The sequence below is a fragment of the Luteimonas sp. MC1782 genome (assembly GCF_014164605.1).
GTDB lineage: Bacteria > Pseudomonadota > Gammaproteobacteria > Xanthomonadales > Xanthomonadaceae > Luteimonas.
This window is the reverse complement of record NZ_JACJFT010000002.1, coordinates 1-55943: the sequence shown is the minus strand read 5'-3', so window position 1 is coordinate 55943 and position 55943 is coordinate 1. Positions and strand designations below refer to the sequence as shown.

General features: G+C 70.4%; 54 protein-coding genes and 1 riboswitch (1 of these 55 running past the window's edge). Of the genes, 34 read left to right on the top strand and 20 right to left on the bottom strand.

Annotated features, from left to right (window positions below):
- Positions 1–307: the beginning of a TetR/AcrR family transcriptional regulator gene (locus H5368_RS09715; protein WP_182824078.1), read on the bottom strand. The gene continues 365 nt to the left of window position 1, outside the view; only the first 307 of its 672 coding nucleotides appear in the window; the start codon lies at positions 305–307; the stop codon falls past the left edge of the window.
- A gap of 131 nt (positions 308–438) precedes the next feature.
- Here H5368_RS09715 and H5368_RS09710 point away from each other — a divergent pair, with 131 nt between their 5' ends.
- The 13 genes from H5368_RS09710 to H5368_RS09650 all read left to right on the top strand — a co-directional run bounded on the left by H5368_RS09710 (position 439) and on the right by H5368_RS09650 (position 14292).
- Positions 439–954 carry a c-type cytochrome gene (locus H5368_RS09710; protein WP_182824076.1) on the top strand — a complete coding sequence of 172 codons (516 nt, stop codon included), beginning with the start codon at positions 439–441 and terminating at the stop codon, positions 952–954.
- Between the two features lie 89 nt (positions 955–1043).
- Positions 1044–2471: an ExeM/NucH family extracellular endonuclease gene (locus H5368_RS09705; protein ID WP_182824074.1), complete on the top strand. Its 1428-nt coding sequence runs from the start codon at positions 1044–1046 to the stop codon at positions 2469–2471.
- A gap of 23 nt (positions 2472–2494) precedes the next feature.
- A complete protein-coding gene (locus H5368_RS09700) occupies positions 2495–3172 on the top strand; it encodes an alpha/beta fold hydrolase (protein ID WP_182824072.1) in 678 nt (225 codons plus the stop codon).
- Positions 3173–3185: 13 nt separating this feature from the next.
- A complete protein-coding gene (gene zapE, locus H5368_RS09695; RefSeq protein WP_182825225.1) occupies positions 3186–4301 on the top strand; it encodes a cell division protein ZapE in 1116 nt (371 codons plus the stop codon).
- A gap of 36 nt (positions 4302–4337) precedes the next feature.
- A riboswitch (cobalamin riboswitch) is annotated at positions 4338–4575 on the top strand.
- Between the two features lie 185 nt (positions 4576–4760).
- Positions 4761–7205 (top strand): ribonucleoside-diphosphate reductase subunit alpha, encoded by a 2445-nt coding sequence (locus tag H5368_RS09690; RefSeq protein ID WP_182824069.1) that lies wholly within the window; start codon positions 4761–4763, stop codon positions 7203–7205.
- A gap of 51 nt (positions 7206–7256) precedes the next feature.
- Entirely contained in the window at positions 7257–8276 is a 1020-nt protein-coding gene (locus tag H5368_RS09685; protein ID WP_182824067.1) for a ribonucleotide-diphosphate reductase subunit beta, read from the top strand.
- Between the two features lie 51 nt (positions 8277–8327).
- Positions 8328–9662 carry an amidohydrolase gene (locus tag H5368_RS09680; RefSeq protein ID WP_182824065.1) on the top strand — a complete coding sequence of 445 codons (1335 nt, stop codon included), beginning with the start codon at positions 8328–8330 and terminating at the stop codon, positions 9660–9662.
- 22 nt (positions 9663–9684) lie between these two features.
- Positions 9685–10500, top strand: a complete 816-nt coding sequence (gene queF, locus H5368_RS09675) for an NADPH-dependent 7-cyano-7-deazaguanine reductase QueF (RefSeq protein WP_182824063.1) — start codon at positions 9685–9687, stop codon at positions 10498–10500.
- A 107-nt stretch (positions 10501–10607) separates the two neighbouring features.
- Positions 10608–10985, top strand: coding sequence for a LysM peptidoglycan-binding domain-containing protein (locus tag H5368_RS09670; protein ID WP_182824061.1), 378 nt, complete (start codon positions 10608–10610; stop codon positions 10983–10985).
- 62 nt (positions 10986–11047) lie between these two features.
- Positions 11048–11536 carry a hypothetical protein gene (locus H5368_RS09665; RefSeq protein ID WP_182824059.1) on the top strand — a complete coding sequence of 163 codons (489 nt, stop codon included), beginning with the start codon at positions 11048–11050 and terminating at the stop codon, positions 11534–11536.
- Between the two features lie 100 nt (positions 11537–11636).
- A complete protein-coding gene (locus H5368_RS09660) occupies positions 11637–12494 on the top strand; it encodes a methyltransferase (RefSeq protein WP_255486504.1) in 858 nt (285 codons plus the stop codon).
- Positions 12494–13051, top strand: a complete 558-nt coding sequence (locus tag H5368_RS09655; RefSeq protein WP_182824056.1) for a pseudouridine synthase — start codon at positions 12494–12496, stop codon at positions 13049–13051. Before H5368_RS09660 ends, H5368_RS09655 begins: the two co-directional genes overlap by 1 nt.
- Positions 13052–13188: 137 nt before the next feature.
- A complete protein-coding gene (locus H5368_RS09650) occupies positions 13189–14292 on the top strand; it encodes a hybrid sensor histidine kinase/response regulator (protein WP_182824054.1) in 1104 nt (367 codons plus the stop codon).
- A gap of 14 nt (positions 14293–14306) precedes the next feature.
- Here H5368_RS09650 and H5368_RS09645 read toward each other — a convergent pair whose 3' ends face one another.
- Together H5368_RS09645 and hrpB are read right to left on the bottom strand one after the other, a co-directional pair.
- On the bottom strand, positions 14307–14684 hold the full coding sequence (locus tag H5368_RS09645) for a hypothetical protein (RefSeq protein WP_182824052.1): 378 nt from the start codon (positions 14682–14684) through the stop codon (positions 14307–14309).
- A gap of 103 nt (positions 14685–14787) precedes the next feature.
- The gene (gene hrpB, locus H5368_RS09640) at positions 14788–17310 is read right to left on the bottom strand and encodes an ATP-dependent helicase HrpB (RefSeq protein WP_182824050.1); all 2523 of its coding nucleotides are present in this window, start codon (positions 17308–17310) and stop codon (positions 14788–14790) included.
- Positions 17311–17431: 121 nt separating this feature from the next.
- Between hrpB and H5368_RS09635 the strand changes: the two genes are divergently transcribed.
- Positions 17432–18229, top strand: coding sequence for a TatD family hydrolase (locus H5368_RS09635; RefSeq protein ID WP_182824048.1), 798 nt, complete (start codon positions 17432–17434; stop codon positions 18227–18229).
- Positions 18230–18292: 63 nt separating this feature from the next.
- On the opposite strand, the gene H5368_RS09630 is transcribed toward H5368_RS09635, so the two are convergent.
- The 4 genes from H5368_RS09630 to H5368_RS09615 all read right to left on the bottom strand — a co-directional run bounded on the left by H5368_RS09630 (position 18293) and on the right by H5368_RS09615 (position 21747).
- Complete coding sequence (locus H5368_RS09630) at positions 18293–19387, bottom strand: OmpA family protein (RefSeq protein WP_255486503.1); 1095 nt, start codon at positions 19385–19387, stop codon at positions 18293–18295.
- A 76-nt stretch (positions 19388–19463) separates the two neighbouring features.
- Positions 19464–19802, bottom strand: a complete 339-nt coding sequence (locus H5368_RS09625; protein WP_182824046.1) for a hypothetical protein — start codon at positions 19800–19802, stop codon at positions 19464–19466.
- A 170-nt stretch (positions 19803–19972) separates the two neighbouring features.
- Positions 19973–20779: an ABC transporter permease gene (locus H5368_RS09620; RefSeq protein ID WP_182824044.1), complete on the bottom strand. Its 807-nt coding sequence runs from the start codon at positions 20777–20779 to the stop codon at positions 19973–19975.
- Positions 20776–21747: an ABC transporter ATP-binding protein gene (locus tag H5368_RS09615; protein ID WP_182825218.1), complete on the bottom strand. Its 972-nt coding sequence runs from the start codon at positions 21745–21747 to the stop codon at positions 20776–20778. Before H5368_RS09615 ends, H5368_RS09620 begins: the two co-directional genes overlap by 4 nt.
- An 84-nt stretch (positions 21748–21831) precedes the next feature.
- Between H5368_RS09615 and H5368_RS09610 the strand changes: the two genes are divergently transcribed.
- From H5368_RS09610 to H5368_RS09585, 6 genes are all read left to right on the top strand, one after another.
- Positions 21832–22608: a ferredoxin--NADP reductase gene (locus H5368_RS09610; protein WP_182824042.1), complete on the top strand. Its 777-nt coding sequence runs from the start codon at positions 21832–21834 to the stop codon at positions 22606–22608.
- Positions 22609–22702: 94 nt separating this feature from the next.
- Complete coding sequence (locus tag H5368_RS13540; RefSeq protein ID WP_182824040.1) at positions 22703–23095, top strand: hypothetical protein; 393 nt, start codon at positions 22703–22705, stop codon at positions 23093–23095.
- Positions 23092–23292 carry a helix-turn-helix transcriptional regulator gene (locus H5368_RS13535; RefSeq protein ID WP_182824038.1) on the top strand — a complete coding sequence of 67 codons (201 nt, stop codon included), beginning with the start codon at positions 23092–23094 and terminating at the stop codon, positions 23290–23292. Before H5368_RS13540 ends, H5368_RS13535 begins: the two co-directional genes overlap by 4 nt.
- Positions 23289–24803 carry an alpha/beta hydrolase gene (locus tag H5368_RS09595; protein WP_182824036.1) on the top strand — a complete coding sequence of 505 codons (1515 nt, stop codon included), beginning with the start codon at positions 23289–23291 and terminating at the stop codon, positions 24801–24803. The genes H5368_RS13535 and H5368_RS09595 overlap by 4 nt, the downstream gene beginning before the upstream one ends.
- Before the next feature lies 1 nt (position 24804).
- A complete protein-coding gene (locus H5368_RS09590) occupies positions 24805–25551 on the top strand; it encodes an ATP-binding cassette domain-containing protein (protein WP_182824034.1) in 747 nt (248 codons plus the stop codon).
- Positions 25548–26729: an ABC transporter permease gene (locus H5368_RS09585; RefSeq protein WP_182824032.1), complete on the top strand. Its 1182-nt coding sequence runs from the start codon at positions 25548–25550 to the stop codon at positions 26727–26729. The genes H5368_RS09590 and H5368_RS09585 overlap by 4 nt, the downstream gene beginning before the upstream one ends.
- Positions 26730–27171: 442 nt before the next feature.
- Here the strand turns inward: H5368_RS09585 and H5368_RS09580 are convergent, their stop codons facing one another.
- The 5 genes from H5368_RS09580 to rpmH form a co-directional block, all read right to left on the bottom strand.
- On the bottom strand, positions 27172–28212 hold the full coding sequence (locus H5368_RS09580; protein WP_182824030.1) for an energy transducer TonB: 1041 nt from the start codon (positions 28210–28212) through the stop codon (positions 27172–27174).
- A 99-nt stretch (positions 28213–28311) separates the two neighbouring features.
- Positions 28312–29655: a tRNA uridine-5-carboxymethylaminomethyl(34) synthesis GTPase MnmE gene (gene mnmE, locus H5368_RS09575; RefSeq protein WP_182824028.1), complete on the bottom strand. Its 1344-nt coding sequence runs from the start codon at positions 29653–29655 to the stop codon at positions 28312–28314.
- A 24-nt stretch (positions 29656–29679) separates the two neighbouring features.
- Positions 29680–31425, bottom strand: coding sequence for a membrane protein insertase YidC (gene yidC / locus H5368_RS09570; protein ID WP_182824025.1), 1746 nt, complete (start codon positions 31423–31425; stop codon positions 29680–29682).
- A 13-nt stretch (positions 31426–31438) separates the two neighbouring features.
- The gene (rnpA, locus tag H5368_RS09565) at positions 31439–31855 is read right to left on the bottom strand and encodes a ribonuclease P protein component (RefSeq protein WP_182824023.1); all 417 of its coding nucleotides are present in this window, start codon (positions 31853–31855) and stop codon (positions 31439–31441) included.
- A gap of 46 nt (positions 31856–31901) precedes the next feature.
- Positions 31902–32042 (bottom strand): 50S ribosomal protein L34, encoded by a 141-nt coding sequence (gene rpmH, locus H5368_RS09560; RefSeq protein WP_182824021.1) that lies wholly within the window; start codon positions 32040–32042, stop codon positions 31902–31904.
- A 220-nt stretch (positions 32043–32262) separates the two neighbouring features.
- Between rpmH and dnaA the strand changes: the two genes are divergently transcribed.
- From dnaA to H5368_RS09510, 10 genes are all read left to right on the top strand, one after another.
- Entirely contained in the window at positions 32263–33582 is a 1320-nt protein-coding gene (gene dnaA, locus H5368_RS09555; RefSeq protein ID WP_182824019.1) for a chromosomal replication initiator protein DnaA, read from the top strand.
- 258 nt (positions 33583–33840) lie between these two features.
- On the top strand, positions 33841–34941 hold the full coding sequence (gene dnaN, locus H5368_RS09550; RefSeq protein WP_182824017.1) for a DNA polymerase III subunit beta: 1101 nt from the start codon (positions 33841–33843) through the stop codon (positions 34939–34941).
- A 70-nt stretch (positions 34942–35011) separates the two neighbouring features.
- On the top strand, positions 35012–36100 hold the full coding sequence (recF, locus tag H5368_RS09545) for a DNA replication/repair protein RecF (protein WP_182824015.1): 1089 nt from the start codon (positions 35012–35014) through the stop codon (positions 36098–36100).
- A 221-nt stretch (positions 36101–36321) separates the two neighbouring features.
- Positions 36322–38769: a DNA topoisomerase (ATP-hydrolyzing) subunit B gene (gene gyrB, locus H5368_RS09540; RefSeq protein WP_182824013.1), complete on the top strand. Its 2448-nt coding sequence runs from the start codon at positions 36322–36324 to the stop codon at positions 38767–38769.
- An 80-nt stretch (positions 38770–38849) separates the two neighbouring features.
- Complete coding sequence (locus tag H5368_RS09535) at positions 38850–39671, top strand: M48 family metallopeptidase (protein ID WP_182824011.1); 822 nt, start codon at positions 38850–38852, stop codon at positions 39669–39671.
- A gap of 121 nt (positions 39672–39792) precedes the next feature.
- Complete coding sequence (locus H5368_RS09530) at positions 39793–40980, top strand: tetratricopeptide repeat protein (protein ID WP_182824009.1); 1188 nt, start codon at positions 39793–39795, stop codon at positions 40978–40980.
- A 142-nt stretch (positions 40981–41122) separates the two neighbouring features.
- A complete protein-coding gene (locus H5368_RS09525) occupies positions 41123–41788 on the top strand; it encodes an energy transducer TonB (RefSeq protein WP_182824007.1) in 666 nt (221 codons plus the stop codon).
- A 100-nt stretch (positions 41789–41888) separates the two neighbouring features.
- Positions 41889–42635 carry a MotA/TolQ/ExbB proton channel family protein gene (locus tag H5368_RS09520; protein ID WP_182824005.1) on the top strand — a complete coding sequence of 249 codons (747 nt, stop codon included), beginning with the start codon at positions 41889–41891 and terminating at the stop codon, positions 42633–42635.
- Positions 42636–42661: 26 nt separating this feature from the next.
- Entirely contained in the window at positions 42662–43087 is a 426-nt protein-coding gene (locus tag H5368_RS09515; protein ID WP_182824004.1) for a biopolymer transporter ExbD, read from the top strand.
- A gap of 15 nt (positions 43088–43102) precedes the next feature.
- On the top strand, positions 43103–43516 hold the full coding sequence (locus tag H5368_RS09510) for a biopolymer transporter ExbD (RefSeq protein WP_182824002.1): 414 nt from the start codon (positions 43103–43105) through the stop codon (positions 43514–43516).
- A gap of 92 nt (positions 43517–43608) precedes the next feature.
- On the opposite strand, the gene H5368_RS09505 is transcribed toward H5368_RS09510, so the two are convergent.
- The 3 genes from H5368_RS09505 to cls all read right to left on the bottom strand — a co-directional run bounded on the left by H5368_RS09505 (position 43609) and on the right by cls (position 46206).
- Entirely contained in the window at positions 43609–44364 is a 756-nt protein-coding gene (locus tag H5368_RS09505; RefSeq protein WP_182824000.1) for a pyridoxine 5'-phosphate synthase, read from the bottom strand.
- Between the two features lie 11 nt (positions 44365–44375).
- Positions 44376–44654: a hypothetical protein gene (locus H5368_RS09500; protein ID WP_182823998.1), complete on the bottom strand. Its 279-nt coding sequence runs from the start codon at positions 44652–44654 to the stop codon at positions 44376–44378.
- Between the two features lie 106 nt (positions 44655–44760).
- A complete protein-coding gene (cls, locus tag H5368_RS09495; RefSeq protein ID WP_182823996.1) occupies positions 44761–46206 on the bottom strand; it encodes a cardiolipin synthase in 1446 nt (481 codons plus the stop codon).
- Between the two features lie 151 nt (positions 46207–46357).
- Here cls and H5368_RS09490 point away from each other — a divergent pair, with 151 nt between their 5' ends.
- Both H5368_RS09490 and H5368_RS09485 read left to right on the top strand, forming a co-directional pair.
- Entirely contained in the window at positions 46358–47224 is an 867-nt protein-coding gene (locus H5368_RS09490) for an ATP-binding protein (RefSeq protein ID WP_182823994.1), read from the top strand.
- Entirely contained in the window at positions 47221–47661 is a 441-nt protein-coding gene (locus tag H5368_RS09485; protein WP_182823992.1) for a response regulator, read from the top strand. The genes H5368_RS09490 and H5368_RS09485 overlap by 4 nt, the downstream gene beginning before the upstream one ends.
- Before the next feature lie 15 nt (positions 47662–47676).
- Here H5368_RS09485 and H5368_RS09480 read toward each other — a convergent pair whose 3' ends face one another.
- From H5368_RS09480 to phhA, 4 genes are all read right to left on the bottom strand, one after another.
- Positions 47677–48384 (bottom strand): 2OG-Fe(II) oxygenase, encoded by a 708-nt coding sequence (locus tag H5368_RS09480; RefSeq protein ID WP_182823990.1) that lies wholly within the window; start codon positions 48382–48384, stop codon positions 47677–47679.
- 24 nt (positions 48385–48408) lie between these two features.
- Positions 48409–49461: a class 1 fructose-bisphosphatase gene (locus H5368_RS09475; protein WP_182823988.1), complete on the bottom strand. Its 1053-nt coding sequence runs from the start codon at positions 49459–49461 to the stop codon at positions 48409–48411.
- A 158-nt stretch (positions 49462–49619) separates the two neighbouring features.
- Complete coding sequence (locus tag H5368_RS09470; protein WP_182823986.1) at positions 49620–51752, bottom strand: TonB-dependent receptor; 2133 nt, start codon at positions 51750–51752, stop codon at positions 49620–49622.
- Between the two features lie 125 nt (positions 51753–51877).
- Complete coding sequence (gene phhA / locus H5368_RS09465) at positions 51878–52774, bottom strand: phenylalanine 4-monooxygenase (RefSeq protein ID WP_182823984.1); 897 nt, start codon at positions 52772–52774, stop codon at positions 51878–51880.
- 314 nt (positions 52775–53088) lie between these two features.
- On the opposite strand from phhA, the gene H5368_RS09460 reads away from it, so the two are divergent.
- A complete protein-coding gene (locus H5368_RS09460) occupies positions 53089–53565 on the top strand; it encodes an Lrp/AsnC family transcriptional regulator (RefSeq protein WP_182823982.1) in 477 nt (158 codons plus the stop codon).
- A 4-nt stretch (positions 53566–53569) separates the two neighbouring features.
- On the opposite strand, the gene H5368_RS09455 is transcribed toward H5368_RS09460, so the two are convergent.
- Positions 53570–54595 (bottom strand): integron integrase, encoded by a 1026-nt coding sequence (locus H5368_RS09455; protein WP_182823980.1) that lies wholly within the window; start codon positions 54593–54595, stop codon positions 53570–53572.
- Positions 54596–55778: 1183 nt separating this feature from the next.
- On the opposite strand from H5368_RS09455, the gene H5368_RS09445 reads away from it, so the two are divergent.
- On the top strand, positions 55779–55943 hold a 165-nt coding region (locus tag H5368_RS09445), incomplete at its 3' end, for a transposase (protein WP_182823976.1).

Genomic DNA, 55943 nt, shown 5'->3' with positions numbered 1-55943 from the left:
CGCTGCCCGGCCTGATCGCGCCGACCAGGCGCATGCTGCCGGCATGCGAATCCTCGTACGCGCGGCGCACCGCCGCGATCACCAGGCTCTGCTTGGTGGGGAAATGATGGGTCTGCGCGCCCTTCGACACGCCGGCCGCGATGGCCACCTCGTTGACGCGGAAGCCGGCATAGCCCTTGCTGGTCAGCTCGTTGACCGCCGCCACGAGGATCCGGCTGCGCGTCTCGTCACGGCGTTGCGCCTGCGTGCGTCGCTGCGGCGGCGTGGGCCGGGGTTTGGCACCATCCGGCGCCACTGTCTTGGGCATAGCATCCTGCCTGCACGAAAGAGCACAACCGCATCCACGGTAGCGCGGGCCCCGGCGCTGCGGCAATGGCATGGGCTCTGTTCTATAATCCGGCCCAGCTGTGGCCGCCCGCCACGCGCGAAAGGTGCTCCGTGCGCAATTACGACCTCGATTTCCTGAAGAAATTCTCCCTGGTGCTGCTCTTCCTGACCCTGGTCACCTTCGGCCTGATGGTGGGATCGTACTTCCTGCACCACAGCCTCGAGGTGGACGTCGACCCGTCCATTTCCAAGCGCACCGCGGAGCGCATCGCGCCGATCAGCGCCGTGTATGCCGGCTCCACCGGTGCCGCCGCACAGGCCGCGGCCTCGGCCGCCGCGGCTGCCGCCGCCACCGCGCAGGTCGCCTACGGCGGCACGCTCGACGGCGCGGTGATCAACCAGAACCTGTGCGCCGGCTGCCACGGCTCCGGTGCCGGTGGCGCGCCCAAGCTGGAGCGTGCGGCCTGGGCGGCGCGCATCGCCCAGGGTGCCGACATGCTGCATCGCCACGCCATCGAGGGCTTCACCGGCAACGCCGGCATGATGCCCGCCAAGGGTGGCAACCCGGCGCTGACCGACGAACAGGTCATCGCCACCGTGGACTGGATGGTCGCGAACCTCGAGTAAGCGGGACCCGCCTGCCAACAACGCCGCCTCCGGGCGGCGTTGTCGTTTCCGCCCCACCACGATCGTTCGCTCACCCCGCCGGAGTCGCCATGCGCAGCCTGTCCAAGCCCCTTCCCGGCGTGCTGTTCGCCGCCGCCCTGCTGGCGACCGCCGCCGGATGCGGCAGCATCGCGCCGCGCCCCGCGGCCACCGACGCGGCCAGCGTACTGGTCACACCGCCGGCGGACTGGCGGGTGCATGACGGCCAGCGGATCCGCATCGCCGCGCCACTGGTGGTCAGTGGCAACCATCGCCTGGCGCGCAACGGTGAGGTCGTGGTGGCCTTCGATGGCCGCCTGTACGCGCCCACCGAAGTCGCCACGCCGGGCGTGGACGCGAAGGCACTGGCCGCCGGCAACCGCCGCCGCAGCCTGGTGCTGGCCCTGGGCGAGACGGCGCAGGTGGCGCCTGCCGACTGGCGCGCCGGCGGCATCGTCGATGGCGTCGAAGGCACCCTGCGCGTCGGCGAGCACGGCCCGCGGCTGGAGGTCGCGGCGTTGCCGGCGCTGCGTCCGGCGCCGCGCCCCGCGCCGCCGCCGCGGGCCGGCGAGCTGCGCCTGGCCAGCCTCAACCTCGAGAACCTGTTCAATGGCGACGGCGCGGGCGGCGGCTTCCCGACCGCGCGCGGCGCGCGCACCCCCGGCGAATACCTGGCGCAGCAGGCGCGCCTGGTAGCCGCGCTGGACGCGCTGGACGCGGACATCGTCGCGGTGCTGGAAGTCGAGAACGACGGCTACGACGCGCGCTCCAGCCTCGCCCAGCTGGTCGCCGCCCTCGACCCGGGCGGCGCGCGCTGGCGCTTCGTCGATGCCGGCGAAGGCCCGGGCAGCGACCCGATCCGCGTCGGCCTGCTGTACCGCGCCGACCGCGTGCGCCCGATGGGCGCGCCGGCCACGCGCGCCGAGGGTCCGTTCGCGACACTCAGCCGCGCGCCGCTGGCGCAGGCCTTCCGCGCCGGCGACGGCCCCGCGTTCGTGGTCGTGGCCAACCACTTCAAGTCCAAGGGCTGCCGCGACGCCAGCGCCGGCGATGCCGACCAGGGCGACGGCCAGTCGTGCTGGAACGCGACCCGCCGCGCCTCGGGGGCGCAGCTGCGCGACTGGCTGGCGGGCGATCCCACCGGCAGCGGCAGCACGCTGGTCGCGGTGCTCGGCGACCTCAATGCCTACGCGATGGAGGAGCCGGTGCGCGACTTCATCGCCGCCGGCTGGCAGGACGCCTTCGCCGCCAGCGGCCGCGCGCCCGCCAGCCCGGCGTACACCTATGTCTATGACGCCCAGGCCGGCCGCCTCGACCATGCCCTGCTGAGCCCGGCGCTGGCCGCGCGCCTGCTGTCCGCCTCCGCGTGGCACAGCAATGCCGACGAAGCAGACAACGCCGCCGAACAGGCCATCAATGGCGGCGAACAGGCAGTCAAACCATGGCGAAGCTCGGATCACGACCCGGTGGTCGTCGACCTGCGCCTGCGCACGCCCTGAGCGCCAGGACCTATCATTCCCCCATGACCAGCCCCCTGCCCGCGTTCCCCGATGCCTCCGGCGCCCTGCTGCTGCCGGGCCCTGCGGGTGCGCTCGAGGTGGCCGTCGACATTCCCGAAGACGACGTCGACCGGGTGCCGGCGGTGGCCGTGGTCTGCCACCCGCTGCCCACCGAGGGCGGCAGTATGCACAACAAGGTGGTGACCATGGCGGCGCGCGCCTTGCGCGAGCTGGGCGTGACCACGGTGCGCTTCAATTTCCGCGGCATCGGCCAGTCCGCCGGCGCGTTCGACCAGGGCGACGGCGAGCGCGACGACCTGCGCGCGGTGGCCGGCTGGGTCCGCGCGCAGCGCCCGGCCGACCAGCTGTGGCTGGCGGGCTTCAGCTTCGGTGCCTACGTGAGCCTCGCCGTGGCGGCCGAACTGCGGCCGGCGATGCTGGTCTCGATCGCGCCGCCAGTCGGCCGCAGCTGGAACTTCGACGCCATCACCCTGCCGACCATGCCGTGGCTGGTGGTGCAGGGCGAGGCCGACGAGATCGTCGATCCGCATGCGGTCTATGCCTGGCTGGCCAAGCGCAAGGCCAAGGCCGAGCTGGTGCGCATGCCCGACACCTCGCACTTCTTCCATCGCAAGCTGATCGACCTGCGCGGCGCGATCAAGAGTGGCGTGCGGCGCCACCTGCCGGGCGGCAATGACTGACGGCGGCGGCGGGATGTCGCCGTCGCAGGCCTACCGCGAAGGCGTGGAACGCGGCGACTGGAGCCATGACCCGGCCCAGCAGCCGGCACTCGCGGCGCTCGACCGCGTCCATGCGGCGCTGCTCGCGCGGCGGCGCGGCACCCTGCTCACGCGGCTGCTCGGCGCCGGCGAGCGCGCGCCCCGGGGCCTCTACCTCTGGGGCGGCGTGGGCCGCGGCAAGACCTTCCTGGTCGACCAGTTCTACGAGCACCTGCCGCTGCCGGTCGCCAAGCTCGACGCCGGCGCGCGGGGCGGCAACGGCAAGCGCCGCACCCACTTCCACCGCTTCATGCGCGTGGTCCACCAGCGCCTGCGCGAGCATTCCGGCGAACGCGATCCGCTGGCCACGATCGTGGCCGAATGGCGGCGCTCGCTGCGCGTGCTGGTGCTGGACGAGTTCTTCGTCAGCGACATCGGCGACGCCATGCTGCTGGCGCGCGTGCTGGAGCGGATGTTCGCCGAAGGCATCGTGCTGGTGACGACCTCCAACATCGCGCCCGCGGGGCTGTACGCCGACGGCCTGCAGCGCGCGCGCTTCCTGCCGGCGATCGCGCTGCTCGAGCAGCACTGCGACGTGCTGGAGCTGGTCAGCGACACCGACTACCGCCTGCGCGAACTGACCCGCTCACCGGTCTACCGCACGCCGCTCGACGACGGCGGCGACGCCTGGCTGGAGACGCGCTGGCACGCGCTCGGCGGCGACGATGCCCACCGCGACGGCTCGATCGAACTCGAGGGCCGCAAGATCGCCACCCGCGCGCGCTGCAAGGGCATGGTTTGGTTCGACTTCGCCGCGCTGTGCGAGGGTCCGCGCGCGGCCGCCGACTACATCGAGATCGCGCGCGAGTTCCACACCGTGCTGCTCGGCGGCATCCCGCGCATGGACGGCACGCGCGACGACGCCGCGCGCCGCTTCGTCACGCTGGTCGACGAGCTGTACGACCGCAACGTCAACCTGGTGTGCACCGCCGCGGCGGCACCGCCTGCGCTGTACGCCGGCGAGCGCCTGCGCGGTGCGTTCGAGCGCACCGCATCGCGGCTGGTGGAGATGCGCAGCGCCGAGTACCTCGCGCGCGAGCACCGCGACTAGGCCACGACATATTGTATTGACCTCCCTCATCGACCCCACTATGTTGTGCCGGTCGGTTCCCGCGGCCTGCGCCACGGGATGAAAAGGGAAGCCGGTGCGGCGCGCGTTCTTCGAACGTGTGCCAAGGCCGGCACTGCCCCGCAGCGGTAGGTGGAAACGAAGTCGCGACATGCACTGGGGCACGCGCCCCGGGAAGCAGCGGCAAGTAGGTGGCGACGGACCTCCGTCGCCGTGTCCACGAGTCCGAAGACCTGCCGACAGCCGCGCGAAGCACGCCGCGCGGTGCCGGCCGTGGAATCTCCGGGGGGAGATGGCCGGTGACGCAGCTCCGCCCATCCGCCCGCGCGGGTGCGTCGCGGCCGTTGCGACACCGACACCGGACCCTTGGCGACGCCAGGCCTCCGGCCGCCGCCCGAGGGAGCGATGGCCAGGTGCGCCACTTTGTACAAGGCGAACGCCATGACCGAACACGACCACTCCGGCGCCGCGCCCGCGGCACCGGCCGGCAGCCCCGACGGCTTCCTGCTCACCCCGCCGCCCACCGCCACCACGATGCGCGTACTCAAGCGCAACGGCACCGACGAGGCGGTGGACCTCAACAAGATCGTGCGTGCGGTCCAGCGCTGTGCCGACGGCCTGCATGCGGTCGACCCGATGCGCGTCGCCACGCGCACCATCTCCGGCCTGTACGACGGCGCCAGCACCCGCGAACTCGACGAACTGTCGATCCGCACCGCGGCCATGCTGACCGCGGAAGAGCCCGAGTACAGCCGCCTCGCCGCGCGCCTGCTGGCCGGCGTGATCGCCAAGGAGGTCGCCGGCCAGGAGATCCACGCGTTCTCGCAGTCGGTCGCACGCGGCCACGAACTCGGCCTGATCAACGCGCGCCTGCTCGGCTTCGTGCAGGCCAACGCGCGCAAGCTCAACGACGCGATCGATGCGTCGCTGGACCTGCGCTTCGACTACTTCGGCCTGCGCACTCTGTACGACCGCTACCTGCTGCGCCACCCGCACACGCGCAAGGTGGTCGAAACGCCGCAGCAGTTCTTCCTGCGCATCGCCTGCGCGCTCAGCGAGGACGTACCCGAGGCCCTTGCGCTGTACCGGCGCATGGGCCGCCTCGACTACCTGCCTTCGTCGCCCACCCTGTTCAACGCCGGCACCACCCATGAGCAGCTGTCGTCATGCTTCCTGCTCGACTCGCCGAAGGATTCCCTGGAGTCGATCTACCGCAAGTACGGCGAGATCGCGCAGCTCTCCAAGTTCAGCGGCGGCATCGGCGTGAGCTTCACCCGCGTGCGCTCGCGCGGCTCGCTGATCACCTCCACCAACGGCCACTCCAACGGCATCGTGCCGTGGCTGAAGACGCTGGATTCGTCGGTGGCCGCGGTCAACCAGGGCGGCAAGCGCAAGGGCGCGGCCTGCGTGTACCTGGAGCCGTGGCATGCCGACGTCGAGGAGTTCCTGGAACTGCGCGACAACACCGGCGACGACGCGCGGCGCACCCACAACCTCAACCTGGCGAACTGGATCCCGGACCTGTTCATGCGCCGCGTGGAGGCGGATGCCGACTGGTCACTGTTCGATCCGCGCGTGGTGCCCGACTTCACCGACCTCCATGGCGACGCGTTCGATCGCGCCTACGCGCAGGCCGAGGCCGACGGCAAGGCGGTGCGCACGCTGAAGGCGCGCGAGCTGTACGCGCGCATGATGCGCACGCTGGCGCAGACCGGCAACGGCTGGATGACGTTCAAGGACGCGTGCAACCGCGCCAGCAACCAGACCGCGCGGGCCGGCAACGTCATCCATCTGTCCAACCTGTGCACCGAGATCCTCGAGGTCACATCCGACAGCGAGACCGCGGTCTGCAACCTGGGTTCGATCAACCTTGCACACCATCTGGAGGCCGATGCCGGGCACGGCCCGCGCTTCGATTTCGACAGGCTCGGCGAGACCGTTCGCCTCGCGGTGCGCCAGCTCGACCGGGTGATCGATCTCAACTTCTATCCGATCGACTCCGCGCGCAGCGGCAACCTGCGCTGGCGGCCGGTCGGGCTGGGCGTGATGGGCCTGCAGGACGTGTTCTTCCAGCTGCGCCTGCCGTTCGACGGCGACGAGGCGCGCGCGCTGTCGGCGCGCATCGCCGAAGCGATCTATTTCCACGCGCTTGAAGCGTCCTGCGAACTTGCGATCGAACGCGGCCGCCACCCGGCGTTCGCCGACACCCGCGCCGCTGCCGGGGACCTGCAGTTCGACGCCTGGGGCGTGGTCCCGGCCGACACCGCGCGCTGGGACGCGCTGCGCGCGCGCATCCGCGAGCACGGCCTGCGCAACTCGCTGCTGATCGCCATTGCGCCGACCGCCACCATCGCCTCGATCGCCGGCTGCTACGAATGCGTGGAGCCGCAGGTGTCCAACCTGTTCAAGCGCGAGACGCTGTCCGGCGACTTCCTGCAGGTCAACCGCCACCTGGTGCTGGAACTCAAGAAGCTCGGCCTGTGGACGCCGGAGGTGCGCGACGCGATCAAGCGCGCCGAGGGTTCGGTGCAGGGCCTGGCACAGGTGCCGGAGGCGCTGCGCGCGATCTACCGCACCGCCTGGGAAGTGCCGATGCGTTCGCTGATCGACATGGCCGCCGACCGCGGCGCGTTCATCGACCAGTCCGCGTCGCTCAACCTGTTCATGGAAAGCCCGTCGATCGGCGCGATGTCGTCGATGTACATGCATGCCTGGAAGCGCGGCATCAAGACCACGTACTACCTGCGCTCGCGGCCGGCCACGAAGATCGCCAAGGCGACGCTGGCTGGCATGGACGCGGAGGCGCCGGCCCCGCGGGAGTACGCACCGGCCGAGGCGGTGGCCTGCTCGCTGGAGAACCCGGAGAGCTGCGAGGCCTGCCAGTAGGCCGTGCAGACGCGACTCCGCAAGCCCGCCCGTATCCCGAGGAACACCATGATGTCCACGCACCACCCCCGGCTGCTGCTCGACCCCGGCTTCGAACTCACCCTTCGGCCGATGCGCTACCCGCGCTTCTACGAGATGTACCGCGACGCGATCCGCAACACCTGGACGGTGGAGGAGGTCGACTTCTCGCTCGACACCACCGACCTCAAGACCAGGGTCGGCCCCGCCGAGCGCCATCTGATCGAGCGCCTGATCGCGTTCTTCGCGACCGGCGATTCCATCGTGTCCAACAACCTGGTGCTCAACCTCTACCAGCACATCAACGCGCCGGAAGCGCGCATGTACCTGTCGCGGCAGCTGTACGAGGAGGCCCTGCACGTGCAGTTCTACCTCACCCTGCTCGACACCTACCTGCCCGATCCCGCCGACCGCACGCGTGCCTTCGCCGCGGTCGAGAACATCCCCTCGATCCGCCGCAAGGCCGAGTTCTGCTTCAAGTGGATCGATTCGCTGCAGGGCGTCACCCGCATCGAGACCCGCGCGCAGCGCCGCCAGTTCCTGCTCAACATGGTCTGCTTCGCCGGCTGCATCGAAGGCCTGTTCTTCTTCGGCGCGTTCGCCTACGTGTACTACCTGCGCTCGCGCGGGCTGCTGCACGGCCTGGCCAGCGGCACCAACTGGGTGTTCCGCGACGAGAGCTGCCACATGGCATTCGCGTTCGAGGTCATCCGCACCGCGCGCGAGGAGGAACCGGACCTGGTCGACGACGCGTTCCGCGCGCAGGTGGTGGAAATGATGACCGAGGCGGTGGAGTGCGAGTACGCGTTCGCCGAGGACACGCTGTCGGGCGGCGTGGCCGGGCTGTCGTTGAAGGACATGCGCCAGTACCTCGAGTACTGCGCCGACCAGCGCATGGCGCAGCTGGGCATGCCGCGGCACTTCGGCGCGCGCAACCCGTTTGCGTTCATGGAGCTGCAGGACGTGCAGGAACTGACCAACTTCTTCGAGCGGCGGGTCTCGGCCTACCAGGTGGGCGTGGAGGGCGAAGTGGCCTTCGACGAGGCGTTCTGACGGCTGCCGTCCGCCGGTTACCATCGGCGCACTGCCCGGGGAGAACGCGCCATGTCACGCAACGCCTGCATCCTGCTTTCGTCGTTCGTCCTCGCCGGCCTGGCGCTGCCGCTGAATGCCCAGGACGGGCAGCGGCCGGAAGTGGCCGCAGCCGCGTCGGAACTCGGCGCCAAGGTCGTGGCCTGGCGCCGCGACCTCCACCAGTACCCGGAGCTCGGCAACCGCGAGACACGCACCGCGGCGCTGGTGGCCGACCACCTGCGCACGCTGGGCCTGGAGCCGAAAACCGGGATCGCCACCACCGGCGTCACCGCCGTGCTCAAGGGTGGCAAGCCCGGCCCGCGCATCGCGCTGCGCGCCGACATGGACGCGCTGCCGGTGACCGAGACCAGCGGCCTGCCGTTCGCCTCCAAAGCCACCTCCACCTACCGCGGCGAAACCGTGGGGGTGATGCACGCCTGCGGCCATGACGCGCACACGTCGGTATTGATGGGCGTTGCCGAGGCGCTGGTGGCGATGCGCGACGAGCTGCCGGGCGAGGTGCTGTTCGTGTTCCAGCCCGCCGAGGAAGGCCCGCCGGACGACGAGAAGGGCGGCGCGAAGGAGATGCTGGCGCAGGGCATCTTCCGCGACTTCAAGCCGGACGCGGTGTTCGGCCTGCATGTGTTCTCGACGCTGCAGGCCGGCAAGCTCGGGGTGCGCAGCGGGCCGACCATGGCCGCGTCCGACCGCTTCAACATCGTGGTCAAGGGCCGGCAGACGCACGGGTCGCGGCCCTGGGGCGGGGTGGATCCCATCGTCGCCGCGGCGGATGTCATCGGCACCGCGCAGACCATCGTCAGCCGCCGCCAGGACATCTCCAGGCAGCCGGTGGTGGTGAGCTTCGGCGCCATCAAGGGCGGCATCCGCTACAACATCATTCCCGACCAGGTCGAGCTGGTGGGCACCATCCGCACCTTCGACGATGGCATGCGCGATGCGGTGTTCGCGGACCTTGCGAACGTGGCGGAGAAGGTCGCCGCCGCGCACGGCGCCACGGTCGAGGCCAACGTTCCCGACCAGGACGGCAATCCGGTCACCGCCAACGACCCGGCACTGACCGCGCGCATGCGCCCGAGCCTTGAGAAGGTGGCCGGCCCCGGCAACCTGGTCGACATGCCGCTCAACATGGGTGCCGAAGACTTCTCGTTCTACGCCCGCGAAGTGCCCGGCCTGTTCTTCTTCGTCGGTGCGACGCCGGCGGGCCAGGACCCCGCGACCGCGCCGAGCAACCATTCGCCGGAATTCTTCCTCGACGAGTCGGCGCTCGACCTGGGCATGCGCGCGATGCTGCAGCTGACGCTGGACTACCTGCACGGCGAGGGCGTGCCCGCCAGCGGCAGCTGAGCCCAGGGGCGATAATGCGCCCATGACCATCGAACTCCCCCTGGGCCGCGAAGTCGCCTATCCGCGCGTCTATGACGCCACGTTGCTGTTCCCCATCGCCCGCGACGCCGGCCGCGCGGCGCTCGGCATCGGCGCCAGGCTGCCGTTCGACGGCCACGATCGCTGGCAGGCCTACGAGCTCTCGTGGCTGGACGCGCGCGGCAAGCCGGCGGTGGCCACCGCGACCTTCCTGGTGCCGGCCGCGTCGCCACGGCTGATCGAATCGAAGTCGCTCAAGCTGTACCTGAACTCCTTCAACGGCACGCGCTTCGCCGATGCCGCCGAGGTGCACGCACGCATCACCACCGACCTCTCCGCCGCGGCCGGCGCGTCGGTGGCGGTGGGCTTCGGCCTGCCGCCGATGGCCACCGCAAGCGACGACGACGCCAGCATCGACATCGACGGCGTGGACGTCGCCATCGACGCCTATGACCATCCGGCGCCGGAACTGCTGGCCTGCGCGCCCGGGCAGGTGGTGGAGGAAACCCTGCGCTCGCAGTTGCTGAAGTCCAACTGCCCGGTCACCGGCCAACCGGACTGGGCCAGCGTGCGCATCGCCTACCGCGGCCCGCGCATCGACCGCGCCGCCCTGCTGCGCTACCTGGTGTCGTTCCGCGAGCACGCCGGTTTCCACGAACAGTGCGCGGAGCAGGTGTTCGTGGACCTGATGGCGCAGTGCAGTCCGCAGCAGCTGTCGGTCGAAGCCCGCTACACGCGCCGCGGTGGCCTGGACATCAATCCCTGGCGGGCCACGCCGGGCCTGTCGCCGCCCGCGGCGCGGCGCGACCCACGTCAGTAAACGCGCACACCACGCCGTCCGGGGGGCGCCTGGACGCTCACAAAGACGCGATGTTCCCTTAACAACGGCCGTGTGAACCTCCGCGCTGCAAGGCACAGGAGCCCAGCATGAGCAATCCGCAGAATCCCAACGATCCGGCATCGCTGTCGCTGAATCGGGACCGCAAGGCGGCCACCGCCGCCAAACCGGGCAAGCCGGACTTTTCCAACGTCCGCAGCGCCGTCGGCAGCACCGAGGCACCGGCCCCGCGCGGCGCCGATTTCGGCAACGTGCAGTCATCCGTGTCCTCCACCGAGGCCGTGGTGGGCGGCACCAGCTACACGGTGCAGAAGGGCGACACGCTCTCGCACATCGCCAAGGCGCAGTACGGCAAGGCCGGCCAGTGGCGGCGCATCTTCGAGGCCAACCGCGACCAGCTCGACGATCCCGACCGCATCCAGCCCGGCCAGGTGCTGAAGATCCCGCCGGCGGATGCCGACACCTGATCCGCGCGACACCCGCCCCAAGCCCCGAACCGCATGCCCAGAACCCCATGGAGAACCACCACATGATGCGCACCCCGATCCATGCCGCATTGGCCGCGGCACTGCTGGGCACGCTCGCCCTGGCCGGCTGCAAGAAGGACGAACCCGCCGTCGTCACCCCGCCCCCGGCCGCGCCGGCCCCGGCGACGATGCCGGCGCCCGCCCCCGTGGCCACGGTCAGCGTGACCTCGGTCGATCTCGGCACCGCGGTCGATGCCAACAACCGCGTCACCGCGCCGGCCACCACCTTTGCCACCGGCGACACCATCCACGCCTCGGTGGCCACCACCTCGTCGGACCCGGGCACGCCGCAGCGTGGCCAGCTCACCGCGCGCTGGTCGTTCGAGGATGGCCAGCTGGTGGACGAGCTGAGCCGCGACTTCGACTTCACCGGTACCGGCAACACCGCCTTCCAGGTCAGCAAGCCCGACGGCTGGCCGGTGGGCCGCTACAAGGTGGAGATCCTGCTCAACGGCGCGGTCGTGCAGACGCGCGAATACGAAGTGCGTTGATCCGCCTCCGCGCATGACCCCGAGGCCCGGCCCTGTGCCGGGCCTTTTCATCGTGCGGGTTCCGGTTAGGCTTGCGGACCCGCCCTCCTGGAGCACGCCGATGTCCACCCTACGCAAGGGCGCCGCCCTGCTGCCGCTGCTGCTGCTCGCCGCCTGTGCCACCGCCCAGCCTGGCGCCGACGCCTCCACGGCCAAGCCGGCCACGGTCAGCGAACACGCGCCCGATCCGCTGCTCGATGCAACACTCGGCGGAAGCTGGCGTTCCGCGGCGAACGTCGCCCGCGACCAGTACCGCCACCCGCGCGAAACCCTCACCTTCTTCGGCATCGAGACCGGGCAGACCGTCATCGAGGTCACGCCCGGCGCCGGCTGGTACGCCGAGATCCTCGCGCCGTGGCTGGGCGACGGCTACATCGCCGCCGTGGTCGATCCCGCCGCGCTCCCGGCGGGCTCCGGGCGCGCCTACCAGGACACCGCCCGCGGCCGGCTCGAGGCGCTCTTTGCCGCCGCGCCGGCGCAGTTCTCGCGCGCCCGCGTGGTGGCCTACGACCCGGCGGCGCCGGTGCTGGGCGCACCCGGCTCGGCGGACGCGGTGGTGACCTTCCGCAACGTGCACAACTGGCGCAGCGCGGGCCAGGCCGAGGGCATGTTCAAGGCCTTCCATGCGGTGCTCAAGCCGGGTGGCGTGCTGGGCGTGGTCGAGCACCGCGCCCTGGCGGACGTCCCGGCCAATGACAAGTCGGGCTACGTCGGCCAGGCGCAGGTGATCGCGATGGCCGAGGCCGCCGGCTTCCGCCTCGACGCCTCCAGCGAGATCAATGCCAACCCGCGCGACGACCGCGACCACCCCAACGGCGTGTGGACGCTGCCGCCGTCCAACCGCCACGACGCCGAGGACCGCCAGCAGTACCAGGCGATCGGCGAAAGCGACCGGATGACCCTGCGCTTCGTGAAGTAGTGCTGGTCGCGTTCAACAAGCCCCACGGCGTGCTGTGCCAGTTCACCGATCGCAGCACGCCGCCACGGCCCACGCTGGCCGGCTTCGGCCTGCCGGCCGCGGTGTATCCGGCCGGCCGCCTCGACCATGACAGCGAAGGCCTGCTGCTGCTGACCGATGACGGCGCGCTTGCGCACCGCATCACCGATCCGCGCCACAAGCTGGCCAAGACCTACCTGGTGCAGGTCGAGGGTGCGCCGTCGCCCGCGCAGCTTGACGCGTTGCGCGCCGGCGTGACGCTCAGCGACGGGCCGACCCGTGCCGCGCACGCGCGCCTGCTTGACGCGCCGCCGCCGCTGTGGCCGCGCGATCCTCCGGTGCGCGTGCGCAAGACCGTGCCCGATGCGTGGCTGGAGCTGCGTATCTCGGAGGGCCGCAACCGCCAGGTGCGACGCATGACCGCCGCGGTCGGGCTGCCCACCCTGCGCCTGGTGCGCATCGCGATCGGCGCACAGCGGCTCGGCGACCTCGCACCCGGCAGCTGGCGCGATGTCCCGGTGGCCGCCCCCTTCGCCTGAACGCTTCAGCGTGACCCTGCATGGCACGCCGCGCAGCACCGCGAAGCTTGCCGTGCGCCGCGGGGGATTCTGCTACCTTCACGGCGCGGCCGCGGCGTATTCACGCGCCAGACCGGCAACGGATGCACGGGACGATCATGCCAACAGGGTTCACAGCACAGGGCCGCGTACTGGTCGTGGACGACCAGCAGGCCAACCTGCGCGTCGTCAGCGCGCTGCTGGCGCGCCATGGCTACGAGGTCGCCGTGGCCGACAACGGGCCGGCTGCGCTTGCCATGGTCGAGGCGCAGGTTCCGGACCTGGTGCTGCTGGACATGATGATGCCGGGCATGGACGGCTTCGGAGTGATGGCCGAAATCCGCGAACGCGCGCTGCTGCGCGTGCCGGTGGTGTTCCTCACGGCCGCGCAGGACCGCGAGCTGCTTTTGCGCGCGTTCGGCGCCGGTGCGGTGGACTACGTGACCAAGCCGTTCATTCCCGAGGAGCTGATGGCACGCGTCAACGCGCACGTCGGCCTGAAGCTGGCGCGCGACCGCTTGGAGCGGGTGGCCCGCGAGCGCCAGGAGCTCGTCAACCTCGTCGCTCACGACCTGAAGAACCCGCTGTCCAGCGTGGTGTTCGCCAGTGACATGCTGCTGGCCGACAGCGTGCGCCCCGAGCGCGTGCCGCGTTACCTGCAGATGATCCGCGACAGCGCCGAGGACGGCCTCGGCTACATCCGCCGCTACCTGGAAACCCAGGCGCAGGCGCGCAGCCAAGCCGAACGGCCGGTCGACGCGCGTGCGTCACTTGGCGACGTGGTCGACTGGATCATGGGCCGCTACGCACTGCAGTTCGAGGACCGCGGCTGCCAGCTGCGCGCCGCCCCGGTCGGCAACGCCGTGGTCGCGATGGACGCGGTGGTGCTGCGCCAGGTCGCCGAGAACCTGGTCAGCAACGCGATGAAGTACGCGCCGGGCAGCGACGTCGAGCTGTCGGCACCGGCCAGCGCGCCGGGCTACTGGCAGCTGCGGGTCGAAGACCGCGGCCCGGGCATCCCGGGCCATCGCCAGCGCGAACTGTTCCGTCCGTTCGTGCGTCTCGCCCACGATGATCCGGCGATCGCCGGCGCCTCCAGCGGGCTGGGACTGTCGCTGGCGAAGCAGATCGTCAGTGGTGCCGGTGGCCAGCTCTGGTACGAGGACCGCGAGGGTGGCGGCGCCTGCTTCGTGATCGAACTGCCGGAAGCCGCCACCGCCTGACCGCGGCTGGACCCTCAGTCGCCGTCGGCACCGCTGGCGGCGACCACGCCGTCGGCGTTGGCGGCGCGCTTGCGCGGCGCACCGCGCTTGGCCTCGATGCGGCGCGACTTGCCTTCGATCGCGGCCTCGGCCTCGGCCTTCCTGCGGTGCCTGCGCACCGCATACAGCACCAGGCCGATGCCGGCGGCCGCGGCGGCGACCGCCACCGGGTTGCGACGCACCACGTGGCTGACGGCACGCGTGCCGGTACGTGCGACGCCGATCGCGGCGCCGGTCTGCAGCCACTTGCCGGCGCCTGCCGGTACGACGTTGCGCAGGCCTTCGCCAAGCTGGCCGACCAGTTCCATGGCCTTGTCGGGGAGGGTGTCGCGGAGATGATGGCGCTTGTGCATGGGAGCCTCGTTGCGTGGGCCGGCGGACAATCGGCCGGCGGAACAGGATGCGGCAAGTCTGTTGCCGGGTGTGTCGCGCCGGCGTGATCGGAACAACGGCGATTCAGCCTTGGCGGGGCCGAGCGCGATGGGTCGGCGTGGCGTTCCAGGGATCCTCCGGCCACGGGTGCCTGGGATAGCGGCCCTTCATCTCGCGGCGGACCTCGGGCCAGGTGCGGTCCCAGAAGCCGCGCAGGTCGCCGGTCACCTGCAGGGGGCGGCCGGCCGGCGACAGCAGGTGCAGCAGCAACGGCACGCGGCCGTCGACGATCCGTGGCGTATCCGCCAAGCCGAACAGCTCCTGCAGTTTCACCGCCAGCACCGGCGTCTGCGGCGTGCCGTCGTCGTCGACCGCGTACTCGATTGCACGCGCCTGTCCCGACGGCACCAGGATGCGCGCCGGCGCGAGCGCATCCAGCCGCTGCTGCGATGCCCAGTCGATAAGGCCACGCAGCGCGCCGGCGAACGCGTCGGCGCCCAGCGCATCGAGCCTGGACTTGCCGGCGAACGCCGGCCGCAGCCAGTGGTCCAGGCCGGCCAGCAGCGCCTCGTCGTCAAGCTCGGGCAGGACCGGGCCGGGCAGATCGAACGCGCGCTGCCAGGCACGCAGCGCACGCACCCGCGCGCGCCACTGCCGCAGTCCGTCGCTCCAGGGCAGGGCGGCCAGACCAAGCGCGCGCACCGCATCGGTCAGCGCCTGCGCGGCGGCCTGCGGTTCGACGCGACCGGTCACGCGGCTGTCGAGCACGATGCCGTCGAAGCGGCGCACGCGCTCGCCGACCAGCGCGAGCCGCGCCGGATCCCAGCGCGTCTCGTCGCGGTCGCTGAAGCGCGCGGCGAAATCACGCCGCAGCAGCGCCTCGTCGACCGGCGCGGCGAGCAGCAGCAGCGCATCGCGCGCCTCGAAGCGCAGCTCGCTGGCCACCAGCCATGGCTCGCCGACCAGCGCGCTGTCATCGGCCAGCCGCGCCATGCGGCCGTTGGCCAGCTCGTAGCGGCGCAGGTCGCTGCCGTGGCGCGCGGCAACGCGATCGGGGAACGCGTGGGCGAGCAGGTCGCCGAGCGCGTGCGCGGGCACATCGCGCGGCGCCGGCGTATCGCAGCGCAGGCGACGGCGCCATTGTTTCGCGGCGGCATCGATGGCCGCCAGCGCGCCGCGGTTGGCATCGGCCGGAACGCGGCGCTCGCGGAACGCGGCCAACGCACGCCAACGCGCTGCGATCGCATCGCTGCGCACGCGCAGCGGGTCGCGCGCCTCGACCAGCGCCGCCAGGTCGCAGGCCAGCGCGCGCGCCGCCGGGTCGGGCGCGGCCAGCAGCATCGCCGCCAGCCGCGGATGCGTGCCGAGCGCGATCATGCGCCGCCCGCTGGCGGTGATCGCACCACCGTCGAGCGCACCCAGCCGGCGCAGCAGGTCACGCGCCGCCGCCATCGGGCCGGGCGGCGGCGGGTCGACAAAGCGCAGCGCGTCGCTGCCCCACGCGGCCAGCTCCAGCGCCAGCGCGGCCAGTTCGACCTGCGCGATCTCCGGACGGCGCTGCGCCTCCAGGCGCAGCGATTCCGGCCACAGCCGGTACGCCCAGCCCTCGGCCACGCGGCCGGCGCGTCCCGCGCGCTGGTCGGCCGACGCCTGGGCGATGCGCACCACGTCGAGCCGGCTGAAGCCGCTGTTGGGGTCGTAGCGCGGCTCGCGCGCCAGCCCGCTGTCCACCACCACGCGCACGCCGGGCAGGGTGACGCTGGACTCGGCGATGTTGGTCGCCAGCACCACCCGCCGCCGGCCTTCCGTTGACGGGCGCAGCAGCCGCGCCTGTTCCTCGATGGCGAGCTCGCCGTGCAGCGCCAGCACCTCGGCGCCCGCGGCGGCGAGCGCCGCGCCGGATTCCAGCGCCGCCGCGCAGCGCGCGATCTCGCGGCGCCCGGGCAGGAATGCGAGTACGTCGCCGGGATGGCGCTCGAGCGCGTGCTCGATGGCGCGCCGCGCGTGGTGCTCGAGCACCTCGTCGCGACGCGCCGGGAAATGCGCGATGTCCACCCGGTAGCTGCGCCCCGCGCTCGACAGCCGCGGCGCGTCGAGGAACGCCGCCAGCCGCTCGCCGTCCAGCGTGGCCGACATCACCACGATGCGCAGGTCCTCGCGCAGCCCCGCCTGCACGTCCAGCGCCAGTGCCAGGCCGAGGTCGGCCGCCAGGTGGCGCTCGTGGAACTCGTCGAACAGCAGCGCGCCCACGCCGGCGAGCATCGGATCGTCCTGCAGCATGCGCGTGAGGATGCCCTCGGTGACGACTTCGATCCGCGTGGCCGCCGACACCCGGTTCTCGAAGCGGATGCGATAGCCGATGGTCTGCCCGACCTCCTCGCCCAGCGACGCCGCCATGAACGTCGCCGCGGCCCGCGCGGCGACGCGGCGCGGTTCCAGCATCACGATGCGCTGGCCGGCAAGCCACGGCGCATCGAGCAGCGCCAGCGGCACGCGCGTGGTCTTGCCCGCGCCAGGTGGCGCCTCGAGCACCAGGCGGGTGTGGTCGGCGAGGCTGGCGCGGATCGCGGGAAGCAGGTCGTCGATGGGAAACGAAGCGTCGTTCACCCGCAAAGGATAGGGGGTCGGGGTGGATGTTGATGCGGGGGTTTTTCTCGCGAAGGCGCGAAGGCGCGAAGGGAGCTGGGCAGGGAGGGGCGGGGCGGGGGACGCGGCCTACAATGTCGCCATGCAATTGATTGATATCGGCGCCAACCTCACCCACGACAGCTTCGACCATGACCGCGACCAGGTCATGGCGCGCGCGCGCGACGCCGGCGTCGTGCAGATGGTGGTCACCGGCGCCAGCCGCGAACACTCGCCGATGGCCTTGGAACTCGCCCGCGCGCACCCCGGCGAGCTGTTTGCCACCGCCGGCGTCCATCCGCACCACGCCGTGGACTACACCGCCGAGTGCGATGCCGAGATGCGCGCGCTGCTGGCGCATCCCGAAGTTGTGGCGGTGGGCGAGACGGGGCTCGACTATTTCCGGGATTTCTCGCCGCGCCCGGCGCAGCGCAAGGCCTTCGAGCGCCAGCTGGAGATCGCGGTGGACACCGGCAAGCCGCTGTTCCTGCACCAGCGCGACGCGCACGCCGATTTCGTCGCGATCATGAAGGAGTTCGAGGGCCGCATCGGCGCCGCCGTGGTGCACTGCTTCACCGGCAGCCGCGCGGAACTGTTCGACTGCATCGACCGCGACTGGCACATCGGCATCACCGGCTGGCTGTGCGACGAGCGCCGCGGCCAGCACCTGCGCGAGATCGTGGCCAACATCCCCGCCAGCCGGCTGATGGTGGAAACCGACGCGCCCTACCTGCTGCCGCGCTCGCTCAAGCCGATGCCGAAGGACCGGCGCAACGAGCCGATGCACCTCGGCCATATCGTCGAAGAACTCGCACGCGACCGTGGCGAGGACGTGGCAGTGACCGCGGCCAACGCCACGGCGACCACGCGCGCGTTCTTCCGGCTGCCCGCGCGCGACTGAAGCCGATCCGGCCGCTTGGTGCACGGCTGGCCGCATCGGCGCACTTCATGCGTCGGTAACGCCTCAGCGCTTCACCAGTTCGACGCGGCGGTTCCTGGCCTTGCCTTCTTCGGTCGCGTTGTCGGCCACCGGCTGCGACTGGCCGTGGCCCTTCGCCTGCAGGCGCGCGGGGTCGACTCCCTGCGCGGTCAGCGCGGCCACCACCGCCTGCGCGCGTGCCTCGGACAGGCGCTGGTTGTGCGCGGCGTCGCCGTTGGCGTCGGTGTGGCCGTCGATGGACAGGCGCAACGCCGGGTCGTCGCGCAGAAGCTGCAGAACCTGGTCCACCTGGGGCTGCGACGCGGGCAGGATGTCGGCCTTGTCCACGTCGAAGTTGACCTGGATCGCCACCCGGCCATCGGCATCGATCTTCGCGCGCAGCGCGTCGGCCGGCAGCAGCGCCGACGTCGGCACCAGCGCGCGTTCGCGCAGCACGATCAGGCCGGCGAAGTGGCGGCCGGAACACGCGCGCACCCACACGTTGCCTTCGTCGCGGCGCAGCACGTAGACATCGACCGGATGCATCACCAGGCACTTGGCCTCGGGCGGATAGTCACGCATCACGGCCTGGATCGCCTTGTCCTGGCGCGCGTCGGACGGCTCCTCGCCGCTGTACACCTTCACCCCGCCCGCCGCGGTCACCACGTGCTCGATGTTGCGCGCGACCTCGGTGGCGGAGAAATCCTTGCCCGCATCCGGTGCCACGCGCATGCCGACGGCATGCACCTCGCCCTCGACGACTTCGAAGCGGTCGCCGACCCAGAACGCCGCCTCGCCATGCGCCAGCCGGCGGCTCTGGCGCGGTGTTTCGCGATATCCGGTGGGAATGGTGAAGTACGGAAACGCACCCAGTTCGAGGGTCGACGCTGGCAGCGCGGCGATGTCGAAGCCGGCGGACTCGCCCGCGGCGGCCGCGCCGTCCGGCACGGACGCGATGTCGATGTCCATCGCGCCGGCCACGGCGGCGTCGCCCGGCTGCGCGCCGGCCTCCGAGGGCTGCGCCTGCTGCGTCGCCTCCGCGACGCTGGCGCCGTCGGTGGACCGGTCGCATGCCGTGGCGGCGAGCGCGAGCATCGCGAACAGCAACGTGGTGCGGGTGGTGCGGCTGGTTTCCTTCATGGTGATCTCCGTGGTCCGGTCGTGCCGCGCGCGGCAGCGGGCAAACCTACCAGATCATGGAGACCGTCTTCAGCTGTCAATCCGGGCGTTGGCCGTTGATCGCGACCAGCTCCAGCTGGCGCGGGGCGGGATCGTCGCGCGTCACCACCTGCACCTGCTCGATGCCTGGCTGCTCGCAGGTGCGGCCGATCTCGGCCATCAACTGGAGGCGCGTGTCGTAGACCTGGCTGAAGTTGTGCTGCCCCGTCCATTCGCCGACCTCGCGCTGGGTGGGCAGGACGCGATGGTCGCAATCGGCCAGGTAGCGGAGCGCTTCGGCCTTGACCGCCGGCAGGGACGGGATGGACTCCTGCGCGGCGACGGGCGCGATGGCAGCGGCAAGGAGCAGCGTGGCGAGGCTGGTGCGGACGTCCATGGGTGTTCTCCAGAATGAACGTGCCGGACGATTCCGGTGCCCAAGGCTCGCGCAACATCTCCCGCAGGTCTTGAGGGGTTTGCCCGGACCTGGTGATGCAATCGTTTGGAACGCGCGGAAAATGTCGGGGAAAAAGCCCGCGGGCGCGTGAACGCGCCCCCTGCGACGCGCTAGCTGCGCAATCCGACTCCGCGCTTCAGCAGCCACAGGCTCAACGCGCCCAGCGCCACCACGAAGCCCAGCATCAGCGCATACGCCACCCACAGCGGGACGTCGCTCTGCCCGAGCAGGCCGTAGCGGAACGCGTTGACCATGTAGAAGATCGGGTTGGCGTGGGTGGCGGCCTCGGCCCAGTCCGGCAGCAGGCGCACCGAATAGAACACGCCGCCGAGGTAGGTGAGCGGGGTGAGGATGAAGATCGGCACGATCGCCACGTCGTCGAACTTCTTGGCGTACACCGCGTTGACGAAGCCGGCCAGCGAGAAGATCGTCGCGCCCAGCAGCACCGTGCTCACCGTCACCCACGGGTGCGGGATGCGCACGGTGGTGAACAGCATGGCGATGCCCAGCACGATCACGCCCACCATCACCCCGCGAAGCACCGCGCCCGCGACGTAGCCGCCGAGGATCACCCACGGCGGCATCGGGCTGACCAGTAGCTCCTCGACGTGGCGTCCGAACTTGGCGCCGAAGAAGCTCGACGAGATGTTGCCGTAGCTGTTCTGGATCACGCTCATCATCACCAGGCCCGGCACGATGAAGTCCATGTAGGCGATGCCGTCCATGGTCCCGATCCGCGAGCCGATCAGGCCGCCGAAGATCAGGAAGTACAGGGTCATGGTGATCGCCGGCGGCACCAGCGTCTGGCTCCAGATGCGCAGGATGCGCATCACCTCGCGGCGCGCGATGGTGCCCAGCGCCACCAGGTTGGGGCGCAGGGTGCCGGCCTCGGCCACGGCGGGGTCGAGGGCGTTCATGCCGCCGCTCCGGGCAGCGCGGCCGGCGTGGCGGGCACCACCGGGTCGCCGGTCAGGCGCACGAAAAGCTCCTCCAGCCGGTTCGACTTGGTGCGCATCGAGCGCACGCGGATGCCGGAGGCGTCGAGGGCCGCGAACACGCGGTTGAGGTCCATGGCGCGCGGCATGTCGATGTCCAGGGTGTGCGCGTCGATCGCGGTGACCGCCGCGCCGGGGATCTCGGGCAGCGCCGTCGGCAGCATGCCGTCGACGTCGAACAGGAAGCCCTCGACGTCGAGCTTGGACAGCAGCGTGCGCATCGGCCCGTGCTCGATGATCCGGCCGTGGTCGATGATCGCGAGGTTGCGGCACAGGTTCTCCGCTTCCTCCAGGTAGTGCGTGGTCAGGATGATGGTGGTGCCGGCGGCGTTGATCTCGCGCAGCGACTGCCACATGCCGCGGCGGATCTCGATGTCCACGCCGGCGCTGGGCTCGTCGAGGATCAGCAGCCGCGGGTTGGTCATCATGGCGCGCGCGATCATCAGCCGGCGCTTCATGCCGCCCGACAGCGTGCGCGCCATCGACTTCGCCTTGCCGCCGAGGTGCGCGCGGTCGAGCTCGCGCTGCGCGCGCGGCAGCGCCTCGCGGCGCGGGATGCCGTAGAACCCGGCGTAGTTCACCAGGATGTCGAGCGGGTTCTCGAACATGTTGAAGTTGAGCTCCTGCGGCACCAGGCCGATCAGGCGCATCGCGCGCGCGCGCTCGACCTGCTGGTCCACGCCGAACACCCGCACCTCGCCCGAGGTGCGGTTGACCAGCGACGAGACGATCCCGATCAGGGTCGACTTGCCGGCGCCGTTGGGGCCGAGCAGGGCGTGGAAATCGCCGGGCGCGACATCCAGCGACACGCCCTTCAGCGCCTCGACACCGGTGTCGTAGGTCTTGCGCAGGTCGCGCACCGAAAGGGCGGCGTGGTCGCCGGCGGGCATGGGGGACTGGGTCATCGTGGGTCCTGGCCGCGGCCGGATGCGGCGGGGCGGTATTATAGGAGCCCTGCGGGTCGAGGCCCGGCAATGGTCTGTTCCGCTGTGCCCGCACAATTCCCGCTCAAGCTCGTTTCCCGCCGCATGCTGGCACCGTCGGTCGCGCACCTGACCTTCGTGCGCGATGACGGCGCGCCGCTGGACTACATCCCCGGCCAGTTCGTGCAGGTGCACTTCCACTACGCCGACGGCACCGCCACCAAGCGCAGCTATTCGCTGGCCACCATCCGCGACCACGTGCCGGATGCCGGCGAGAGCGTGGAGATCGCGGTGAGCTACGTGCCCGGCGGCGCCGCCACCTCGCTGTTCGAAAGCCTGCAGGAAGGCGGCACGGTGCAGGCCAGCGGCCCGTTCGGGCGCTTCTGCCTGCAGCCCGCCGACGACAACCGCCGCTACCTGCTGATCGCCACCGGCACCGGCGTCACCCCGTACCGCGCGATGCTGCCGCAGCTGGCCGACGCAATGGCGGCGCGCGGCATCGAGGTGGTGCTGCTGTTCGGCGCGCGCACCCCGCAGGAGCTGCTGTACGGCGATGAATTCCGCGCGTTCGCCGGGCGCCACCCGGGGTTCCGCTTCGTGCCGTGCTTCTCGCGCGAGCTGCCGGCGCCGGGCTCGGCGCAGGCGCATGCCGATGTGCGCCATGGCTACGTGCAGCAGTTCATCGACGATTTCGCGCCATCGGCCGAGGGTGACATCGCCTACCTCTGCGGCAACCCGGACATGGTCGACGCCTGCTTCGAGGCACTCAAGGGCCACGGCCTGCCGGTGCCGCGCATCCGCCGCGAGAAGTACGTCAGCAGCAAGTAGCGCATGGCTGCGCGCCGACGTGTAAAGCTCGCTTGACACCAGGCGCGGCGCGCCGCATCCTCCATGTCAAGCAAACTTGACACGGGGATCCACCATGCAATCCATCGAACGCCGCTACCGGCGCGAGTTCATCCCGGCCATGGCGGCCTACGTCGTGGTGCTGTTCGGGTCGATGTACGCGCTGCGCGCGGTCGATGCCACCTGGGCGCGTGGCTTGCTGGCGTTGCTGCCGGCGGTGCCGATCGTGTTCGTGGCGAGGGCGGTGTTGCGCTTCGTGCGCGACAGCGACGAGATGCAGCGCCGGATCCAGCTCGAGGCCTTTGCCCAGGCGTCACTGGTGCTCACGCTCGGCAGCTTCTCGCTCGGCCTGCTGGCGCTCGCCGGCGTGGTGCGGGTGGACACCGGCCTGGCACTGATCCTGGTGCTGCCGGCGTACATGCTGGCCTACGGCGTGTTCGCCTGCATCACCGCGCGCCGCTACCGGTGAAGAGCCGCGTCCGCGAACTGCGCGAGGAGCGCGGCTGGTCACAGGCGCAGCTCGGCGAACGTCTGGAGGTCTCCAGGCAGACGGTGAACGCGATCGAGACCGGCAAGTACGATCCCAGCCTGCCACTCGCGTTCCGCATCGCCGGGCTGTTCGCATCGACCATCGAAGCCATTTTCTTTCCCGAGGATCCCGAATGAGTACACGTGGAATGACCATCGCCACGCTGCTGGCCGCGGCGCTCGCCGCCGGCTGCACGGCGCAGACGGGTGGCGGCGTCGAGGGCGCGCTGGCCGACGGGCGCATGCGCCACGGCACGCTGGCGTTCGAACCCTGCTCGCTGAGCGCGGTCGGCGCGACCGCCGTGGAGGCGCAATGCACGCGCTTCGAGGTCCCCGAGGACCATGCCGCGCCCGACGGCCGCCGCATCGAACTGGCGGTGGCGTGGATCCCGGCCAAGGGCCAGGCGGAGCCCGACCCGGTGTTCATGATCGCCGGCGGACCCGGGCAGTCCGCGCTCGAGTCCTACCCGAGCGTGGCGCCGGCGTTCTCCGATGTGCGCCGCAACCGCCACGTGATGCTGGTCGACGCGCGCGGCACCGGCGGCTCGCACCCGCTGCGCTGCAGCGACGGCGAGGGCGACAACGCGTTCGGGCCCGCAGACGACATGAGCCCCGACGCGATGCGCGCGTTCGCCGCCCAGTGCCGCGACACGCTGGCCAAGGACAGCGACCTGCGCCGCTACGGCACCATGGACCACGTCCGCGACCTCGACCTGGTGCGCGCGGCGTTCGGTGCGCCGCAGGCCAACCTGGTCGGCGTGTCCTACGGCACCCGCGTGGCGCAGCAGTACGCCAAGGCGTTCCCGGCGCAGGTGCGCACGGTGGTGATCGACGGCGTGGTGCCCAACAGCCTGGCGTTGGGCCAGGAGCACGCACGCAACCTCGAGGACGCGCTGGCCGCGCAGTTCGCGCGCTGCCGCGCCGACAAGGCCTGCCTGGCCAACCTCGGCGACCCGACCACGCAGCTGGCCGCGGTGCGCACCGCGCTGCAGGCCGGCAACCTCGCCGAGGTGCGCTTCCGCGACCCGGTGGACGGCGGGTGGCACACCCAGGCGCCGCAGTTCGGCGACCTGGCCGCGCTGCTGCGCATGTTCTCCTACCAGCCGGCCACGGCATCCACCCTGCCGCTGCTGCTGCACGAGGCCGCCAATGGCCGCTACGAGCCGCTGATGGCGCAGTCGCGGCTGCTGGTGGCGTCGCTCGGCGACATGATCGCGCACGGCATGCAGCTGTCGGTGATGTGCGGCGAGGACGCGGCCGACCTCAGGCCCGACCCGCGCGACAGCAGCAGCGTGCTCGGCAACGACATGGTGGAACTGATGCAGGCGCAGTGCGCCGCCTGGCCAGTCGCCCCGCGCGCCGACGACTTCCGTACGCCGCTGGGCGGCGACGTGCCGGTGCTGGCGATCAGTGGCGAGTACGACCCGGTCACGCCACCGCGCTACGGTGAGGAGGTCGTGAAGCACCTTGCCAACGGCCGCCACCTGGTCGCCCCGGGCCAGGGCCACGCGGTGCTCGGCGTGGGCTGCATGCCCAAGCTGTTCGCGCAGTTCATCGAGCGCGCCGATGCCGCCGGCATCGACGCCACCTGCCTCGAGCGCCTCGCCGCCGAGCCGCCGTTTGCCGGCAACTATGGCTGGGAGCCCTGAGATGATCGAAGTCCACGACCTGCACAAGAGCTTCCCGTCGAAGACCGGCCCGGTGCACGCGGTGCGCGGCGTCAGCTTCACCGCCCGCGACGGCGAGATCACCGGCCTGCTCGGGCCCAACGGCGCCGGCAAGACCACCACCCTGCGCATGCTGTACACGCTGATGTCGCCCGAGCGCGGCGAAGTGCGCATCGACGGCCTCGACACGCGGCGCGACGCCGCCGCCGTGCGCCGCCGCCTTGGCGTGCTGCCGGATGCGCGCGGGGTGTACAAGCGCCTCACCGCGCGCGAGAACATCGCCTACTTCGGGCGCCTGCATGGCCTCGACGACGCCACCATCGCCGCGCGCATCGCGGCGATGGCGGTGACGCTGGGCATGGAGGACTTCCTCGACCGGCGCACCGAAGGCTTCTCGCAGGGCCAGCGCACCAAGACCGCGATCGCACGCGCGCTGGTGCACGACCCGCGCAACGTGATCCTCGACGAACCCACCAACGGCCTGGACGTGATGACGACCCGCGGCCTGCGCGCGTTCCTGCAGCAGCTGCGCGGCGAGGGCCGCTGCGTGATCTTCTCCAGCCACATCATGCAGGAGGTCGCCGCGCTCTGTGACCGCATCGTCATCATCGCCAACGGCGAGGTGCGTGCCAGCGGCACGCCCGACGAGCTGCGCGCGCAGGCGGGCGAAGACAACCTGGAGGACGCCTTCGTCCAGCTGATCGGCACCGAGGAGGGCCTGTCCGCATGAGCCTGACCAACAACGCGTTGTTCACCGTCGCGCGCAAGGAGCTGATGGACCTGTTCCGCGACCGGCGCACGGTGATGCTCGGCCTGCTGATGGGGCCGATCCTGTTCCCGGTGCTGATCCTCGGCATCGGCTCGATGGCCGAGAAGCGCGCGCGCACGCAGCTGGAATCCACGCTGGAGCTGCCGGTGATCGGCGCCGAGCACGCGCCCAACCTGGTGCGCCACCTCGGCACGCGCAACATCGGCACGCTGCCGCCGCCGGCCGACCCGGACACCGCCGTGCGCCAGCAGGAGCACGACGTGGTGCTGCGCATCCCGGCCGACTACCCGCAGCGCTGGCGCGAGAGCCGCAGCGCGATGGTCGAGATCATCTACGACTCGTCGCGCCAGGATTCGCAGATCCCGGTCGGCCGCCTGCAGGCCGCGCTCGCCCAGTACGGGCAGCAGCTCGGTGCGCTGCGCGTGGTGAGCCGCGGGCTGAGCCCGGAGGTGGCCACGCCGGTGCTGGTGGCGCAGCGCGACGTGGCCACGCCCGAGGCGCGGCGCGGCATGCTGCTGGCGTTCCTGCCGTACCTGCTGATCCTGAGCGCGTTCCTCGGCGGCGCCTACCTGGTGATCGACGTCACCGCCGGCGAGCGCGAACGGCAGTCGCTGGAGCCCTTGCTGGCCACGCCGGCCTCGCGCAGCGCGCTGATGAGCGGCAAGATCCTCGCCGCCTGCCTGTTCGGGATGCTCAGCCTGGCGCTGATCCTGGTGGCGTTCAAGCTGAGCTTCGCGCTTGCGCCGCGGGCGATGCAGCTGGTTTCGGTGTCGACACCGATGATGCTGCAGATGCTGCTGGTCCTGCTGCCGATGGTGCTGATCGGCACCACGCTGCTGACCCTCATCGCGGCCAGCGTCAAGTCGGTGAAGGAGGCGCAGAGCTACATGAGCATCCTGATGCTGCTGCCGATCGTGCCGACCGTGGTGCTGATGGTGAACCCGGTGAAGAACGCGCTGTGGCAGTTCACGGTGCCGTTCCTGGCGCAGAACCAGATGCTGCTGAAGCTGGTGCGCAGCGAGTGGATCACGCCACTGGAATGGGGAACCTACCTCGGCGCGGGTTTCGGACTGGGGGTGGTGCTGTGGCTGCTCGCCGCGCGGCTGTACCACCGCGAGAAGCTGGCGATCTCGGCCTGACGGCCGCACCCCCGCCTGTAGAAAGCCCGGCTTGCGCCGGGCTTTTTTTGGTTGGGCCCCTGTGGTGGCCGGGAGGGCTTCGCGGCTCATGTCCCCCGGCATCCGCCTGGCGGCGGATGCCTCCTCCTTTACTTCCCCGCGAAGCCCTCCCGGCCACTTCGGGGCTCTGCGCTGGCTGCGGGTACAGCCAACATTCGCGAGATGGGGGGCTGTGGCTTTGGCTCCCGCAACCACCGCGTAGTGCGGCGGAGCGGGTGCCAAGGCCCTTGAGGGCGAAGTCAAGGAGGAGGCGCTGGCCGCCAGGCCAGCGCCGGGGGACATGAGTCCTCAAGGGCCTTGGTACCCGCCGCTAACACCAGCCCCGCGCTTTTCCGCCAGTCGGGAAAGAACCACAAAAAAGCCCGGCTTGCGCCGGGCTTTTTCCTGCGTCACGCCACGCGGCTCAGCCGCCGGGATTGAACGCGATGGTGCGGCGGGTGGTGACCGGCTCGGCGACCGGCTCGAAGCGCCAGCGCCGGACCGCGGCGACCGCCTCGCGGTCGAAGACGCGCGGCGGGTTGGCACGCACCACGCGCGCATCGGTGACGCTGCCGTCCGGCGACACGGTGAACTCCACCTGCACCTCGCCGGACTGCGCGGCGCGCAGCGCCTCGGCCGGATAACGCGGTGCCGGCGTGCTGAGCGCGCGCAGGGCGGTGCCGGCGGCCGGCGTGGTGGCCGCGGCCGGCCTTGCGGCGGCGGCGCGCTGCTCGGCCGCGCGCTGCTCGGCGGCACGCTGCTCGGCTACGCGCTGCTCCTCGCGGCGCGCGGTGGCGGCGGCTTCCTCGGTCGCCGCGCGGGCGGCGGCCGCCTGCTGTTCGACCAGCTTCTGCGCGGCCACGCGCTGCTCCTCGGCCTGGCTGCGCTCACGGTCGGCGGCCAGTTGTTCCTGGCGCGCGGTTTCCTGCTCGGCGGTCAAGGCCTGCTGGGCGACGCGCCGGGTGGCGACTTCCTCCGCCCCGGTGATGGAGGCCTTGAGGCGCGCCAGCGACGGATGGTTGGCGTCGGCCTTTTCGATCAGGGCCGACAGGCGGCGCGCCTCGAGGAAGTCCTCGCGGTCGCGGCCCTGCTCGGTGGCGATCACCACCATCGGCATCAGGTCGGTGAGCGCACTGGAGACCGCGGCGTCGCCCGGCGACTTCTCGCGCAGGGCCAGGTAGTACTCCATGGCGTTGTCACCGGCGGGCGCGTACAGCTTGCTCTCGGCGTACGCCGCGCGCGCCTTGGCGCGGAGTTCGTCGGGGCTGAGCGCGGCAAGCTCGGCGGCGGCGCCTTCGGTCGCGGCCGCGGCCGCGGCGGCGGCCTGCTCGCCGGTCACCGCGGCGGCCGGCGGGTTGGTGGTGGCCTCGTCGCCCTTGCAGGCCGACAGGGCACAGATCAGTGCCACGCCCAGCGCGAGCCGGTAGACCACCGGGCGCGGGAACGCATGTTTTGTCACGGACATCGGTTCAACTCCCCCTTGGTGCGCGGGCGCGCACGTGTGCGTAGCACGCGACAGGCGCGGCCGTTTGTCAACTCCCGGGCGCCGTCGGCGCCGCCTGCGCTACTTGCCGATGCAGAAGCGCGAGAAAATGTGACCGAGTAGTTCATCCGCGCCGACCTGGCCGGTGACCTCGCCCAGCGCCCCGTGCGCGACACGCAGCGCCTCGGCGGCAAGGTCCAGGGCCTCGCCGGCGAGGGCGTCCGCCGCGGCCTCCAGGTGGCCGGCGGCGCGGCCCAGCGCCTCGACATGCCGCGCGCGCGCGGTGAATTCACCTTCGCCCGCCGCCGGCTCGCCCAGCACCGCCGTGCGCAGGCGCGCGTGCAGGGCCTCCAGTCCGGCCCCCGAGCGCGCCGACACGCGCAGCACGCCCGCGGCCGGCGGCGGCGCATCGGCGGGCAGCAGGTCGGCCTTGTTGTGCAGCCACAGGATCTCCGGCACCCCGGCAAGCGCGGCGTCGAGCGCGGCGCGGCCGGCGTCGGGATCGCGCGCATCCAGCACCACCACCGCCAGCCCGGCGCGCGCCAGCTCGTCGCGCGCGCGGCGCATGCCTTCGCGCTCGATCGCATCGCCGCCTTCGCGCAGGCCGGCGGTGTCGACGAGGATGAGTTCGGCACCGTCGACGCGCAGCGATTCGCGCAGCAGGTCACGCGTGGTGCCGGCGACGTCGGTGACGATGGCGCGCTCGCTGCCGGCCAGCGCGTTCAACAGCGAACTCTTGCCGGCATTCGGCGGGCCCACGATCACCGCGTGCAGGCCATCGCGCAGGCGCCGCCCGCGTTCGGTCGCGGCCAGCAGCGCGGCCAGCGCGGCGCGGGCCCCGGCGAGGCGCGCGGCCAGCAGGTCGCCGCCGAGGGTGTCGAGCGGCTCGTCGGCGAAGTCGATCGCGGCTTCGGCATGCACGCGGATGGTGACCAGCGCGTCGGCCAGCGCCTCCACCCGGCGCGAGAACGCGCCGTCGAGCGCCCGTCGCGCGCCGCGCGCGGCGAGGACGTCGCCGGCATTGATGAGGTCGGCCACGGCCTCGGCCTGCGCCAGGTCGAGGCGGCCGTTGAGGAACGCGCGCTCGGTGAATTCGCCGGGCCGCGCCATGCGCGCGCCCAGCGCGCAGCAGCGCGCCACCAGTGCCTGCAGCAGCGCCGGGTTGCCGTGCGCCTGGAGTTCGGCGACGTCCTCGCCGGTGTAGCTGGCCGGGCCCGGGAACAGCAGCGCGATACCGTCGTCGAGCACCTCGGCGGCGGCGTCATGGAAGCGTGCGTGGTGCGCATGGCGCGGGCGCAGCGTGCGCCCGCAGACCGTGGCCGCGATGGCGGCGGCCGCCGGGCCCGACAACCGCACGATGCCGATGCCGCCGGCACCGGACGCGGTGGCGACCGCGACGATCGTGTCGGTCGCGGCCTCAGGCATGGCGGCGCGGGCCGGCCAACGGCGTCACTTCTTCGCGACCGCCGTCCCGGAGTCGCCGGGCTTCACCGGCTTGTCGGCATAGCGGCGGATCAGCCACCACTGCTGCAGCAGGCCCAGCGAGCCGTTGGTGACCCAGTACAGCACCAGGCCGGCCGGGAAGAACACCATGAACACGCCGAACACCAGCGGCATCAGCTGCATCATCTTCTGCTGCATCGGGTCCATGCCGACCATCGGCGCCAGCTTCTGCGTCGCCCACATCACCGCGATGTTGACCACCGGCAGGATGAAGTACGGGTCGCGCGCGGTCAGGTCCTGGATCCACAGCATCCATGGCGCGTGGCGCAGCTCCACCGACTCCAGCAGCACCCAGTACAGGGCGAGGAAGATCGGCATCTGCAGCAGCACCGGCAGGCAACCGCCGACCGGATTGATCTTCTCTTTCTTGTAGAGCTCCATCATGGCGACCTGGAACTTCTGCTTGTCGTCGCCGTAGCGCTCCTTGAGCTGCGCGATGCGCGGCTGGAACTTGCGCATCTTGGCCATCGACTGGTACTGCGCCTTGGACAGCGGGTACAGCACCAGCTTGACCAGCATCACCAGGCCGATGATCGACCAGCCCCAGTTCTGGAACAGGCCGTGCAGCTTGTTGAGGATCCAGAACAGGCCTTCGCCGAGGAAGGCGAACACCGAGAAGCGGCTGTAGTCGACCGCGCGGTCCAGGCCGGGGACGCCCTGGGCCTTGATCTGGCCGACCAGCTTGGGCCCGACCCACAGGCGCGCGCTGGTGGTGGCCTGGCCGTCCGGCGCCACCATCACGCCCGGGCCGACTTCGCGGATCAGGTACAGCGGCACGCCGCCGGCGCCCGGCGTGGACTGCAGCGAAACGGTCACCTCGTCGGTCGGCTGCGGGATCCAGGCGCTGAAGAAGTGGTGCTGGAGCATCGCCAGCCAGCCGCCGGTCTGCACCTGGTTGAGCGGGCCGTCATCGATGAAGTCGGCGTACTTGCGGCGGCTGTAGCCGTCGGTGGCGCTGAACCAGGTGGCGCCGTTGAAGCTGAAGGACTCCGGGTTGGTCCAGCCGGCCTTGACCGCGAGCGGCAGGCGGATCAGCTGGCGGTACACGTGGCCCTGCCAGGGCGCGGCACTCTTGTTGTAGACGGTGTCGCGCACGTCGATCGCGTAGCTGCCGCGCGTGAACACGTACACGCGGCGGATGCTGACGCCGTCCGGGCCCTGCCATACGAACGGCACCTCGAGCGTGTCGCTGCCGGCGGCCAGCTGGTACTGCAGCTGCGCGGACTCCGGCTGGAAGCCGGCCTCGTGTGTCGGCGCCGCGTTGCCCTGGCTGACCCAGCCGCTCTGCGCGGCGAAGAACCGCGCCGGCGCGTCATCGAACAGGCGCACCGGCGCGCTGCCATCATCTCGGGTCTGCGGGAACCCCAGCAGGTCGGCGCGTGCGACCACGCCGCCACGCAGCGCGAGGTCGAGCACGTCGGTGCGCACCTGGAGCAGGCCGGCGGTCGCCGGCGCCGGGGTGGCGCCCATGCCCGGGATCGCCCCGGCCGCAGCTGCCGCGGGTGCGACCGGCACCGCACCGGGGACCGCCGCCGCGGGCGGCGCTCCGGGGATGCTGGCATCCGGGCCGGCGATCGCGGCGGTGGTGTCCGCCACCGGAACCGGCGCGCGCTGCTCCTTGCCCCACTCCATCCACAGCAGGGTCGCCACCATCAGCCAGGCGAAGATCAGGAAGGTGCGGGTCTGGTTCATCGGGCAGGCATGCTCATTGGCCGGCAGGTCGCGGCGCTGGGATGGCGGGAAGGGGGGCGGCGGGCATTGTGCCGGTCAGGTCAGGTGCGGGCAACGCGCCGGCACGGCGCAACGCATCGCGGAAGGCTTCGCGCAGCGCTTCCGGCGCCGCCTTGGAGGCACCGTGGCGCACCACCACGACGAACGCCGCGTCCGGCAATGCGGCGCGGACATGGCGGAATTCATCGCGCAGCGCGCGCTTGATGCGGTTGCGTGCCACCGCGCGGCGATCGACCTTGCGCGACACGGCCAGGCCGAGGCGCGCGGGCGCGCCATCACGCAGGACGTGCAGGGCCAGCAGCGGCGTCGCCGTGCGGCGGCCGTCCTGGAACACCCGGTCGAATTCGGCACGCACGCGGACACGCGCTTGGCGGGGCAAGCGGAGGTTCATGCGAAGCGGAACAATGGCGGCCAGCGGAAGCGGCCGCCAGGCAACGTCAGGCCGTGAGGCGCGCGCGGCCCTTGGCGCGGCGGCGGGCAAGGATCTTGCGGCCGTCGGCAGTCGCCATGCGGGCACGGAAACCGTGGTCGCGCTTGCGCTTGAGGTTGCTGGGTTGGAAGGTGCGCTTGGTGGCCATGGTGTCGGTCGCTCTAGCTGACGCGGCGGAAAGAACCGGAGATTCTAGGCGCGTCGACGGGCGCAGGTCAAATCGCGTGCCGGCGCGCCCTGTCGCACCGGGTGCCGCGGCGCACATGGCCGGGTGCGCGGTGATAGGCTGCGCGTTCCCCTTTCGCCCCCGCCGCACGTGGCCTGACCACGGTGTCGGCGGCCCTGCCGTCGGTATGTCGAACCCGCACATGGAAGCCTGGCCCCGCTGCCTCGAACGCCTGGAAGCCGAATTCCCGGCCGAAGACGTCCACACTTGGCTGCGGCCGCTGCAGGCGGCGCGACGCGCCGATGCCACGGTGCTGTATGCGCCCAACGCCTTCGTGCGCGACGAGGTCCGCGACCGCTACATGGTCCGCATCCGCGAACTGCTGGGGCATTTCGGCGGCGGCGGCGAGGTGTCGCTGGAAATCGGCTCGCTGCCGCGTGCCGCCGAGCCGGCGCGGGCAGTGGTGGCGCCGGCGGTGTCCGCCGCCGACCTCGCCTTCCACGGCAACCTCGACAACCAGTTCACCTTCGACAACTTCGTGGAAGGCCGCAGCAACCAGCTCGCCCGCGCCGCCGCGTGGCAGGCCGCGCAGAAGCCCGGCGACCGCGCCCACAACCCGCTGCTGCTGTACGGCGGCACGGGCCTGGGCAAGACCCACCTGATGTTCGCCGCGGGCAACGAGATGCGCCGCAACAACCCCGGCGCGCGCGTGCTGTACATGCGCTCCAACGACTTCTACAGCGCGTTCTTCCGCTCGCTGCAGGAACGGACCGCGGACCAGTTCAAGCGCCAGTTCCAGCAGCTCGACGCGCTGCTGATCGACGACATCCAGTTCTTCGCCGGCAAGGACCGCACGCAGGAGGAGTTCTTCCACACCTTCAACGCGCTGTTCGAGGGCCGGCAGCAGATCATCATGACCTGCGACCGGTTCCCACGTGAGGTCGAGGGCCTGGAGCCGCGGCTGAAGTCACGCCTGGCCTGGGGGCTGCCGGTGGGCATCGATCCACCCGACTTCGAGACCCGCGCGGCGATCGTGCTGGCCAAGGCACGCGAGCGTGGCGTCCACATCCCCGAGGACGTGGCGTTCCTGCTGGCCAAGCGGATGCCGTCCAACGTGCGCGACCTGGAAGGCGCGCTCAATACGCTTACCGCCCAGGCCAACTTCACCGGCCGCGCCATCACCCAGGAGTTCGCGCTCGAGACCCTGCGCGACCTGCTGCGCGCCCAGCAGGCCTCGGTCAGCATCGCCAACATCCAGAAGACCGTGGCAGACTACTATGCGTTGCAGATGAAGGACCTGCTGGGCAAGAAGCGGACGCGTTCGCTGGCCCGCCCCCGCCAGATGGCGATGGCGCTGGCCAAGGAACTCACCGAGCACAGCCTGCCCGAGATCGGCGACGCGTTCGGGGGTCGTGACCACACCACCGTGCTGCATGCCTGCCGCCAGATCCGCACCCTGGCGCAGACCGACGGCAAGCTGCGCGAGGACTGGGACAAGCTCATCCGCAAATTGAATGAATAGGCGGCCGGCGCAGCATCCCGCCAACCGCTGTACGGACCGGGGACAAGCTGTGGACAGTTTGCGTCGGGGGAAACACTCCTAAAACTGTCCACAGCTTGTGCGCAGACCCGGCGGGGTTTCACACAGGAGTTGTAGCGGCGGAAACATGTTGTAAATCAGGTAATTGCGCAGGTTTTCAACAGATTTTCCTGACTCCACCACCACCGCTTTTTGTTATTTATCCTGTTTAACAGCTAAGAGCCAAGGGGACACCACGGCATGCGTTTCAGTCTGCAGCGAGAAGCTTTCCTCAAGCCCCTGGCCCAAGTCGTCAACGTCGTGGAGCGTCGCCAGACCCTGCCCGTCCTGGCCAACCTGCTGGTCGTGGTCACCGGCAGCCAGCTGTCGCTGACTGGTACCGACCTGGAGGTCGAGATGGTGGCGCGCTGCGCGGTCGACGACGCCCAGGACGGCGAGATCACCATCCCGGCGCGCAAGCTGTTCGACATCGTTCGCGCCCTGCCCGACGGCAGCAAGGTCACCGTCTCGCAGTCCGGCGACAAGGTCACCGTGCAGGCGGGACGCAGCCGCTTCACCCTGGCCAGCCTGCCCGCCAACGATTTCCCGTCGATCGACGAGGTCGAGGCCACCGAGCGCGTCAACGTCCCCGAGGCGGCGCTCAAGGAGTTGATCGAGCGCACCTCGTTCGCGATGGCGCAGCAGGACGTGCGCTATTACCTCAACGGCCTGCTGTTCGACCTCGCCGAGCAGCGCCTGCGCTGCGTGGCCACCGACGGCCACCGCCTTGCGCTGTGCGAAGCCGCGCTCGAGGACAGCGTGCAGTCCAAGCGCCAGATCATCGTGCCGCGCAAGGGCGTGACCGAGCTGCAGCGCCTGCTGGAAGGCGGCGACCGCGTGCTCGAGCTGGAGATGGGCCGCAACCACATCCGCGTCAAGCGCGACGATGTGACCTTCACCAGCAAGCTCATCGATGGCCGCTTCCCGGATTACGAGGCCGTGATTCCGATCGGCGCCGACCGCGAGGTGCGCATCGACCGCGAAGTGCTGCGTGCCGCGCTGCAGCGGGCCGCCATCCTGTCCAACGAAAAGTACCGTGGCGTGCGCCTCGAAGTGTCGCCGGGCCAGCTGAAGATCAATGCGCACAACCCGGAGCAGGAAGAGGCCCAGGAAGAAGTCGAGGCCGACACCGTGGTCGACGGCTTGGCGGTGGGCTTCAACGTGAACTACCTGCTCGACGCCTTGGGCGCGCTGCGCGACGAGACCGTGGTCATCGCGCTGCGCGATGCCAACTCCTCGGCGCTGGTGCGCGAGGCCGCCAACGAGCGCTCCCGCCACGTTGTGATGCCGCTGCGGCTGTGAACGACAGGTTCCACGTGGAACACGAACGCCCGGCCTGGTCCGGGCGTTCTGCTTTTCCGGCACGCCCGCCGTGCGCCTGACCCGGCTGGAGTTGCGCAACGTGCGCAACCTGCAGGATGTCGCCCTGCTGCCCGGGCCCGGCCTGAACGTGCTGGTCGGGGCCAACGGCGCCGGCAAGACCAGCGTGCTGGAGGGCCTGCACCTGCTGGCCTACGGCCGCAGCTTCCGAGGCCGCGTGCGTGACGGCCTGGTGCGCACCGGCGCGGATGCGCTGGAGGTGTTCGCAGAGTGGGAGTCGGTGGGGGCAGGCGATACTCCCGTGCCGCACAAGGCCGGGCTGCGGCACAGCGGTTCCAGCTGGGAAGCGCGTTTGGACGGCGAAAAGGTGGCCCATCTTGGCCAACTGCTGTCGGCATTGATGGTGGTGGCGTTCGAGCCGGGCAGCCATGCGCTGGTGTCGGGTGGCGGTGAGCCGCGGCGGCGCTTCGTCGACTGGGGTTTGTTCCACGTGGAACAGGACTTCCTGCCGGTGTGGCGCCGCTACGCGCGTGGGCTGAAGCAGCGCAATGCCCTGCTCAAGGCCGGGGCGGGTCCGGCGCAATTGGCGGCCTGGGACCTGGAGCTGGGCACGGCCGGCGAGGAACTCACTCGGCGCAGGGCGGGGTATCTGGAGCGCCTGCAGGAGCGCCTGGAACCGGTGGCCGCGCAACTCGCGCCCGGCCTTGGCCGGATGGCGCTCGAGTTCGAGCCGGGATGGCGACGCAGCAGCCTGTCGCTCGCCGACGCGCTGGCCGTGGCCCAGGACCGCGACCGCACGCTGGGCCACACCACGGTCGGCCCGCACCGCGCCGACTGGCGCCTGCACCTGGCCACCAAGCCCGAACGCGAGGCGCTCTCGCGTGGGCAGGCCAAGCTGGCCGCGCTGGCCTGCCTGTTCGCACAGGCCAGCGATTGCGCCGCCGAGCGTGGTGGCTGGCCGGTCATCGCACTGGACGACCTGGCGTCGGAACTGGACGCGGAGCACCGGCAACGGGTGCTTGCGGTGCTCGACACGACGCCTGCTCAGGTGTTCGTCACGGGCGTGGACCTGGTCGCGCTCCCGGCGGTCGGGGCGACGGTGTTCCACGTGGAACACGGGGCGGTCCGGCGCGCGGATTGATGCATTGCAGCACCAAGGTCCCTCAAGCGGACCGTGCTGGCCCAGCGCCGCCACGCCCCCGAGTGCTTCTCCTGTGGGTTGGGCGGCCGCAGACCCCGCAATCCTTGCCAACCGCCATGAACTGGTATAATGGCCGCCTCACGCCCCTATAAGTAATGTGTCTCCCGCGGCATGGTCGCGGCAGGCACGGATGGGGCATCCCGAAGGGCCAGAAGCATTCGATGACCGACCAGACCGTCAGTACCCCCGATAGCGGCGCCAGCAGCTACGACTCCAGCAAGATCACCGTGCTGCGCGGCCTCGAGGCCGTCCGCAAGCGCCCGGGCATGTATATCGGCGACGTCCATGACGGCACCGGCCTGCACCACATGGTGTTCGAGGTGGTCGACAACGCGATCGACGAGGCGCTGGCCGGCCACGCCGACGACATCGTGGTGACCATCCACGAGGACCGCTCGGTGTCGGTGTCCGACAACGGCCGCGGCATCCCGGTGGACATCCACAAGGAAGAGGGCGTGTCGGCGGCCGAGGTCATCATGACCGTGCTGCACGCCGGCGGTAAGTTCGACGACAACAGCTACAAGGTCTCCGGCGGCCTGCATGGCGTGGGCGTGTCGGTGGTCAATGCCCTGTCCGAGCACCTCGGCCTCGACATCTGGCGCGACGGCTTCCACTACCGCCAGGAATACGCACTGGGCGAGCCGCTGTACCGGCTCAAGCAGATGGAGGCCACCCAGCGCCGCGGCACGCTGCTGCGCTTCCGGCCGGCGGTCGACATCTTCAGCGACGTCGAGTTCCATTACGAAATCCTCGCCCGCCGCCTGCGCGAGCTGTCGTTCCTCAACTCCGGGGTCAAGATCACCCTGGCCGACGAACGCGGCGAGCCGCGCCGCGACGTGTTCGAGTACGAGGGCGGCATCCGTTCCTTCGTCGAGCACCTGGCGCAGCTCAAGACGGCGCTGCACCCCAAGGTGATCTCGGTCACCGGCGAGGAAAACGGCATCACCGTGGACGTCGCGCTGCAGTGGACCGACAGCTACCAGGAAACGATGTTCTGCTTCACCAACAACATCCCGCAGAAGGATGGCGGCACCCACCTGATCGGCTTCCGCGCCGCGCTCACGCGCACGCTGACCAACTACATCGAGCAGAACGGCATCGCCAGGCAGGCCAAGGTCAGCCTGTCGGGCGACGACATGCGCGAAGGCATGATCGCGGTGCTGTCGGTGAAGGTGCCTGATCCGAGCTTCTCGTCGCAGACCAAGGAAAAGCTGGTCAGCTCCGACGTGCGCCCGGTGGTGGAGCACACCTTCGGCGCCAAGCTCGAGGAATTCCTCCAGGAAAACCCCGCCGAGGCCAAGGCCATCGCCGGCAAGATCGTCGATGCCGCCCGCGCCCGCGAGGCTGCGCGCAAGGCGCGCGACCTGACGCGCCGCAAGGGCGCGCTGGACATCGCCGGCCTGCCCGGCAAGCTCGCCGACTGCCAGGAAAAGGATCCGGCGCTCAGCGAACTGTTCATCGTCGAGGGTGACTCGGCCGGTGGCTCCGCCAAGCAGGGCCGCAACCGCAAGACCCAGGCGATCCTGCCGCTCAAGGGCAAGATCCTCAACGTCGAGCGGGCGCGCTTCGACCGCATGCTCGCCTCGGCCGAGGTCGGCACGCTGATCACCGCGCTCGGCACCGGCATCGGCAAGGACGAGTACAACCCGGACAAGCTGCGCTACCACCGCATCATCCTGATGACCGACGCCGACGTCGATGGCTCGCACATCCGCACGCTGCTGCTGACCTTCTTCTACCGGCAGATGCCGGAGCTGATCGAGCGCGGGCACATCTACATCGGCCTGCCCCCGCTGTACAAGATCAAGCAGGGCAAGACCGAGCTGTACCTGAAGGACGATGCGGCGCTCGACGCCTACCTCGCCGGCAACGCCGTGGAAGGCGCCTCGCTGGTGCCCGCCACCGGCGAGCCCGCCGTCGAGGGCATGGCGCTGGAGAAGCTGCTGCTGGCGTTTGCCGGCGCGCGCGAGACCATCGTCCGCAACACCCACCGCTACGACCCCAACGTGCTCGAGGCGCTGATCGACTACACCCCGCTTGACGCCGAGCGCCTGGCCGAGAACACCGACGAGCGCCACGAGCTCGACGTGCTCGAGGCGCGGCTCAACCGTGGCGGGCTGGGCCAGCCGCGCTACGCGCTGGAATTCCAGGCTGGCGACGAGGAGCGGCCGGCGGCGCTGCTGGTCACGCGCCGGCACATGGGCCTGGAAAACGTGCAGGTGCTGCCGTTCTCGGCCTTCGAGGGCGGCGAGCTGCGCGCCCTGCGCGACGCCGCGGCGCTGCTCAACGGCCTGGTGCGCGAAGGCGCGCAGATCGTCCGTGGCAACCGCACCCAGGCGGTGTCGAGCTTTGCCCAGGCGCAGGCCTGGCTGCTCGACGAGGCCAAGAAGGGCCGCCAGATCCAGCGCTTCAAGGGCCTCGGCGAGATGAACCCGGAGCAGCTGTGGGAAACCACGGTCAACCCGGAGACCCGCCGGCTGCTGCAGGTGCGCATCGAGGACGCGGTCGCCGCCGACCAGATCCTGAGCACCCTGATGGGCGACGTGGTGGAGCCCAGGCGCGCGTTCATCGAGGACAACGCCCTGCGCGCCACCAACCTCGACGTGTGAGTGTGCAGGCCCGCGGGGGAGTTGACGCCGCCTTCAGGCAAGCCGGTCTACAACCGCATGACCCATTCAAGGAACTCCCCATGCGGACCTCGCCGATCACTGCCGCCACCGCTGTCGCCATCGCCTGCCTCACGGCGGCCTGTGCCACCACGACCTCGCCGACCGGGCGCACCCAGTACGTCGGCGCCGTGTCCCAGACGCAGCTCGACGCCATGGGCGCGCAGGCCTTCGCCGAGCAGAAGGCGCAGCTCCGGCAGTCCACCGACGCCGCGCAGAAGCGCTATGTAAGCTGCGTGGTGAATGCCATCGTGCGTGAGCTGCCGGCCGACCAGCAGCGCATCGGCTGGGAGTCCGCGGTGTTCGTGGATAACAACCCCAACGCCTTCGCGCTCCCCGGCGGCAAGGTGGGCGTGTACACCGGCATCTTCACGGTCGCAAAGACCCAGGACCAGCTGGCCGCGGTGATCGCGCATGAGGTCGGGCACGTCGTGGCCCACCACCACGACGAGCGCATCACCCGGCAGATGGGGGCGCAGGCCGGCCTCGGCGTGGTCGGCGCGGTGCTCGGTTCGCGCTACGGCGAGGGTGCCAGCCAGACCACCAACCAGCTCGGCGGTGCCGCGCTGCAGACCGCGTTCCTGCTGCCCGGTTCGCGGGTGCAGGAAAGCGAGGCCGACGTGGTCGGCCAGCAGCTCATGGCCAAGGCCGGCTTCGATCCCCGCCAGGCGGTCAACCTGTGGCAGAACATGATGTCGGCCAGCGGCGGCGGTCGCGCACCGCAGTGGCTGTCGACCCATCCGGACCCCAGCGCCCGCATCGGCGAGCTGCAGTCGCGCGCCGTCGGCCTGGTGCCCACCTGGGAGCAGGCGCGCAGCGCCGGGCGTCGTCCAGCCTGCGGCTGAGCGCCGCTGCCAGTGGACCTCCGGACGCTCGCGGCTGTCATATTCTTCTGTTAGCTTTGCCGACCCGTTTGTACCAAGGCGCCCGCGTCATCCGGCAGCCTCAACCTGAAGGGTGTTCCCGATGTCCGTTTCCAACTCCAGCCGCCTGCTGACCACGGCGATCGCCGCCGCCCTGCTCGTCATGACGGTTGGCGACGCCAACGCGCAGCGCAGCAGCGAGCGCCGCGCGCGCGCCGAAGCTGCGAAGGCGGAGGCCGCCAAGCCCGCCGCGCAGTTCCCCGAAGCCACCCGCGTTGAACCGGAACTCGGCGCCAGCCAGCGCATCGGCGCGAGGATCAACAAGATTTCCGAAGCCCACGAGGCAGGGGACGTGGCCGCCGCCGAGCCCATCGCCGCGGAGATCATCGCCAATCCCAAAGCCAACGCGTACGAGCGCGCCATCGTGATGCGCCTGATGGCCGATCTCTACGTGGATACCGACACCGAGCGCGCCAAGGACTACCTGCGCCAGGCGGTCGAGGCGAACGGCCTGAAGAACAACGACCACTACGGCTCCCTGGTCATGCTTGCCCAGCTGCAGCTGCAGGAAGACGACTACGCCGGTGCCCTCGTCACCCTCGACCGCGTGATCGCCGAAACAAAGACCACCAATCCCGAGTACCACGTGATCCGCGGCAATTCGCTGTATCGCCTCGAGCGTTACGACGAGGCGATCGCGGCGCTGAAGCCGGTGATCGATGGCAACCCGCAGGCACGGCCCGACTGGGTCCAGCTGTTGATGGCGTCATACGCGGAGGCGGGCCGTCCCGCCGAAGCCGCGCAGCTTGCCGAGCAGGTGGCCGCCCAGTCACCCGGCGACAGGCGTGCCCAGCTCAACCTCGCCAACATCTACCTGCAGTCCGACGACACACCGCGCGCCATCGAGGTCTACGAGCGCCTGCGCAAGGCCGGTGAACTCACCGAGGAGCGCGACTACCGCAACCTGATGGCGCTGTACCTCAACAGCGAGGGCAAGGAGCGCGAAGCCGCCGGGGTGATCACCGAGGGCCTGGACAAGCAGATCCTCAAGCCCGACCACCAGACCTACAACGCACTGGCGCAGGCGTACTATTTCAGCGACCAGTACGGCGAGGCGATCAAGGCTTACCAGAAGGCCGCGCCGCTTGCCGCCGATGGCGAAACCTGGCTCAACCTCGCCAAGGTGCTGGCCAATGAAGGCCGCAGCGCCGAATCCAAGGATGCCGCGCAGAAGGCGCTGGACAAGGGCGTCAAGCGCCCTGAGGAAGCGCGGGCGCTGTTGAAGCGCTGAGGCGCACCTCCGATCACGTGCTGGCCAGGTTGGTACTGGCAGCCACGATTGGTATAAGCTTGGAAATTCCCGCGCTGAACAAGCGGCGCGGATACGACAATATTCGGGGCGCTTCCTGCCCGGCCAGACTTGAGTTCCCCGCATGACGCAAGCCTCCACGACCTCGAACCGGAACGACGACCAGGACGAGGGCCTGAACTGGGCACGGATCACCGGTTTCACCATGGTTGTCGCGCTGCACGCCGCGGCCGTCCTGCTGCTGCTGGCGCCGGTCAATCCGCCCGGTGCCGAAGCGGAGGCCGAAGAGGTCACGCGCGTGGTGATCATCGAGCCGCCGCCGCCGCCCCCGCCGCCGCCGCCGCCGCCGGAACAGCCGCCCGAGCCCAAGCCCATCAAGGAGCTGGTGCCGCCGTCGCCGTCGCCGCTGCCCCCGCCGCCCGAACAGCCGCCTGTGATCTTCGACGACCCGTCGCCGATCGACGTGCCCGCGCCGCCGCCCGCCCCGCCTGCGCCGCCCGCGCCCACGCCGTCGATCGGCGCCAGCGTGGACCCGTCGTCGAAGAGCATGAATCCGCCGAAGTACCCGCCGGCGGCGCTGCGTGCCGGCGTGACGGGCCAGGTCATCCTGATCGTCGACGTCGATGCCAACGGCAACGTCACCAACGTGTCGGTCGAGAAATCCAGCCGCAACCGCGACCTGGACCGTGCCGCGGTGGACGCCGCGCGCAAGTGGCGCTTCAACCCGGAAATCGTCAATGGCGTCGCCACCTCGGGCCGCGTGCGCGTCCCGGTTGATTTCGTGCTCTGACCCGGGTCGCGGCCCTGGCCGCGCCTCACGCTGTTCCATCGCTCTACCGGCTATAACCGATCCAAACTATCCAAATCACAACATCTAGAAGGTAAGCGTCATGCTGCAGGAAACTTCGAACATCCCGGCCTCCGGCGGCAGCAACGCCGCTGCGCTCCAGCAGATGGGTTTCGCGGACATGGTCCAGCATATGGACGCAGTCGGCTGGGTGGTGCTCATCACCCTGGTCGTCATGTCGGCCATGTCCATCTACTGGATCATCTTCAACGCCATCAAGAACGCGCGCCTGCGTGCGTCCTCGGACAACGTGATCCAGTCGTTCTGGGAAACCCCGAACGCGCAGGACGCGATCCGCCACATGGAAGAGCAGCGCAAGAGCGAGCCCTTCTCCAAGGTCGCGCTTGACGCCGCCCTGGCCGCGGCGCACCACCAGCGCCACGAAGGTTCGCGCCTGGTCGAGTCGCTCAACCGCTCCGAGTTCGTCGACCGCGCGCTGCGCCAGGGCGTGACCCGCGAGTCGCTGAAGCTCGAGGCCGGCCTGACCGTGCTCGCCACCGTCGGTTCGACCGCGCCGTTCGTCGGCCTGCTCGGCACCGTGTGGGGCATCTACCGCGCCCTGATCCGCATCGGCGCCAGCGGCCAGGCCGACATCGGCGCGGTTGCCGGTCCGGTCGGCGAGGCGCTGATCATGACCGCGCTGGGCCTGGGCGTCGCGATCCCGGCCGTGCTTGGCTACAACTTCTTCGTGCGCCTGAACCGCTCGACGAACAACAAGCTCGACACCTTCGCGCACGACCTGCACGACTTCTTCGCCACCGGCTCGCGCGTCGGCGAGCAGAAGCGCTGATCGCCAGGTATTGAGGGAGTCCCGACATGGCTTACAGTTCAAGCGGTAGCGGCCATGACAAGGTCAACGCCACGATCAACATCGTGCCGCTGGTCGACGTGATGCTGGTGCTGTTGATCATCTTCATGGTCACGGCACCACTCATGGCCCACAAGGTCCAGGTCGAGCTGCCACAGGCGAACCTGGATGAGCGGCCGGAGACGGCACCGCCGGCTCCGCCGATCACCATCGCGGTCACCGAAGACGGCGAGATCTTCCTCAACGACCAGCCGGTCACCCTGCAGCTGCTCGAAAGCGCACTGTCGGTCGAGGCACAGAAGACCCCGCAGCCGCCGGTCAACGTCCGCGGCGACAAGACCACGAAGTACGGCGTGGTGAAGCAGGTCGTCGGCATCGCGCAGGCCCAGGGCATGCGCAAGGTCGGCTTCGTCGCCACCCGCGAAAGCAACTGATCCGGAGTTAGTCACATGGCTTTTTCGTCCAATTCCGGTGACGGCCCGATGGCCGACATCAACATCATCCCGCTCTGCGACGTGATGCTGGTGCTGCTCATCATCTTCATGGTCACCGCGCCGCAGCTGTCGTACCCGATCGACATCGACCTGCCGCAGCCCTCGTTGAATCCGCCGGTGAACCCGGTGGATCCGCCGCCGCCGATCCGCCTGCGGATCGACGCGTCGGGCCAGGTGTACTGGAACGACAGTCCCACGCCGACCTCGGCCCTGCGCAACATGATGCAGGCTGAAGTCGAGCGCGATCCGTCCAACCAGCCCACGCTCGAGATCGACGTCAACGAGGACGCCGACTACGGCACGCTGGCCAAGGTGCTGGCCGAGGCCAAGAACGCGCAGATGCTGAAGATCGGTTTCGTCAGGAACTGAACCACGCAAGACCCTCCGGCGTCGCCTGCAGCGCGCCGGTCGGGAGAGACGCTTGCTGTTTTCGCGCCGCCCGCAAGGGCGGCGTTTTTATGTCAGGCGCCGGCCGCGTCCAGGATCGCCAGGTAGCGCGCGACGGTCGTCCCCAGCCCGTCATGCAATGCCTCGCCGATCAGCGCGTGGCCGATCGACACCTCCTGGACCCCAGGTACTGCCGCCAGGAAATCCCCCAGGTTGTCCTGGCTGAGATCGTGGCCGGCATTCACGCCGAGTCCGGCGGCCTGCGCGCGCCGCGAGGTGCCGGCACAGGTGGCCAGCGCCGCGCTGGCGTCGCCGGCGGCATGGGCATCGGCAAACGGACCGGTGTACAGCTCGATGCGGTCCGCCCCTGTGGCCGCCGCCGCCTCGACATCGCAGCTGGCATCGGCGAACAGGCTCACGCGGCAGCCCAGCGCCTTCAATTCGGCGACCAGCGGACGCAGGCGCTCGCCGTCGCGCACGAAGTCGAAGCCGTGGTCGGAGGTCAGCTGGCCGTCGTCGTCGGGCACCAGGGTCGCCTGCGCCGGGCGCGCCGCGCGGCACAGCGCCACGAAGCCGGGATAGCCGGGCCGCGGCGCCGCGAAGGGATTGCCTTCGAGGTTCAGTTCCACCCCGCGCTCGGCCGCCAGCGTGGCGAGCGCCATCACGTCGTCGCTGCGCGCATGGCGCGCATCGGGACGCGGATGCAGGGTCAGCCCGTGGGCACCGGCATCGAGGCAGGCGCGGGCGGCGCGCAGCATGTCGGGCTGGTCACCGCCGCGCGAGTTGCGCAGCACGGCGACCTTGTTGAGGTTCACGCTGAGCAGGGTCATGCGCGGCGGGCTCAGGCGCCGGTCGATTCCGGCGCGTCGCCCGGCTGCGCCTGGGCGGCGACCACGCGCCGCGCCTCGGCTTCCTCGCGCAGTCGGCGCAGCTCGACCGGGTCGAGCATCATGCTGTCGTCGCGGGCCTGGTTGCCCACGCGCTGGGCCAGCAGGCCCAGCACCCAAGCGACCACAAGACCCAGCGCGGCCAGCAGGCAGGCCACGGCCAGCGCCATCGACGCGGTGTTGAGCGCCATGGCGAACGCGGCCACGGCCAGCAGCAGGAACAACCAGGGCATGGACAGGCTCCGCCAGGGACAATGGCCGCAGTCTAACCGCAGGCGCGCGCGCCGCCATCGCGTCGGCGCGCCGTCCGGGCGACCCGTGCCGCCGCCGGTCGCGGTATCACAGCAGGGGCGACAGCAGCCGCGCCAGCGCCTCGGGCATGCGCGCCCCGAGCAGCGACCGGGTCCGGCCACGATGCACGCGCGGCGCGCTTGCCATCTCGCCCTCGATCAGCGCAGCGAGTTCAGCCGCGATCGCGGGGTCGTCGAACAGCACCGACACCTCGAAGTTCAGCCGGAAGCTGCGGTGGTCGAAGTTGGCGCTGCCGATGATCGCCAAGTCGTCGTCGACCAGCAGCGTCTTGCTGTGCAGCAGGCGCGGGCCGTACTCGTGGACCTTCACCCCCGCCATCAGCAGCGCGCCGAAGTAGGAGCGCGCGGCCAGCGTGACCAGCTTGGAGTCGCTCTCGCGCGGCACCAGCAGGCGCACGTCCAGCCCGGCCATGGCGGCGGAAGTGAGCGCCATCATCGCCGCCTCGCCGGGCACGAAGTACGGGGTGGTCATCCACACCCGCTTGCGCGCGGCGTGGATGGTGGCGACGTGCAGGCGGTGGATCGCCTCCCACGGCGAGTCCGGGCCCGAGGTCAGCACCTGGGCGCGGATCGGGCCGGGCGCGGATTCATGCGGGGTTTCACGCGCGACGTCGGACAGGAAGTCGCGGCTGCCGGTGGCATAGGTCCAGTCCTCGGCGAACACCAGCTGCAGCACGCGCACCACGTCGCCTTCCAGCCTGAGGTGCAGGTCGCGGTAGGCGTCAGCGCCGCGGCGCTCGTCCTGGGCGTCGCTGATGTTCATGCCGCCGGTGTAGGCGATGCGGCCATCGATCACCACGATCTTGCGGTGCGTGCGCAGGTTGGCCCAGGGCCGCCGCCAGAACTGGCCGAGGCGCATCGGATGGAACCACGCCACTTCGCCACCGGCGTCGAGCAGCGGCTGGAAGAAGCGGCGCGCGCCTCCGGAGCCCACCGCATCCACCAGCAGGCGCACCGCCACGCCGGCGCGCGCGCGCTCGACAAGCGCATCGCGCAGCGCGGCACCGGTGTGGTCGGGTTCGTAGATGTAGTACTCGAGGTGCACGTGCCGGCGCGCCGCGGCGATGTCGGCGAGCAGGGCGCTGTACTTCGCGGCGCCGTCGACCAGCAGGCGCACGTCGCGGGCGGACGATGGCGGCAGGCCGGTGGTGGCCTGCGACAGCCGCACCAGTTCCACGCCGTCGGCATGTCCGGCGTCGACGTCGCCATGCGTCACGTTGCCGCGGCTCCTGGCGCGGCGCAGGCGATGACGGTGGATCCGCTGCGGCCCGAACACGTGGTAGACCAGCAGGCCGAGGTAGGGCAGCAGCGCCAGCCCCAGCAGCCAGCTCAACGTGGCCACGGGCTCGCGCTTCTGCAGGATGATCCAGCCTCCCAGCACCACCAGGTACGCCAGCCAGGCCACGCCCAGGTAGAGCCCGAGGTGGGGAAAGGCGAGCAGCGCCTGCCAGGCGTCCCGCAACCAGTCCAACATGCCATGCCCCCGTCGCGCCGCGGCGGCGCCCGTGCGTCAGGCTAGCGGCAAGCGCCGCGAGCGCAAGCCGCGCTCCACGCGCATCCCCGGGGGCTTGGCATTCACCGGATCTATACGCCTCGTCCACGGCGCGGCTTGCTACCGTATGCACATGCCGCAGCCACTCCCGCACAACCGGTCCGCGTGCACCGACGCCGTGGCCGGCGCGATGCCCGCCGCGGACCCGCACGACCGCGCGCCCGCGCCGGATTCCGATCTTGCGCAGCAGCTGGCGGCCTGCCGCCTGGAACTCGCGGCCACGCAGCGCGATCTCGAACTGCTTTCGCACGGCGTCTCGCATGACCTGCGCGCGCCACTGCGCGCGGTGGAAGGCTTCGCGGCGCTGCTGGAGCAGCATGCAAGTGCCGGCCTGGATGCCACCGCCCGCGACCATCTCGCCCGCGTGCGCGCCGCCGCCGCGCGCATGTCCACCCTGATCGACGGGCTGCTGGCGCTGTCGCGCGCCGCACGCGCGCCGCTGAGCATGGTCGACGTGGATGCCAGCCTGCTCGCGGAGTGGACGCTGGCCGAATTGCAGGATGCCGACCCTGCGCGCGCGGTCGAACTCCACGTGCAGCCCGGCATCGTCGTGCGCGGCGACGAGCGCCAGCTCAAGCTGCTGCTCGAACAGCTGCTGGACAATGCCTGGAAGTTTTCGCGCGGCCGCGACCGGGTGCATGTCGCGGTGACGGCGGTCAACGTGGGCGACGGCGTGCGCATCTCGGTGCGCGACCATGGCAGCGGCTTCGATCCCGCGCGTGGCGAACGCATCTTCGAGCCGTTCCAGCGCCTGCACGGCGCGGACGAGGGCGCGGGCCACGGGCTGGGGCTGGCGATCGCGCAACGCATCGCCGAACGGCACGGCGCGACCATCAGCGCGGACGCCGTGGCCGGCGAAGGCTGCACGTTCCAGGTGACGCTGCCACGCGGCGGCAGTGGCGTCGGCACGCCGGAGGGCGGGCAGGGGAACGCGCCGTGAGCACCCGCCCGATCCTGCTGGTGGAGGACAACCCGGACGACGTCGAACTGACGCGCATCGCGTTCGCCGAAGCCAACATCGCCAACGCACTCACCGTGGTCACCGACGGCGCCGCGGCGCTCGACTACCTGTTCGCACGCGGCGCGCATGCCGACCGCGATCCCGACGACCTGCCGTCGATCGTGCTGCTCGACCTCAACCTGCCCAAGGTCGACGGCCGCGAGGTGCTGCAGGCGATCCGCAGCCAGGAGCGCACGCGCAGCCTGCCTGTGGTGGTGCTCACCACCAGCGGGGAACCGTTCGACGTCGAAGCGAGTTACGCGCTCGGCGCCAACAGCTACATCCGCAAGCCGGTGGATTTCGGCCAGTTCGTGTGGGCGGTGAAGCAGGTCGGGCTGTACTGGCTGGTGCTCAACCACGGCCGCGAGCCGCAGTGAGCAGGCGCTGCGGCGCTAGGCGCCGGCGGGGAACAGCGTTTCGGCGCGCTGGAACAGGATCCAGCTGGTGGCGATGAACTTGTCGCCGCGCGCCGGGCGGTTGCCGCGATGGGTGTGGGTGAACGCCGTCGGCGCGATCAGCAGGTCGCCGGTGCGCGGTGCGACCTTGCGTTCCTGGAACAGGAATTCGGTCTCGCCTGCGCTGAAACCGTCGTTGAGGTAGAGCGTCCACAGCAGGTGGCGGTGCAGGGTTTCGCACGGCGCGTCGCGCGGATACAGCTCGCAGTGCCAGTAGGGATAGCCGCCCTCGTCGGCGCGGTACCACTGCAGGTTCACGCTGCCCGGGCGCAGGCAGGTCATCGCCAGCCGGCCCAGCGCCGCATCGTCCATCGCCGTGATGTCGTCGGCCGCAAGCCGGCGCAGGGCGCCATCGGCACCGGGCTGCTGCAGCATCAGCGGCGCGATCAGCGCCTGCGGGTATTGCCGCAGGTACGCGAGCAGGCCACCGTACACCGCCACATTGAGCGCCTGCTCGACATCGACCCAGTCCGGACGCCCGGCGAGCGCGATGTCGCGGCTCTTCTTCAACTCGGGGAACACGCCGCTGCCGACGCGCCCCGGCTGCAGCGCGTCGCTGGCGCGGATGCGTTCCACGATCGCCGCGCAGGTTGCGGCATCCAGGGCGCCTGCGGTGACCTCGATGAAGTCGCGGGTCGCGGCCATGTGGCGCCTACAGGGTCGCGGCGGTCATGCGGTGGTCGCGCCCGCGTGCGCGGCGTCGTGCTCGCAATGCTGGCGCGTCGCCACCTCGACCTCGGCCTTCGACCCGAGGAACACCGGCACGCGCTGGTGCAGGGTGGTCGGCGCGATGTCGAGGATGCGGCCGCGGCCGTCGGTCGCGGCGCCGCCGGCCTGCTCCACCAGCATCGCCATCGGGTTGGCCTCGTACATCAGCCGCAGCTTGCCGGGCTTGCCCGGGTCCTTGCGGTCCCAGGGATAGATGAAGATGCCGCCGCGGGTCAGGATGCGGTGCACGTCGGCGACCATCGAGGCCACCCAGCGCATGTTGAAGTCCTTGCCGCGCGGACCTTCGCGGCCGGCCAGCAGCTCGCTGACGTAGCCTTGCATGGCCGGCTCCCAGTGGCGCTGGTTGGACATGTTGATCGCGAACTCGCGCGTCTCGCCCGGGATGCGGATGTCGCTGCGGGTCTGCACGAACGCGCCCTGCTCGCGGTCCAGCGTGAACGCATGCGTGCCCTGGCCGATGGTCAGCACCAGGGTGGTCTGCGGGCCGTACACGCAGTAGCCGGCCGCGACCTGCGCGGTGCCGGGCTGCAGGAAGTGTTCGTCGCCGACCGTCTCGACGTTTTCCGGGCAGCGCAGCACCGAGAAGATGGTGCCCACCGACACGTTGACGTCGATGTTGCTGGAGCCGTCGAGCGGATCGAACAGCAGCAGGTAGGCGCCGCGCGGATAGGCGTCGGGGATCGGCTGGCAGTGCTCCATCTCCTCCGACGCGCACGCTGCAAGATGGCCGCCCCAGGCGTTGGCCTCGAGCAGGATCTCGTTGGACAGCACGTCGAGCTTCTTCTGCGCCTCGCCCTGCACGTTGACGCTGTCGCCGCCGGCGGCCGAGACCGCATCGCCCAGCACGCCGCCGAGCGCGCCGCGCCCGACCGCCACCGAAATCGACTTGCAGGCGCGCGCCACCACCTCGATCAGGAGCCGCAGGTCGGGCTCGATGTGACCTGCGCGCTGCGCCTCGATGAGGTGGCGGGTGAGGGAAACGGGACCGGACATCGCAAGCCTGTGGATGTGGGGAGAGGGGGGCATTGTCTCCGAAGGTGGAGGGGCTTGCAGGGGTGGGGGTCGCCGCAAGCTTGTCCGGTAGGGGCGGGTTTCTCGCGAAGGCGCGAAGGACGGCCGCGAAGGAGGGGCGGGTGGAGCCTGCAAAGGGGTCAGCGGCGGTCGAATTCCCATTCGAGGCCGAGGAGCCAGGTGCGGCCGTGGCCGGGTTCGTAGAAGCGGCCGTTGCCTTCGTTGACGATCACCGAGCCGACGTGGGCGCGGTCGAGGAGATTGTCGACGCGGGCGAAGACGCGGACCGGGCCGGCCGCCGTGGGCCAGCGCCGCGCGGCTTCGGCGTGCAGCAGGCCGTAACCCGGCGCCGACCCGGTGCCGGCATCATTGACCATCACGTCGCCCATGGCTTCGGCCTCGAACGCCGCGGTCCAGGCGCCGCTTTGCCACTGCAGGCGCGCGAATGCGTGGCGTTCGGGCACGCCGGGGATGCGGCCGGCCATGCTTGTGCCGCCGCCCGCAATGGCGCCGCCGCGGAACTCGGCTTCCAGCTGGGTCGCCGCCAGCTGCAGGTCCCAGGCGTCGCCGAGCGGCTGCAGCCAGGACAGCTCCACACCCTGGCGGCGCGCGCTGCCGGCGTTGCGGTAGCTGCTGCGCCCGGCGACGTTGGTCGCCACCGCGATCTCGTCATCGGTGTCGGCGCGGAACAGCGCCGCCTCGAGCAGGCCGCCGGTGGGCGTGCGCCACTTCAGGCCGAGCTCGTGGTTGTCGCTGACCGCCGGGCGCAGCCCGAAGGCCAGGCCGGCGCCACCGTCGGCGCGGTACGACAGCTCGTTGAACGTCGGCGTCTCGAAGCCGCGTCCGACCGAGGCGTACAGCCGCAGGTGCTCCGACGGCGCGAAGGTGACGCCCGCGACCGGCGAAGTTTCCGAATAGTCGACGCGCCCGCTGTCGTCGGGATTGCCTTCGGCAACGTAGCGGTCGCTCGAGGTGAAGCCGACCTCGCTGTGGCGCGCGCCGAGCAGCAGCGACCAGCGCGGCGCGACCTGCCACCACGCCTGCGCATAGAGGTCGTCGGTCTCCACCTCGTTGCGCTCGTCGCGACGCAGCGTGCCGCGCACGCCGAGCGCGTCGCCGACGAAGTTCTCGAAGCCGCGGCGCCGCTGCCGCTGGCGCTCGCCGCCCGCACCCGCCGCAAGCTCCAGCGGCCGCGACGCGAGGCTGCCGCTCCACGACCAGCGCGCATCGAAGCCGGCGTAGCGGTTGTCGAGATCGATCACCCCGCCCGAATGCAGCGGATTGCGCTGCGGCGCCGCCGGGATCGGCAGCACCTGCGTCACTTCGCGGTCGCCGCCCCAGGCCGACAGGCGTAGCGCGTGCGCATCGCCCAAGCCGTGCTCGTACACCGCGCCGGCCTGCGACTGGCGCACGCTCTTGCGCGTGTCGAAGACGTACGCATTGGCCACCGCCTGCCGCGGATCCGCGCGCATCTGCGCCGCGGTGAGCCCGAGTGGATCCTGCGCCTCGGGGATGTCGACGTGGTTGAGCACCAGGCTCAGCTTGCGGCGTTCACCCAGGTCGAAGCCAAGCTTCAGGTTGGCCACGTCGCGCCGCGCCGCGGAATGATCGCGCCAGCCGTCGGTATCCAGGCGCGAGACCGCGAAGTTGTAGCCGACGATGTCGTTGCCGCCGAGCAGCCGCGCCGCGCCGGTCCAGGTGCCATCGCTGCCGACCGTGGCCCGCAGCCGCCACGGATCACCGGCCTGGCCGTCGGCGCTGTGGATCGACACCACCCCGCCCGACGAGTTGCCGTGCAGCGCCGAGAACGGCCCACGCAAGACTTCAATGCGATCCGCGCCGGCGAGGCTGAAATGCGACAGCTGGCCCTGGCCATCCGGCATCGACGCCGGGATGCCGTCGGCGTACAGCCGCAGCCCGCGCACCCCGAACGTCGCGCGCGCACCGAAGCCGCGGATGGAGAGCTGTGTGTCCTGCGCCAGGTTCTGGCGGTCGCGGGCGAGCAGGCCGGGGATGCCGCGCAGGACCTCGGAGACGTCGGCGCTGGCGTCGGAGCGCTCGCCGGAGAGATCCACGGTGGCGGTGGACGCGGGCGTGTCGAAGGCCGGCACGGTGCGCAGGCGGGTGGCTTCAACGATGACGCGGTCGAGGGTGGTGGGGGCCGGAGCCTCAGGCTGCCGCGGGCTGGCGGGCGGCGCGGCGTGGGCCACGGCGGGGACGACGAGTGCAAGTGCGAGCGCTCGCGCGAGGGCGGAAAGCTGGGGAGGAGTCATGCGCGTATTGTCGCCCGCGCGCCCGTGCCGGGCGGGTCGCGGGGCGGAACACTGCGGGACGGACGCTCCGTCAGGCGCGGGGCCCTGTACTGCCGCGCCCGGCCGATCGCCGGGCGACGCGTTCCTCAGGCGTCGGCGTCGGTCGGCCAGCCTTCGCCGGTGCCGCGCTGGAGCACGGTGTCGGTGTCGAGCACCGTGCCGGCTGGAATCGCCTCCTGCGTCGCCAGGCGCGCATAGACCGGCGTGAAGTCCGGTCGCGTCGCGTCCATCAGCTGCTCGAAGCTGTCGATCACGAAATAGGTCTTCTGGTAGCTGTCGATGCGGTAGCGCGTGCGCATCACCCGCTCCAGGTCGAAGCCGATGCGATTGGGCGCCGCCGACTCCAGCGCATGCACCGACTCCCCACTGGACGACACGATGCCGCTGCCGTAGATGCGAAGCCCCTCGGCCTCGCGGATCAGCCCGAACTCGACCGTGTACCAGTACAGCCGCGTGAGGTTCTGCAGCGCATCCGGCCCGATCGCATGCGCCTTCACCCCGCCGCGCCCGTAGGCCGCCATGTAGTCGGCGAACACCGGGTTCATCAGCAACGGCACGTGGCCGAAGAGATCGTGGAACAGGTCCGGCTCCTCAATGTAGTCGAGCTGGTCCGGCCGGCGGATCCACCACGTCACCGGGAAGCGCCGTTTGGCGAGGTGCTCGAAGAAATCCAGCTCCGGCAGCAGCCCCTCTACCCCGATCAGCGTCCAGCCCGTGGCCTGCTCCAGCACCGCGTTCAACTGCGCGTAGCGCGGAATGTGGTCCGGGGTCATGCCCATCGCATCCTGCGCACGCAGGAACTCGCTGCTGGCGCGGCCGACCAGCAGCTCGCGCTGGCGCGCGTAGAGCGTCGCCCACGTCGCGTGGTCGTCTGCGGAGTAGTCATCCCATGGCTGCGCCACGATGCCCGTCGCGTACACCGGCACCTTGCCCTTGTCGGTATGCAGGTTCTCGACGCGGCGCGGCTGGGACTGGGTGGACATGGCGGACTCCTGGCGGCGCGGCAGATGCAGGGCCGGCACGAAAGACGGTGCGATAAAGCACGACCTGGAGACTCTAACGCCGAAATCCTGCAACATGGATGTGACTGTTGCGCCAACAGCGCGACTCCGTGCAACATTCAACCGCGTATAGCGATGTTGTCGCAACAATAGAGATACGGTGGCAATGCGAACGCTCGAGCACCGGCGCTCGCCGGCGCGGCGTCCAACTCCACGTCACCCTTCGCCGGCGCAGGCCCGAGCCCGAAGCGGGCCGTTCCTCCCGCCCGTCGTCCACGGCCCAACGGAACCGACCCATGCCCACCGTCGACCTTGACCGCATCGACCTGCAGCTGCTCGCCGAACTGCAGACCCGCGGCCGCCTGAGCAATACCGAGCTCGCCGAGCGTGTGCACCTCTCGCCCTCCGCCTGCCTGCGCCGCGTGCAGCGCCTGGAGCGCGACGGCGTGATCGCCGGCTACCACGCGCACGTCGACCCCGAGCACCTCGGCCTCGGCCTCGCCGCCTTCGTGCGGATCCGCCTCAAGCGCCACGACGCCACCTCGGTCGCCGCCTTCGCCAGCGCCGTCAACGCCTGGGACGAAGTGGTGGCGTGCCACGCCCTCACCGGCGACATGGACTACCTGCTGCAGATCGCCGTGCGCGACCTCGAACACTTCTCGCGCTTCCTCCTCGACCGCCTGCTCGGCCAACCCGGCGTGGGCGACGTGAACTCGAGCTTCGTGCTGCGCACGGTCAAGGCGTTTCGCGGGCTGCCGCTGCCGCGCGGGTAGGCCGTCAATACCGATCCAGCGGACTCAACACCCCGCCCGCGCCACGGCCCAACACGTGCGTGTAGATCTGCGTCGTCGCGACATCCTTGTGTCCCAGCAACTCCTGCACCGTGCGAATGTCCTGCCCGGACTGGATGAGGTGCGTGGCGAACGAGTGCCGCAGCGTGTGGCAGGTCGCCGGCTTGTCGATGCCCGCCGCCACCCGCGCCGACTTGACCGCGCGCTGCAGCACCGCCTCGTCGATGTGATGCCGGCGCAGCGCACCGGTGCGCGGATCCGCCGACAGTCGCGTGGCCGGAAACACGTACTGCCACCCGAACTCCCGCGCCGCATTGGGATATTTGCGCCCCAGCGCATGCGGCAGCCAGACCTCGCCGCACCCCGCCTGCAGGTCGCGGGCGTGGAGCACGCGCACCTTTTCCAGCTGCTCGTGCAGCGCCACCTCCAGCTTGCGCGGCAACGGCACCCGACGGTCCTTGCCTCCCTTGCCGTTGCGCACGCAGATCTCGCGACGGTCGAAATCCACGTCCTTCACCCGCAGCCGCACCGCCTCCATCAAGCGCATGCCCGCCCCGTACAGCAGCGACGCCATCAAGCGCACCTGCCCGTCCACCAGCGCCAGCAGGCGCCGCACCTCGTCGTGCGACAACACCACCGGCAGCTTCTTGGGACGCTTCGCGCGCGTTACCGACTCCATCCACGGCAGGTCGATCCCCAGCACCTCCTTGTAGAGGAAGAGCAGCGCCGACAGCGCCTGGTTCTGCGTATTGGCCGCCACGTCATGCCGCACCGCCAGGGTCGACAGAAAGCCCTCGACCTCCAAAGCCCCCAACTCCCGCGGATGGCGGCGCCCATTGGCCAGCACGAACCGCCGCGCCCAGCCCACATACGCCCGCTCCGTGCGGATGCTGTAGTGCTTGGCACGACAGCGGGCGCGCACCTGGTCGAGCAGGCGGGGAGGCGGGGCCTCGGATGGAGGGGCATCACCCGAAGCACCGGGTACCGCCGCATCCGTGCGGTGATATGACATAGCACTCCATTTCTGCGGTATTTCCCGGAATCATTACCGCAGGCGTTGCCCAAAAAAATCAGCCAAGCGATTGATCTGGAATGGGTTGCAGCGGGTCGAGTGCGTCAGACAACCGGCGTCAGGAACGGATTACACTCCGTTTCTGGAATCTACTAAGTGTTAGGCCTGCTTGGTGAACATGTCGCGCGACCAACGTTTCCACTGGACTGAGCCATTCGCATTCGCACGCGCACGGGCTCGTACGTCCCGTGGCGGCAACCCCTTCTTCCTATTCGTAATGTTCGCGCTGCTATTCTCACTCGCTCTTCTAGCCGTAGCTGTCCCTGACAGCGCACGAGACGCATCCGCTCTCGTAGCAATCTCCCTGGCGGGCGCTTTTCTCATTGCCTTCCCAGGCATGTGGCTGTTCTCCCGCCTCCCAAACAGCATCGTTGTCGCAAGTGATCGCATCGCCTTCGGCCGCACAGTCATACCAATAGCGCAAGTACGATCCGCCGTGATTGGAACCACTAAGCTAGAGGATATGCAGCACCCCGTGGTCACCTTCCAAACCACGGCAGGCCAAAGCTATCTTTTTGGCTTAGGCCGCAAGATTGATGCGAATGCGCTCGCAACCTTTCTTCAGCAGTTGGGTGTGCGCGAGCCGCAGGCCTAACAATGCGTTCAAGCCGACACCGCATCGGGTCGCAAACCACATGGCAGATACAGCGTGCCATGTGCTTCACGCCCCGCTGCGGCGCGGCTTAACTTGGGTGTTAGGCGCGCTATCGCACCGCATGGAGGCATGAAGTGAAACTAACGGCATCCGAAGTACGTCATTTCAAGAACGTGCTGTGGGGAACTCGCTTCTGGGCGTGGTTTCGCTGGGTGCTCTTGTTGGTCCTTGGCTACACCGCCGCAGCACACTTCACTGGCTGGAAGCCTTTGGCCCGAACTGACTGGCTGGCCGCAGGCGCGGTCTACCTGCTGGTCGCTTGGCCAGGCTTGTGCCGCACATACGTGTTTCATACGCTTCACCGTGTCGTGGCGGAGGATCCGGAGGCACGGGCACAGCTCGCTGCTGCTGGTGTGAAAGAGTTCGCGTCTGACACGTCGGGCGGGCGCGCCTAACAATGCGTTCAAGCCGACACGGTAGTTCCTTCGCTTCAGTGGACACCCTGACCTAACGATCAGGAGTGTCTTTATGCCTACGCCAGGCCCCCGAACAACCTATCGCTACACAGACCACTTCAAGGCCACCGCAGTACGCCTGAGTGAGCTTCCCGGCGTCTCCGTCGCCGATGTTGCCGAGTCGCTTTACATCCACCCTTTCATGTTGTCTCGTTGGCGCAAGTTGGCCCGCGAGGGA

Excerpts from the sequence above, each read along its gene's own strand:
- H5368_RS09700 (WP_182824072.1), top strand. The coding sequence starts at position 2,495 with ATGACCAGCCCCCTGCCCGCGTTCCCCGATGCCTCCGGCGCCCTGCTG.
- mnmE (WP_182824028.1), bottom strand. The coding sequence starts at position 29,655 with ATGCCTGAGGCCGCGACCGACACGATCGTCGCGGTCGCCACCGCGTCC.
- H5368_RS09510 (WP_182824002.1), top strand. The coding sequence starts at position 43,103 with ATGGCTTTTTCGTCCAATTCCGGTGACGGCCCGATGGCCGACATCAAC.
- H5368_RS09535 (WP_182824011.1), top strand. The coding sequence starts at position 38,850 with ATGCGGACCTCGCCGATCACTGCCGCCACCGCTGTCGCCATCGCCTGC.
- H5368_RS09680 (WP_182824065.1), top strand. The coding sequence starts at position 8,328 with ATGTCACGCAACGCCTGCATCCTGCTTTCGTCGTTCGTCCTCGCCGGC.
- H5368_RS09650 (WP_182824054.1), top strand. The coding sequence starts at position 13,189 with ATGCCAACAGGGTTCACAGCACAGGGCCGCGTACTGGTCGTGGACGAC.
- H5368_RS09590 (WP_182824034.1), top strand. The coding sequence starts at position 24,805 with ATGATCGAAGTCCACGACCTGCACAAGAGCTTCCCGTCGAAGACCGGC.
- H5368_RS09515 (WP_182824004.1), top strand. The coding sequence starts at position 42,662 with ATGGCTTACAGTTCAAGCGGTAGCGGCCATGACAAGGTCAACGCCACG.
- phhA (WP_182823984.1), bottom strand. The coding sequence starts at position 52,774 with ATGTCCACCCAGTCCCAGCCGCGCCGCGTCGAGAACCTGCATACCGAC.
- H5368_RS09615 (WP_182825218.1), bottom strand. The coding sequence starts at position 21,747 with ATGCCCGCCGGCGACCACGCCGCCCTTTCGGTGCGCGACCTGCGCAAG.
- H5368_RS09470 (WP_182823986.1), bottom strand. The coding sequence starts at position 51,752 with ATGACTCCTCCCCAGCTTTCCGCCCTCGCGCGAGCGCTCGCACTTGCA.
- H5368_RS09705 (WP_182824074.1), top strand. The coding sequence starts at position 1,044 with ATGCGCAGCCTGTCCAAGCCCCTTCCCGGCGTGCTGTTCGCCGCCGCC.
- H5368_RS09500 (WP_182823998.1), bottom strand. The coding sequence starts at position 44,654 with ATGCCCTGGTTGTTCCTGCTGCTGGCCGTGGCCGCGTTCGCCATGGCG.
- yidC (WP_182824025.1), bottom strand. The coding sequence starts at position 31,425 with ATGAACCAGACCCGCACCTTCCTGATCTTCGCCTGGCTGATGGTGGCG.
- queF (WP_182824063.1), top strand. The coding sequence starts at position 9,685 with ATGACCATCGAACTCCCCCTGGGCCGCGAAGTCGCCTATCCGCGCGTC.
- H5368_RS09660 (WP_255486504.1), top strand. The coding sequence starts at position 11,637 with ATGTCCACCCTACGCAAGGGCGCCGCCCTGCTGCCGCTGCTGCTGCTC.
- H5368_RS09490 (WP_182823994.1), top strand. The coding sequence starts at position 46,358 with ATGCCGCAGCCACTCCCGCACAACCGGTCCGCGTGCACCGACGCCGTG.
- cls (WP_182823996.1), bottom strand. The coding sequence starts at position 46,206 with ATGTTGGACTGGTTGCGGGACGCCTGGCAGGCGCTGCTCGCCTTTCCC.
- H5368_RS09635 (WP_182824048.1), top strand. The coding sequence starts at position 17,432 with ATGCAATTGATTGATATCGGCGCCAACCTCACCCACGACAGCTTCGAC.
- H5368_RS09525 (WP_182824007.1), top strand. The coding sequence starts at position 41,123 with ATGACGCAAGCCTCCACGACCTCGAACCGGAACGACGACCAGGACGAG.
- H5368_RS09520 (WP_182824005.1), top strand. The coding sequence starts at position 41,889 with ATGCTGCAGGAAACTTCGAACATCCCGGCCTCCGGCGGCAGCAACGCC.
- H5368_RS09580 (WP_182824030.1), bottom strand. The coding sequence starts at position 28,212 with ATGTCCGTGACAAAACATGCGTTCCCGCGCCCGGTGGTCTACCGGCTC.
- H5368_RS09530 (WP_182824009.1), top strand. The coding sequence starts at position 39,793 with ATGTCCGTTTCCAACTCCAGCCGCCTGCTGACCACGGCGATCGCCGCC.
- H5368_RS09595 (WP_182824036.1), top strand. The coding sequence starts at position 23,289 with ATGAGTACACGTGGAATGACCATCGCCACGCTGCTGGCCGCGGCGCTC.
- H5368_RS09610 (WP_182824042.1), top strand. The coding sequence starts at position 21,832 with ATGGTCTGTTCCGCTGTGCCCGCACAATTCCCGCTCAAGCTCGTTTCC.
- H5368_RS09455 (WP_182823980.1), bottom strand. The coding sequence starts at position 54,595 with ATGTCATATCACCGCACGGATGCGGCGGTACCCGGTGCTTCGGGTGAT.
- H5368_RS09620 (WP_182824044.1), bottom strand. The coding sequence starts at position 20,779 with ATGAACGCCCTCGACCCCGCCGTGGCCGAGGCCGGCACCCTGCGCCCC.
- H5368_RS09625 (WP_182824046.1), bottom strand. The coding sequence starts at position 19,802 with ATGGACGTCCGCACCAGCCTCGCCACGCTGCTCCTTGCCGCTGCCATC.
- rpmH (WP_182824021.1), bottom strand. The coding sequence starts at position 32,042 with ATGGCCACCAAGCGCACCTTCCAACCCAGCAACCTCAAGCGCAAGCGC.
- H5368_RS09690 (WP_182824069.1), top strand. The coding sequence starts at position 4,761 with ATGACCGAACACGACCACTCCGGCGCCGCGCCCGCGGCACCGGCCGGC.
- H5368_RS09585 (WP_182824032.1), top strand. The coding sequence starts at position 25,548 with ATGAGCCTGACCAACAACGCGTTGTTCACCGTCGCGCGCAAGGAGCTG.
- H5368_RS09665 (WP_182824059.1), top strand. The coding sequence starts at position 11,048 with ATGATGCGCACCCCGATCCATGCCGCATTGGCCGCGGCACTGCTGGGC.
- gyrB (WP_182824013.1), top strand. The coding sequence starts at position 36,322 with ATGACCGACCAGACCGTCAGTACCCCCGATAGCGGCGCCAGCAGCTAC.
- H5368_RS09480 (WP_182823990.1), bottom strand. The coding sequence starts at position 48,384 with ATGGCCGCGACCCGCGACTTCATCGAGGTCACCGCAGGCGCCCTGGAT.
- H5368_RS09505 (WP_182824000.1), bottom strand. The coding sequence starts at position 44,364 with ATGACCCTGCTCAGCGTGAACCTCAACAAGGTCGCCGTGCTGCGCAAC.
- H5368_RS13540 (WP_182824040.1), top strand. The coding sequence starts at position 22,703 with ATGCAATCCATCGAACGCCGCTACCGGCGCGAGTTCATCCCGGCCATG.
- zapE (WP_182825225.1), top strand. The coding sequence starts at position 3,186 with ATGTCGCCGTCGCAGGCCTACCGCGAAGGCGTGGAACGCGGCGACTGG.
- H5368_RS09645 (WP_182824052.1), bottom strand. The coding sequence starts at position 14,684 with ATGCACAAGCGCCATCATCTCCGCGACACCCTCCCCGACAAGGCCATG.
- rnpA (WP_182824023.1), bottom strand. The coding sequence starts at position 31,855 with ATGAACCTCCGCTTGCCCCGCCAAGCGCGTGTCCGCGTGCGTGCCGAA.
- dnaA (WP_182824019.1), top strand. The coding sequence starts at position 32,263 with ATGGAAGCCTGGCCCCGCTGCCTCGAACGCCTGGAAGCCGAATTCCCG.
- H5368_RS09460 (WP_182823982.1), top strand. The coding sequence starts at position 53,089 with ATGCCCACCGTCGACCTTGACCGCATCGACCTGCAGCTGCTCGCCGAA.
- dnaN (WP_182824017.1), top strand. The coding sequence starts at position 33,841 with ATGCGTTTCAGTCTGCAGCGAGAAGCTTTCCTCAAGCCCCTGGCCCAA.
- H5368_RS09630 (WP_255486503.1), bottom strand. The coding sequence starts at position 19,387 with ATGAAGGAAACCAGCCGCACCACCCGCACCACGTTGCTGTTCGCGATG.
- H5368_RS09670 (WP_182824061.1), top strand. The coding sequence starts at position 10,608 with ATGAGCAATCCGCAGAATCCCAACGATCCGGCATCGCTGTCGCTGAAT.
- H5368_RS09475 (WP_182823988.1), bottom strand. The coding sequence starts at position 49,461 with ATGTCCGGTCCCGTTTCCCTCACCCGCCACCTCATCGAGGCGCAGCGC.
- H5368_RS09685 (WP_182824067.1), top strand. The coding sequence starts at position 7,257 with ATGTCCACGCACCACCCCCGGCTGCTGCTCGACCCCGGCTTCGAACTC.